43 protein-coding genes, 2 tRNA genes and 1 pseudogene are annotated in these 45,950 nt (G+C 67.4%); 23 read left to right on the top strand and 23 right to left on the bottom strand.

The genetic code is table 11. The features are described 5' to 3' along the window. From AO501_RS23220 to AO501_RS23175, 10 genes and pseudogenes are all read right to left on the bottom strand, one after another. Positions 1 to 501: pseudogene (locus tag AO501_RS23220) on the bottom strand (type VII secretion-associated serine protease); the annotation flags it as partial. Between the two features lie 41 nt (positions 502 to 542). After that, positions 543 to 2,033: a type VII secretion integral membrane protein EccD gene (eccD, locus tag AO501_RS23215; RefSeq protein ID WP_082658792.1), complete on the bottom strand. Its 1,491-nt coding sequence runs from the start codon at positions 2,031 to 2,033 to the stop codon at positions 543 to 545. Then, entirely contained in the window at positions 2,033 to 3,034 is a 1,002-nt protein-coding gene (locus AO501_RS23210) for a MinD/ParA family ATP-binding protein (protein ID WP_055579952.1), read from the bottom strand. The genes eccD and AO501_RS23210 overlap by 1 nt, the downstream gene beginning before the upstream one ends. Before the next feature lie 35 nt (positions 3,035 to 3,069). After that, positions 3,070 to 3,903 carry an ESX secretion-associated protein EspG gene (locus AO501_RS23205; RefSeq protein WP_055579957.1) on the bottom strand — a complete coding sequence of 278 codons (834 nt, stop codon included), beginning with the start codon at positions 3,901 to 3,903 and terminating at the stop codon, positions 3,070 to 3,072. Positions 3,904 to 3,968: 65 nt separating this feature from the next. Next, positions 3,969 to 4,259, bottom strand: a complete 291-nt coding sequence (locus tag AO501_RS23200) for a WXG100 family type VII secretion target (protein ID WP_055579951.1) — start codon at positions 4,257 to 4,259, stop codon at positions 3,969 to 3,971. A gap of 54 nt (positions 4,260 to 4,313) precedes the next feature. Further along, positions 4,314 to 4,640 (bottom strand): WXG100 family type VII secretion target, encoded by a 327-nt coding sequence (locus AO501_RS23195; protein WP_055579950.1) that lies wholly within the window; start codon positions 4,638 to 4,640, stop codon positions 4,314 to 4,316. 210 nt (positions 4,641 to 4,850) lie between these two features. Beyond that, the gene (locus AO501_RS23190; protein WP_055579949.1) at positions 4,851 to 5,357 is read right to left on the bottom strand and encodes a hypothetical protein; all 507 of its coding nucleotides are present in this window, start codon (positions 5,355 to 5,357) and stop codon (positions 4,851 to 4,853) included. A 39-nt stretch (positions 5,358 to 5,396) separates the two neighbouring features. Continuing rightward, positions 5,397 to 5,795: a type II toxin-antitoxin system VapC family toxin gene (locus AO501_RS23185; protein WP_197419929.1), complete on the bottom strand. Its 399-nt coding sequence runs from the start codon at positions 5,793 to 5,795 to the stop codon at positions 5,397 to 5,399. Then, a complete protein-coding gene (locus tag AO501_RS23180) occupies positions 5,795 to 6,031 on the bottom strand; it encodes a type II toxin-antitoxin system Phd/YefM family antitoxin (RefSeq protein ID WP_055579948.1) in 237 nt (78 codons plus the stop codon). The genes AO501_RS23185 and AO501_RS23180 overlap by 1 nt, the downstream gene beginning before the upstream one ends. Positions 6,032 to 6,049: 18 nt before the next feature. Next, on the bottom strand, positions 6,050 to 7,501 hold the full coding sequence (locus AO501_RS23175) for a CCA tRNA nucleotidyltransferase (protein ID WP_055579947.1): 1,452 nt from the start codon (positions 7,499 to 7,501) through the stop codon (positions 6,050 to 6,052). Between the two features lie 280 nt (positions 7,502 to 7,781). On the opposite strand from AO501_RS23175, the gene AO501_RS23170 reads away from it, so the two are divergent. The 8 genes from AO501_RS23170 (at position 7,782) to AO501_RS23135 (ending at position 18,693) form a co-directional block, all read left to right on the top strand. Continuing rightward, positions 7,782 to 8,525, top strand: coding sequence for an NUDIX hydrolase (locus tag AO501_RS23170; RefSeq protein WP_055579946.1), 744 nt, complete (start codon positions 7,782 to 7,784; stop codon positions 8,523 to 8,525). Then, entirely contained in the window at positions 8,522 to 10,924 is a 2,403-nt protein-coding gene (locus AO501_RS23165) for a hypothetical protein (RefSeq protein WP_055579945.1), read from the top strand. The genes AO501_RS23170 and AO501_RS23165 overlap by 4 nt, the downstream gene beginning before the upstream one ends. Beyond that, complete coding sequence (locus AO501_RS23160; RefSeq protein WP_082658791.1) at positions 10,921 to 14,526, top strand: murein biosynthesis integral membrane protein MurJ; 3,606 nt, start codon at positions 10,921 to 10,923, stop codon at positions 14,524 to 14,526. Before AO501_RS23165 ends, AO501_RS23160 begins: the two co-directional genes overlap by 4 nt. A 46-nt stretch (positions 14,527 to 14,572) precedes the next feature. Then, positions 14,573 to 15,142 (top strand): RNA polymerase sigma factor SigM, encoded by a 570-nt coding sequence (gene sigM / locus AO501_RS23155; RefSeq protein WP_055579944.1) that lies wholly within the window; start codon positions 14,573 to 14,575, stop codon positions 15,140 to 15,142. Between the two features lie 33 nt (positions 15,143 to 15,175). Continuing rightward, entirely contained in the window at positions 15,176 to 15,883 is a 708-nt protein-coding gene (locus AO501_RS23150; RefSeq protein WP_055579943.1) for a hypothetical protein, read from the top strand. A 108-nt stretch (positions 15,884 to 15,991) separates the two neighbouring features. Further along, positions 15,992 to 16,978 (top strand): thioredoxin-disulfide reductase, encoded by a 987-nt coding sequence (trxB, locus tag AO501_RS23145; protein WP_055579942.1) that lies wholly within the window; start codon positions 15,992 to 15,994, stop codon positions 16,976 to 16,978. After that, positions 16,975 to 17,322 (top strand): thioredoxin, encoded by a 348-nt coding sequence (gene trxA, locus AO501_RS23140; protein WP_055579941.1) that lies wholly within the window; start codon positions 16,975 to 16,977, stop codon positions 17,320 to 17,322. The genes trxB and trxA overlap by 4 nt, the downstream gene beginning before the upstream one ends. A 144-nt stretch (positions 17,323 to 17,466) precedes the next feature. Further along, positions 17,467 to 18,693, top strand: a complete 1,227-nt coding sequence (locus AO501_RS23135; RefSeq protein ID WP_055579940.1) for an N-acetylmuramoyl-L-alanine amidase — start codon at positions 17,467 to 17,469, stop codon at positions 18,691 to 18,693. Here AO501_RS23135 and AO501_RS23130 read toward each other — a convergent pair. From AO501_RS23130 to rpmH, 9 genes are all read right to left on the bottom strand, one after another. Then, positions 18,680 to 19,474: an acetyltransferase gene (locus tag AO501_RS23130; protein WP_231752586.1), complete on the bottom strand. Its 795-nt coding sequence runs from the start codon at positions 19,472 to 19,474 to the stop codon at positions 18,680 to 18,682. The two genes, AO501_RS23135 and AO501_RS23130, sit on opposite strands and share 14 nt — an antisense overlap. A gap of 319 nt (positions 19,475 to 19,793) precedes the next feature. Beyond that, a complete protein-coding gene (locus AO501_RS23125) occupies positions 19,794 to 20,771 on the bottom strand; it encodes a ParB/RepB/Spo0J family partition protein (RefSeq protein ID WP_055579939.1) in 978 nt (325 codons plus the stop codon). Beyond that, positions 20,768 to 21,736: a ParA family protein gene (locus AO501_RS23120; RefSeq protein ID WP_231752587.1), complete on the bottom strand. Its 969-nt coding sequence runs from the start codon at positions 21,734 to 21,736 to the stop codon at positions 20,768 to 20,770. The genes AO501_RS23125 and AO501_RS23120 overlap by 4 nt, the downstream gene beginning before the upstream one ends. Continuing rightward, the gene (gene rsmG / locus AO501_RS23115) at positions 21,724 to 22,425 is read right to left on the bottom strand and encodes a 16S rRNA (guanine(527)-N(7))-methyltransferase RsmG (protein WP_055579937.1); all 702 of its coding nucleotides are present in this window, start codon (positions 22,423 to 22,425) and stop codon (positions 21,724 to 21,726) included. The genes AO501_RS23120 and rsmG overlap by 13 nt, the downstream gene beginning before the upstream one ends. A 110-nt stretch (positions 22,426 to 22,535) precedes the next feature. Continuing rightward, entirely contained in the window at positions 22,536 to 23,093 is a 558-nt protein-coding gene (locus tag AO501_RS23110) for a protein jag (RefSeq protein ID WP_055579936.1), read from the bottom strand. A 115-nt stretch (positions 23,094 to 23,208) separates the two neighbouring features. Further along, the gene (gene yidC / locus AO501_RS23105) at positions 23,209 to 24,348 is read right to left on the bottom strand and encodes a membrane protein insertase YidC (protein WP_055579935.1); all 1,140 of its coding nucleotides are present in this window, start codon (positions 24,346 to 24,348) and stop codon (positions 23,209 to 23,211) included. Next, a complete protein-coding gene (gene yidD, locus AO501_RS23100; protein WP_371935027.1) occupies positions 24,332 to 24,682 on the bottom strand; it encodes a membrane protein insertion efficiency factor YidD in 351 nt (116 codons plus the stop codon). The genes yidC and yidD overlap by 17 nt, the downstream gene beginning before the upstream one ends. An 8-nt stretch (positions 24,683 to 24,690) precedes the next feature. Further along, entirely contained in the window at positions 24,691 to 25,053 is a 363-nt protein-coding gene (rnpA, locus tag AO501_RS23095) for a ribonuclease P protein component (RefSeq protein ID WP_055579933.1), read from the bottom strand. Positions 25,054 to 25,075: 22 nt separating this feature from the next. After that, positions 25,076 to 25,219 (bottom strand): 50S ribosomal protein L34, encoded by a 144-nt coding sequence (gene rpmH / locus AO501_RS36230; RefSeq protein ID WP_082658794.1) that lies wholly within the window; start codon positions 25,217 to 25,219, stop codon positions 25,076 to 25,078. Positions 25,220 to 25,793: 574 nt separating this feature from the next. On the opposite strand from rpmH, the gene dnaA reads away from it, so the two are divergent. The 10 genes from dnaA to AO501_RS23050 all read left to right on the top strand — a co-directional run bounded on the left by dnaA (position 25,794) and on the right by AO501_RS23050 (position 36,979). Beyond that, complete coding sequence (dnaA, locus tag AO501_RS23090) at positions 25,794 to 27,296, top strand: chromosomal replication initiator protein DnaA (RefSeq protein WP_055579932.1); 1,503 nt, start codon at positions 25,794 to 25,796, stop codon at positions 27,294 to 27,296. Positions 27,297 to 27,833: 537 nt separating this feature from the next. Then, positions 27,834 to 29,030 (top strand): DNA polymerase III subunit beta, encoded by a 1,197-nt coding sequence (gene dnaN, locus AO501_RS23085; protein WP_055579931.1) that lies wholly within the window; start codon positions 27,834 to 27,836, stop codon positions 29,028 to 29,030. Positions 29,031 to 29,041: 11 nt separating this feature from the next. Next, positions 29,042 to 30,193 (top strand): DNA replication/repair protein RecF, encoded by a 1,152-nt coding sequence (recF, locus tag AO501_RS23080; protein WP_055579930.1) that lies wholly within the window; start codon positions 29,042 to 29,044, stop codon positions 30,191 to 30,193. Beyond that, the gene (locus tag AO501_RS23075) at positions 30,190 to 30,729 is read left to right on the top strand and encodes a DUF721 family protein (protein ID WP_055579929.1); all 540 of its coding nucleotides are present in this window, start codon (positions 30,190 to 30,192) and stop codon (positions 30,727 to 30,729) included. Before recF ends, AO501_RS23075 begins: the two co-directional genes overlap by 4 nt. A gap of 244 nt (positions 30,730 to 30,973) precedes the next feature. Continuing rightward, entirely contained in the window at positions 30,974 to 33,007 is a 2,034-nt protein-coding gene (gene gyrB / locus AO501_RS23070) for a DNA topoisomerase (ATP-hydrolyzing) subunit B (protein ID WP_055579954.1), read from the top strand. 44 nt (positions 33,008 to 33,051) lie between these two features. After that, complete coding sequence (gene gyrA, locus AO501_RS23065) at positions 33,052 to 35,559, top strand: DNA gyrase subunit A (protein WP_055579928.1); 2,508 nt, start codon at positions 33,052 to 33,054, stop codon at positions 35,557 to 35,559. 72 nt (positions 35,560 to 35,631) lie between these two features. Next, positions 35,632 to 36,480: a DUF3566 domain-containing protein gene (locus AO501_RS23060; RefSeq protein WP_055579927.1), complete on the top strand. Its 849-nt coding sequence runs from the start codon at positions 35,632 to 35,634 to the stop codon at positions 36,478 to 36,480. Between the two features lie 67 nt (positions 36,481 to 36,547). Next, positions 36,548 to 36,621, top strand: a tRNA-Ile gene (locus AO501_RS23055). A gap of 26 nt (positions 36,622 to 36,647) precedes the next feature. Beyond that, entirely contained in the window at positions 36,648 to 36,788 is a 141-nt protein-coding gene (locus tag AO501_RS37385; RefSeq protein ID WP_156452744.1) for a hypothetical protein, read from the top strand. A 120-nt stretch (positions 36,789 to 36,908) separates the two neighbouring features. Continuing rightward, a tRNA-Ala gene (locus AO501_RS23050) sits at positions 36,909 to 36,979 on the top strand. A gap of 28 nt (positions 36,980 to 37,007) precedes the next feature. Here the strand turns inward: AO501_RS23050 and AO501_RS23045 are convergent. Further along, positions 37,008 to 37,622: a methyltransferase family protein gene (locus tag AO501_RS23045; RefSeq protein WP_016895219.1), complete on the bottom strand. Its 615-nt coding sequence runs from the start codon at positions 37,620 to 37,622 to the stop codon at positions 37,008 to 37,010. Between the two features lie 34 nt (positions 37,623 to 37,656). After that, complete coding sequence (locus tag AO501_RS23040; RefSeq protein ID WP_016895220.1) at positions 37,657 to 38,253, bottom strand: class I SAM-dependent methyltransferase; 597 nt, start codon at positions 38,251 to 38,253, stop codon at positions 37,657 to 37,659. A gap of 82 nt (positions 38,254 to 38,335) precedes the next feature. Here AO501_RS23040 and AO501_RS23035 point away from each other — a divergent pair, with 82 nt between their 5' ends. Together AO501_RS23035 and AO501_RS23030 are read left to right on the top strand one after the other, a co-directional pair. Next, positions 38,336 to 38,716, top strand: a complete 381-nt coding sequence (locus AO501_RS23035; RefSeq protein WP_082658790.1) for an ArsR/SmtB family transcription factor — start codon at positions 38,336 to 38,338, stop codon at positions 38,714 to 38,716. Next, positions 38,713 to 40,671, top strand: coding sequence for a heavy metal translocating P-type ATPase (locus tag AO501_RS23030; RefSeq protein WP_016895223.1), 1,959 nt, complete (start codon positions 38,713 to 38,715; stop codon positions 40,669 to 40,671). The genes AO501_RS23035 and AO501_RS23030 overlap by 4 nt, the downstream gene beginning before the upstream one ends. Positions 40,672 to 40,743: 72 nt before the next feature. Here AO501_RS23030 and AO501_RS23025 read toward each other — a convergent pair whose 3' ends face one another. Then, a complete protein-coding gene (locus AO501_RS23025) occupies positions 40,744 to 41,073 on the bottom strand; it encodes a hypothetical protein (RefSeq protein WP_016895224.1) in 330 nt (109 codons plus the stop codon). 15 nt (positions 41,074 to 41,088) lie between these two features. After that, positions 41,089 to 42,186, bottom strand: coding sequence for an XRE family transcriptional regulator (locus AO501_RS23020; protein ID WP_016895225.1), 1,098 nt, complete (start codon positions 42,184 to 42,186; stop codon positions 41,089 to 41,091). A gap of 270 nt (positions 42,187 to 42,456) precedes the next feature. Here AO501_RS23020 and AO501_RS23015 point away from each other — a divergent pair, with 270 nt between their 5' ends. From AO501_RS23015 to AO501_RS23005, 3 genes are all read left to right on the top strand, one after another. Further along, positions 42,457 to 43,158, top strand: coding sequence for a hypothetical protein (locus AO501_RS23015; protein WP_231752585.1), 702 nt, complete (start codon positions 42,457 to 42,459; stop codon positions 43,156 to 43,158). An 11-nt stretch (positions 43,159 to 43,169) separates the two neighbouring features. After that, positions 43,170 to 44,267, top strand: coding sequence for a tyrosine-type recombinase/integrase (locus AO501_RS23010; RefSeq protein WP_231752584.1), 1,098 nt, complete (start codon positions 43,170 to 43,172; stop codon positions 44,265 to 44,267). After that, positions 44,254 to 45,950, top strand: a 1,697-nt coding sequence (locus AO501_RS23005) for a tyrosine-type recombinase/integrase (protein WP_082658793.1), incomplete at its 3' end; no start/stop codon positions are given. The genes AO501_RS23010 and AO501_RS23005, both read left to right, overlap by 14 nt.

The following is a 45,950-nucleotide window of genomic DNA, read 5'->3' as shown; positions in this document are numbered from 1 at the left end:
GCCACCGGCCGGACCGCCCCCGGGCGGTGGCGGTGCCCCGTCGACCGGCGGCGGTCCGGCCGGTGGCGGAAAGGCAGGAGTGGCGGGCATCGGGGCCGGCATCGGGCTGCCCTGTGGTGCGGCGCCGATCACCGACGCCACGATGGTGCCGTGCGCGTCGCAGTCCATCAGTCCGTCGCCGCCCATGATGTAGTCCCCGCCGGCGACCACCCGCAGCCGCGGGCCCGGATTGATACCGGTGTCGATGATCGCCACCGGCACCCCGTTGCCGGTCGAGTACTGCCACGCCTTGCTGATGTTGAGCATGGTGAAACCCGGCGCGGTGACCGCCACATTGGGATCGGCGACGGTGATGGTCCGGGCGCACATGTTGCTCTGCCGCATCGGTTGGTCGGCGGCCGGCCTGCCGTCCGCAGGTACCCGGGACGGGTCGATCTTCGGTGGCGGAATTGCCTGTGCGATTTCATAATTGGTCGACATGCCGGTGGCCAGGATGACCATGAGAATGGCGCTCAGTCGTCGGGCTGCTGCGGCTGTCCGCCTCATCGCATCCGCACCCAGGTGAACAGTCCGCCGATCCAGGCGGCCATCGGCAGCGCCGCGATGATGGCCACGATCTCGAGCCACTCCGCGGCCATCCGTACCAGCGGCGTGAACCTGGTGACTGGAACGAGCAACGCCGCCAACAGCCCTGCCCCTGCGAAGGCGACCAGCAGCACCGCCGCGGCCACCAGCGCCTGGCTTGACGAAGCCGGTTCGTGCACAACGTGTTTGACGACCCCGGCGCAGGTCGCGGCCGCCGCACCGGACACCAGCGCAACGGCCTGGCGTTTGTCGGCGAAGGCCCGCCCCCGGCTGATGAAGATCACGACGAAGAGCCCGGCGAGCACCGCGGCCGCCGCTGCCCGGTCACGGCCCGGCATCAGCGATGACCACACCGCGGCGGGCAAAGCAGCCGCGGCGCCGACGCAGATTCCGGTCAGCACCTGGTTGGCACGTATCGCCGCGGCGGCGATCTGTGCGCCGCGCGGGGTGGTGTCGGGATTTGCGTCCTCGTCGGTGCCGTCGGTGCCATCGCTGACCGGCGCGACCGCATCGGTAGGAAGCCCGGCGCTCCGTCGGAACAAGTCGCGTCCGGTGATCGAGCCGAAGTAGGGCGGCCGGATCCGGGCAACCCAGAGCGCGATCGTCGGGGCCGCTGTCAGGACGAACAGCAGGGCGACGAGGGTGCACATCCCCAGCCACTGGGCGGGCACGGGCCACCACATGCGCACCGCCGCAACGGTTCCGCCCACCACGCACAGCGTCACCACCGTCGCTGCCACACTGAGGTGGCGTCCCGTTGTCCCGCTGATCCCCCAGGCCAGCACCGCCGCCGTCACCGCGCCGATGAAGACGTGAGCCGATCCCAGGTGTCCCGGTGCGGAGGCGGCCAGTCCCACCGCGAGCAGCGGCACGGCCAGCCACCCCAGGACGTCAATCATGTCGGTACGGTGCGGCCACCACCGCCAGACCGCGACGGCGCCTCCGGCAGTAAGCAACCCGAGGCTACTCGTGAGGATGCCGGGTGCCAGCGTCGCCGATGAGATGCGTTGTCGCACAGCAAGTCCCAGTATCGTCACGGCTACGGCCGCAGTGATCGCCAGCGCGGTGTGGGCCGCGGTTCGCACGGTGACCGGTTCGAAAAGCTTCTTGCCTACCCGAGCCAGTCCGGTGGACAGCGACTCGTACTGCGGCTCGAACGACTCGCCGTCAACCGCCGGAACCAGCGCCAGCGTGGCACCGTCCTCGACGCCGAGCTCATCGAGGGTCTTGGTCACATCCAGGCGCACCCCGTTGGCTTTGTGCAGCTCGTAACCGGCGGCGGCGTCCAGGCCGCCCAGGCCGCGGCGCTTGAGCTCCTCGTTGAGCAGTTCGACGGCGTTGTCGAGGAAGACCTCGATGGGCACGGACGCCGGGTAGACCTGGGAAAGGAGGTGTTCACCGCACACGACGGCGACCGCACACCGGGCGGGGAACGAAACCTTCGCCATTAACGTGGCCTGTCGGCGTCCGGAATGTACTTGTCGGCCAGCGCGGCGGTGATCTCGAAGAGCCGGAGCCGGGATTGCTTTCTCAGTTCGTGGCGGGTGTCGATGATGCCGCCCTTGGCCAGATACGGGTCATAGGGCATGAATTCGACCGTCGCGCCGGATTGCCGGAAGCGTTCGGTGAGGTATTTGAGCGCATCCGGTCCGTACTTGTTGCGGCTGTCGTTGAGGATGACGGTGCTGCGGGACACCAACTCGTGGAAGCCCATGGAGCGGAGCAGGTCGATCGCGCGGGTGACCGGCAGCGAGGTGTCCGCGGTCAAACCTGAGACGAAGACCAGGGCGTCGCAGGCGTCGAGCACTGCCTTCATGACCGGGTGCTCCAGGTCGTCGGAAGTGTCCACCACGATCACCGTGTGGGTGCGGCGCAGCCGTGCGAGCACTCCGGTGAACATGGACGGCACCAGGGGCCGCGGCTGGTCCGACGCCCGGTTGCCGGCCAGTACATCGAGTCCGATGCTGTTCTGTCCCAGATGTTCTCGGATGTCGGCGTAGCCCTGCACGTCCGTGTCGTTCAGAACTGCCGAGTAGTCGCCGGGTGGGGACTCATCGATGCGGCCGGCCAGCGTACCGAACCCCGGGGCGGCATCAATGGCGACGACGTTGTCCGGGCGGCATTCCCGGAACACACCGCCGATGCAGGCGGTCATCGTGGTCTTGCCGACGCCACCTTTCCCCGAGATCACCCCGATCACGTACTGCTTGCGGATATGGCGCCGAATCCGCGACTGCAATTCCCGATAGTGCCGTTCGGCCGGCGACTCTCCGAGATTGATGGTCTGAAAAGAGATCGCGTACACGAATTTGCGCCAGCCCGACCCGGGTGGCACTTTGCGGGGCGCCACCATGTCGGAAATGCGTAAGGTGCCGGAGACGGATTCCTGGTGCTGGTAACGCCCGGATTGTTCGGCGGCGTTCGGGCCGGCGTTCCATGTATTCGTCACAGCGGGATTGCTAACACTTGGGTGATACCTCTCGACTACACGACTTTGCGGTACGAATGCCAGTCCTGATGAGCGGGCAGGCGCCGCATCATGCGATTGATCGCCGCGGCGATATTGCTGCTGGTCCCAGGGGCGACGATCATCCACGTCTTGCCCCCGGATTCGACATCCTCGGCAACCAGCCGTCCCTCGAGGGTGTCGATGATCGTCACCGCACCCGGTTCGATATGGGTGCGTTGGAATCGTCCCGTGTCGACCCCGGACTGCGCGGCGACGATCGACGCCTGCGCCGATCGGCGCGGGTCTGCGGCCACCGTCAGCAGTCGCACCTGATCGGCGTCGAGGCGCTGGCCGGCCAGAAATGTCTGCGGCGCCTCCCGGCCGGCCGCGGCGATCCGCATCGCGCCGGCATCGAGGGTGACGGGCCGCAGCGGCGCGGGGTGGTTTCGGCCGCACAGCCGCTCGATCTGCTCGTTGAGCACGGTGTTCGCCGTTTCCTCGCCGGTGGACGTGCCCGCACCACTGATCCGAATCAGATCCGCGGAGCGCTCGAGGGCGACCCACCACTGCGCGAACCTGGCGAGCAGCACGCGTGCCGGTTCGCTGTCGCCGGGCGTGCGGACATCGACGACCAAACTGACGTCCCGGCGCGACAGGACGGTCAGCCATTCCACCACCGTGGGATCCACGCCGTCGAGCCCGTCGACTACACCGGCATCACGCAATTCACTGGTCACCGGGTGTTGGAGCGCCAACCATTTGGGCTCCACGCTGGGCAGATGCGGGCGTAGACCCAGCTCGGGAGCGACGGTCTCGATTCCCGTAAGTACTTGCAGGGCCCATAGCCCGTCAACGGTGGTGGTTAACACGGTGTCCCTCAATGCGGGCCAGGGGCGCACGCTGTGCATGCGCCCCGTCGGCCCACTCGAAGTGGCTAGCTGAACAAGGTGCCCATCTGGGCGTCGGTCGCCTGCGCCATCTCGTCCACGTTGTGAACGGTGTGGGCATGACGGCTGACGGTCTGAATGAGGTCCTCGAGGCCGTGCAACATCTGCTGCTGGGCGTCGAAGAACGCCGTGGCGCCGTGGCCCTGGAAGAAGTCCCCGAGAGCCTGGGTCATGTGCAGGACGTCGGCGTGGATTTCCATCAGTTGTGCGGCCTGGCTGCCGACCTCGCCGGCGAAGCCGATGACGGCGCCGTGGTTGTAGACGATCTGATCTGTCATGACGATGTGATTCCTTTGGTGTGTGGTCCGGGGATTTTCAGGGTGGACAGAGCTCTAGACCGCCTGGCCTCCCCCGCCGAACACACCGTTCAGGTCGTGCGCGGCATCTGCCTCGTGGTTTTCCATCAGTGCCGCGGCCCGGCCCAGGCCGTGCGCCAGCCGTTGACCGCCCGTCATGATCTGCTGCAGATCGTGGTGGATGTGGCCTGCGGTGTTCAGAGATGTGGACCCCGCGTCACCCGCCCACCCGGTGGCGCTGATGATGTTTTCGTGACCGCTGAGGTACTGGTTGGCGATCGCCACCGCCTCCTGCAGTCGTGTTTCAATTCGCTGCTGAGTACTGCGCAGCAGTTCCGGAGTGACAACGGTGGCATTTGCCATTATTTACGTCTCCCTCAATTAATTGCGCTCCCCGAGCGTGGGTCTGCGTAAAACTAGACCAGCTTCAGCAGGCTGTCACTTCACCCGATGTCGTTGCTACACAGGCATTAAGCAGGTTGTTTAGTGGACACGACAAACGGCCGCGTGTCAAACGGTATGACACTTGAGTAATGGCAGCTACCTATTAGCTGGCGTTATTGCGAAATGAATTCATAATTCAGCGGCGCCGTCTGCCAGGCCGTCACTATCGGCATCCATCAGCCGAAGGTTCCACAGCCCATCGCCGTCGGTGTCGATATATCCAGTGACGCCGTCGGGGCCGGCGCAGAGAACCCTGTCGGCGATCCCGTCAGCGTCGGTGTCGAACAATCGGTCGTCAAGTTGGCCCTGTCCATCGAAATCGACCAACGGGCCTCCGGCATGTTCCGCGCCGTCCAGGCCGAACCACCGCAGCTGCCCGTCGCGGTCGACCGCGACCGCCCACGTCCCGGACCCGTCGTCGACGAAATAGCTTTCCGGGGTGCCGTCGTTGTCGACGTCGAGCACAGCGTGGTCGGCCATCCCATCGCCGTCGAGGTCGGCCAGCGCGTCGTCCCGCAGACCGTCACCATCCAGATCCAGACCGATCGCGTCGAACCTGCCGTCGCCGTCGAGGTCCAGGTCGGGTGGCCGGGTCCAGATCGATGCCGCGCCGTCGTCTCCCAAGCAGTAATCCATGGAAGTTTCGACGGGAACCTGCAGCCTGGGGTTCCCTGTTCATGCCGTGATAGTCGGCGTCAGTGCCGCGCGCAGAATAGCGCGATCGTTGGTCACGATGGTCAGGCTCCGCCGCGCAGCCTGTGCGACGAGGACACGATCGAACGGGTCGTTGTGGTCCCAGTTGAGCCGCCCGGCGAAGATCGCGTCCTCGGCGTCGATCGCGAGGTCCCGCGCCGCCATGTCGCGGACGACGTCGCCCCACGCCGACAACAGGGGATCCCCGTCCAGGCGGCCCAGCCGTGTTTTGATCGCGATTTCCCACGCCGACGCCGCCGATACCAGCATTTCAGTGCGCGGGTCCGCGAGCACCTCAAGGGCATCGGCACCGATTTTCTGCGGCGCGCTGACCAGCCATAACAACACGTGGGTGTCCAGCAGAACGCGCAACCCCGCCATTACGGCACAGTGCCTTCCCACGCCGCTAGTTCCGCCTCTGGCAGCGGCGCGTTGAAGTCATCCGGTACCACCAACATCGGCATCTGACCGAACTTCCTCGGCACCGGGTTCACCGGCGACAGCACTGCGACGGGGCGGCCATGGCTGGTGATGGTGACAGACGCGCCCGTCCGCTGCACTTCAGCCAGCAGCGCATTCAGCCTGGCCTTGGCTTCGGTGCTGGAGACCGACTTCACGGGTTCAGACTAGTCGCACTAGTCCGATTGGTCAGACTTCCGTTGCGCCCACCACGCCAACAACTCCGCCGTGGCTTCTTCGTTGGACAACGGACCGCGGTCCAGGCGCAGCTCCTTGAGGAACCGCCAGGCCTCCCCCACCTGCGGGCCGGCCGGGATGTCGAGCAGTCGCATGATCTCGTTGCCGTCCAGATCCGGACGGACCCGGTTCAGGTCCTCCTGGGCAGCGAGCTCGGCGATCCGTTCCTCCAGGCGGTCATAGGACGCGCGCAGCCGGGCGGCGCGCCGCTTGTTGCGGGTCGTGCAGTCGGCGCGCACCAGCTTGTGCAGCTTGCCGAGCAGTGGGCCCGCGTCGGTGACATAGCGGCGCACCGCCGAATCGGTCCACTTGCCCTCCCCGTAGCCGTGGAACCGCAGGTGCAGATAGACCAACTGGGACACGTCGTCGACCATGTGCTTGGAGTACTTCAGCGCCCGCATCCGCTTGCGCACCATCTTGGCGCCGACCACCTCGTGGTGGTGGAAGCTCACCCCCCCGTTGGGTTCGTGGCGCCGGGTGGCGGGCTTGCCGATGTCGTGCAGCAGCGCGGCCCAGCGCAGCACCAGATCCGGGCCCTCGTCCTCTAGTTCTATGGCCTGGCGCAGCACGGTCAGCGAATGCTGGTAGACGTCCTTGTGCTGGTGATGTTCGTCGATGGCCATCTGCATGCCGCCGATCTCGGGCAGCACCACTTCACCCATCCCGGTCTGCACCAGCAGGTCGATGCCGGCCACCGGGTGGGCACCGCACAGCAGCTTGTCCAGCTCGACGGCCACCCGTTCCACGCTGATCCGGCCCAGCTCCGGAGCCATCTGCTCGATCGCCGCCAGCACCCGCGGCGCCACGGTGAACCCGAGCTGGGAGACGAACCGCGCCGCGCGCAGCATCCGCAGCGGGTCGTCGCCGAAGGACACCTCCGGCGGCATCGGGGTGTCGAGCACCTTGGCGCGCAGCGCGACCAGGCCGCCGAGGGGGTCGAGGAACTCGCCCAGTCCGTCGGCGGTGATGCGCACCGCCATCGCGTTGACGGTGAAGTCGCGGCGCACCAGGTCGTCTTCCAGCCGATCGCCGAATTGCACCTCGGGATGGCGCGTCACCTGGTCATAGGTGTCGGCGCGGAACGTGGTGATCTCCAGCCGGTGGCCGTCTTTGCCCACCCCGACGGTGCCGAACTCGATGCCGGTGTCCCACAGCGCGTCGGCGAACGGCCGCACCACCTGCTGGATCTGCTCGGGTCGCGCGTTGGTGGTGAAGTCCAGATCCGGGCTCAGCCGGCCCAGCACGGCGTCGCGCACCGACCCGCCGACCAGGTACAGCTCATGGCCGGCGGCGGCGAATGCCGCGCCCAGTTCGCGCAACTGCGGCGCGTACTGGTGCAGTGCGACCGCGGCGGCGGTCAGCAGTTCGGCATCCGGGACGGGTTCGGCCACGTTCGGTGAGCCTAATAGGGATGCCGTGGTGACTCAGCGCACGTCCTGGCAGTTCGAGTGTGCGTCCACTGCTTTCGGTGTGCGCCTACTGCGCCCGGGAAGCGAAAATCCCGCCGCAGCGGCACACTCGATGTGTGTCGCGCAGAGGCGGGCAAACACCTGAACGCCCGCGCCAGGTACTGCTGTGACGCATGCGCCGCAAGCGACTCGCGTGACCAAAGGTGCCCGCCGACGGCGAGTGCATCAGGAACACCGGCCCTTGCCAGCTAATATCGCTTGGGTGTCGGAGGGCGAACAAGCCAAACCTCGTCGACGCCGCGGTCGGCGTCGTGGTCGTGGCGGCGCCCGTCCGGCTGAGAACAATACGGAAAGCCAGCCGGCCGCCGACACGGTACCCACCCCGGCCGCCGCCGCCAAGCGCCGCCCGAGGCCGCGCCGCGACCCCGACCGGATGCGCACCGTGCACGAGACCTCGGCCGGCGGCCTGGTCATCGACGGCATCGACGGTCCCCGCGAAACACAGGTGGCCGCCCTCATCGGACGCATCGACCGACGTGGCAGGATGCTGTGGTCGCTGCCCAAGGGCCACATCGAGATGGGTGAGACTGCCGAGCAGACCGCCATCCGTGAGGTCGCCGAGGAGACGGGGATCCGCGGCGGCGTGCTTGCCGCGCTGGGGCGCATCGACTACTGGTTCGTCACCGACGGACGACGGGTGCACAAGACCGTGCACCACTATCTGATGCGGTTCTTGGGTGGGGAGCTGTGCGACGAAGACCTGGAGGTTGCCGAGGTGGCGTGGGTGCCGATCCGGGAACTGCCCTCCCGGCTGGCCTACGCCGACGAACGGCGCCTGGCCGAACGGGCCCACGAGCTGATCGACACGCTGCAGAACGACAGCGAGCACGCGCTACCGCCGCTGCCGCCGAGCGCGCCGCGGCGACGGCCGCAGACCCACTCCCGCACCCGGCACGCCAACGACCCGGAGCCGGGCAAGAAGAACGGTCACGGGCAGGGGCCGTGACGGCGCCGCGCTCCCGCTGGGCAAGGTTGGTGCGTCTCGCCGCAGTGATCGGCATCGTGGCCGGTTTCGGGGTCCTGCTCACCGCCCCGCAGGCCACCCCGCTGGCCAGAGCGGGCGAGCCGACCGCGACGCCCTTCGTCCAGGTCCGCATCGACCAGGTGTCCCCGGACGTCGTCACCACCACCAGCGACCCCGTCGTCACCGTCAGCGGCATGGTCACCAACATCGGCGACCGCCCGGTCCGCGATGTGATGGTCCGCCTCGAACACGCGTCGGCCGTCTCGGCCTCCCCCGGCCTGCGGACCTCACTGGACGGCAGCACCGACGAGTACGAGGCCGCCGCGGACTTCCTCACCGTCTCCCCGGAACTACAGCGCGGCCAGCAGGCCGGTTTCACCCTGTCCGCGCCGCTGCGCTCGCTCACCAAGCCGTCGCTGGCCGTCGACAAGCCCGGCATCTTCCCCGTCCTGGTCAACGTCAACGGCACCCCCGACTACGGCGCGCCCGCGCGCCTGGACAACGCGCGCTTCCTGCTGCCCGTGGTGGGCGTCCCCCCGGACAAAGCCGCAGGCGCAGAGGCCACCCCCGCCGTCGCACCCGAAACCACCAAGCCCGTGTGGATCACCATGCTGTGGCCGCTGGCCGACCGGCCCCGGCTGGCACCGGGCGTCCCCGGCGGCACCATCCCGGTCCGCCTGGTCGACGACGACCTGGCCAACTCGCTGGCCAACGGCGGACGCCTCGACACGCTGCTGTCGGCGGCCGAACTCGCCACCAGCCGTGACGTCGACCCCGACGGCGCCGTCGGGCGTGCGCTCTGCCTGGCCGTCGACCCGGACCTGATCGTCACCGTCAACGCGATGACCGCCGGCTACGTCGTCTCCAACTCACCCGACGGGCCCGCCCAGCTCCCCGGCACGCCCACGCACCCGGGCACCGGCCAGGCCGCCGCCGGCACCTGGCTCAACCGGCTGCGCGCTCTGGCCCACCGCACCTGCGTGGCGCCGCTGCCCTACGCCCAGGCCGACCTGGACGCCCTGCAGCGCGTCAACGACCCCGGCCTGAGCTCCACCGCCACCCTCAGCAACGGCGAGATCATCGATCGCATCCTGGACGTGACCTCGGTCCGCGGCACCGCCCTGCTCCCGGACGGCCCACTGACCAGCCGCGCGGTCAGCCTGCTCAACGCCGGTGACAACACGGTCGCCGTCGCCGCGGCCGACCTGTCCGCCCAGGACGCCGCCGACGCCGGCAGCGCCAACGTCACGCCGCATCGGCTGTCGCCCCAGGTGGTGACGGCGCCGTTCGACCCCGCCGTGGGGGCGGCGCTGGCCGGAGCAGGTTCCAACCCGACCGTCCCGACCTATCTCGACCCGTCGCTGTCCATCCGGGTCAACCACGACTCGGCCACCGCCCGGCGCCAGGACGCGCTGGGCGCCATGCTGTGGCGCAGCCTCACCCCGGAGGCCGCCCCGCGCACCCAGATCCTGGTGCCCCCGGCGGTGTGGTCGCTGCAGGGTGACGACGCCCAGTTCATCCTGACCGCCCTGGCCACCTCCATCCATTCGGGGCTGGCCGTGCCGCGCCCGCTGCCCGCACTCGTCGCCGACGCGGCCGCCCGCATCGAACCGCCGGTGCCGCCCGGCGCCTACCCCTCCGAGCGGGGCAGGTTCAGCGACGAGATCACCGGCGAGATCAGCGGCCAGGTGGGCCGGCTGTTCAAGCTGACCTCGGCGCTGATGACCGACGAGCGCACCGGCCTGACCGGGCCCCAGTACACCGCGCCGCTGCGCGAGGACATGCTGCGCGCGCTGAGCCAGTCGGTGCCGCCGGACACCCGCAACGGCCTCGCCCAACAGCGCCTGACGGTGGTGGGCACCACGATCAACGACTTCTTCGGCTCGGTGACCATCGTTAACCCGGGCGGCTCCTACACCCTGGCCACCGAGCACAGCCCGCTGCCGCTGGCCCTGCACAATGGCCTGGCCGTGCCGATCCGGGTGCGCCTGCAGGTCAAGGCGCCGCCGGGGATGACGGTGACCGACATGGGCGAGATCGAGTTGCCGCCGGGATACCTGCCGCTGCGGGTCCCCATCGAGGTCAACTTCACCCAGCGCGTCGCCATCGACGTCGGGCTGCGCACCCCGGACGGGACCGTCCTGGGCGAACCCGTGCGCCTGTCGGTGCATTCCAACGCCTACGGCAAAGTGCTGTTCGCGATCACGCTCACCGCCGCGGCGGTGCTGGTCATCCTGGCAGGCCGACGACTGTGGCACCGCTTCCGCGGCCAGCCCGACCCCGCCGACCTCGACCGTCCCGACCCGCCCGCGATCGGACACCTGCGGCCCCCGAGTGAGCGGGCCATCGAGCAGCGGGTCCACGAAGAGCACCGCGTATGAACCCCGCACCCCGCGGGGTGCAGCCGGCGCCGCAGCAAGCGACGCCACAACCGCCCCGTCATCAGCTCTCCCAGCCGCGCAGCACCGTTCCGCCGCCCGGCCTGCCGCCGCGCCCCGGCTGGACGCCGCAGCAAAAGCAGCTCGAGGAGCCCAAGCGGCCCCGCCCCGAGCAACTGTCCGACGCCGCGGTGGTGTCGCGGTCCTGGGGCATGGCATTCGCCACCCTGATCAGCAGACTCACCGGGTTCGCCCGGATCGTGCTGCTGGCCGCGATCCTGGGGGCGGCGCTGTCCAGCTCGTTCTCGGTGGCCAACCAGCTGCCGAACCTGGTCGCGGCCCTGGTCCTGGAGGCGACGTTCACCGCGATCTTCGTGCCGGTGCTGGCCCGCGCCGAGCAGGACGACCCCGACGGCGGCGCGGCGTTCGTGCGGCGGCTGGTCACGCTGGCCACCACCCTGCTCATCGTGGCCACCGTGTTGTCCGTGGCCGCGGCGCCGCTGCTGGTGCGGCTGATGCTGGGCCGCAACCCCGAGGTCAACGAGTCGCTGACCACGGCGTTCGCCTACCTGCTGCTGCCGCAGGTGCTGGTCTACGGCCTGTCCTCGGTGTTCATGGCGATCCTGAACACCCGCAACGTGTTCGGGCCGCCGGCCTGGGCGCCCGTCGTCAACAACGTCGTCGCCATCGCCACGCTCGGCGTCTACCTGGCCGTCCCCGGCGAGCTGTCGGTCGACCCCGTCGAGATGGGCAACGCCAAGCTGCTGGTGCTCGGTATCGGCACCACTCTGGGAGTGTTCGCGCAGACCGCGGTGTTGCTGGTGGCCATCGGGCGTCAGCACATCAGCCTGCGCCCACTGTGGGGCCTCGACGACCGGCTCAAGCGCTTCGGCACCATGGCCGCGGCCATGGTGCTCTACGTGCTGATCAGCCAGCTCGGCCTGGTGGTCGGCAACCAGATCGCCGCATCGGCCGCCGCGTCGGGACCGGCGATCTACAACTACACCTGGCTGGTGCTGATGCTGCCGTTCGGCATGATCGGCGTCACGATCCTGACGGTGGTGATGCCGCGGCTGAGCCGCAACGCCGCCGCCGACGACATTCCGGCGGTGCTTGCCGATCTGTCGCTGGCCACCCGCCTGACCATGATCACGCTGATCCCGGCGGTCGCGTTCATGACGGTCGGCGGGCCGGCGATGGGCAGTGCGCTGTTCGCCTACGGGCACTTCGGGCAGGTGGACGCCGGGTACCTGGGTGCGGCGATCGCGCTGTCGGCGTTCACCCTGATCCCCTACGCGCTGGTCCTGCTGCAGCTGCGCGTCTTCTACGCCCGCGAACAGCCGTGGACACCGATCGTGATCATCCTGGTGATCACCTCGGTGAAAATCGCCGGCTCGCTGCTGACCCCGCACGTCACCAGCAACAAAGATCTGATCGCCGGCTACCTCGGGACGGCCAACGGCCTGGGCTTCCTGGCGGGTGCCGTCGTCGGCCATATCCTGCTCCGCCGCAGCCTGCGTCCCAAGGGCGGAACGCTGATCGACCTCGCGACGGTACGCACGATCCTGGTCGCGATCGCGGCGTCGCTGCTGGCCGGGCTCGTTGCCCACGTCGCCGACCGCCTGCTCGGCCTGCACCGGTTGACCGAGCATGGCGGCATGGGCTCGCTGCTGCGCCTGTTCCTGCTCGGGGTGATCATGGTGCCGATCCTGGCGGGGGTGATGCTCGCCGCAGGCGTCCCCGAAGCCCGGGCGGCCGCCGCGGCCATCGGGCGCCGCGCCCGACGCGGGCAGCCGGCACCGGCCCGCACAACGGTGTCGTCCGCGGGTCGCCACGTCACGTACCCTGAGCAAAGAAATTCGTCCCTGCCGGGGGGACATGCGGTACGGGAGCCGATCCGGCGCAGACCTCCGGTGGCCAGGGCCGGGCTAGCGAAAGGACCGGAGGTGACCGACCGCACTTCGGATAACGCCGCACCGAGTTCGATGGCCGGCGACGACTTCCAGCCCGACATTCCCAGCCGAGGAGCAGCCCCACGGGATCGGCTTGCCGGCGACGTCGACCCCCGCGGACCGATCCCGTTCGACGCACCCCGCGAACGCGACGCCGAGCCGCCCCCGGACGAACTCAACCTGGTGCCCGGGGCCCGGATCGCCAACGGCCGCTACCGGCTGTTGCTCTCCCACGGCGGCACACCGCCGCTGCACTTCTGGCAGGCGCTGGACACCGCACTCGACCGCCAGGTCGCCCTCACCTTCGTCGACCCCGAAGGATCGCTGCCCGACGACGTGTTGCAGGAGATCCTGTCGCGCACCCTGCGGCTCAGCCGGATCGACAAGCCCGGCATCGCACGGATCCTCGACGTCGTACACACCGGGTCCGGCGGCCTGGTGGTCTCGGAGTGGATCCGCGGCGGCTCACTGCAGGAGGTGGCCGACACCTCGCCGTCGCCGGTGGGGGCCATCCGCGCGATGCAGTCGCTGGCCGCCGCGGCCGACGCCGCCCACCGCGCCGGTGTCGCACTGTCCCTCGACCATCCCGGCCGGGTGCGCGTCAGCATCGACGGCGACGTCGTGCTGGCCTACCCGGCGACGATGCCCGACGCCAACCCACAGGACGACATCCGCGGCATCGGCGCCGCGCTGTACGCGCTGCTGGTCAACCGCTGGCCGCTGTCGGAGACCGGGGCGCGCAGCGACCTGGCTCCGGCCGACCGCGACGCCAACGGTCAGCCCGTCGAGCCGACCGTCGTCGACCGCGACATCCCGTTCCAGATCTCCGCGGTCGCAGTCCGATCTGTCCAGGAGGACGGCGGAATACGCAGTGCCTCAACGCTTTTGAACCTGCTGCAACAGGCCACCGCGGTGGCCGACCGCACCGAGGTGATCAGTCCGATCGCCGAACCGCCCTCACCGGCCTCGCCCCGACGTGCGGCCGAGCGCGGCGGGGAGGTCTACTCCCGCCGCCGCCGTAACCTGCTGATCGGCCTCGGCGCGGGCGCGGCCGTCCTGCTGGTGGCGCTGCTGGTGCTGGCCTCGGTGGTCAGCAAGATCTTCGGCGACGTCGGCAGCGGCCTCAAGGGCGACCAGCTCGGCCTCAACAACCCCACCTCATCGGCCGCCACCGAGTCCCCGGGCAGTTCGGCGCCGTCGGGCAGCTTCGTCAAGCCCACCAAAGCCACCGTCTTCTCCCCCGGCGGCGATGCCGACAACCCCGGCGACGCGGGTAACGCGATCGACGGGAACCCGGGCACCGTGTGGCAGACCGACACCTACTCCGACGCGGTGCCGTTCCCCGGCTTCAAGAACGGGGTGGGACTGATGTTGCAGCTGCCCAAGCCGACGGTTGTCGGCGTGGTCGGCATCGACGTCTCGAGCACCGGGACCAAGGTGGAGATCCGGTCGTCGTCCTCGCCGAACCCGTCGAAGCTGGACGACACGACGGTGTTGACGCCGGCCACCGCGCTCAAGCCGGGCCACAACACCATCCAGGTCAAGGCGTCCTCGCCGACCTCGAACCTGCTGGTGTGGATCTCCACGCTGGGCACCACCGACGGCAAGAGCCGCGCCGACGTCTCCGAGATCACCATCCAAGCCGCTTCCTGATCGCAGGTGAAGTGCCGGGTGCCGGCCGATTGGTTACCGTCCGGCAGTGGGCTTGTGGGGAGCGGGACGGCAACGCACTGACACCGAATTGCTCGCGGCACACGTCGCCGGCGACCGCCACGCCTTCGCCGAACTGTTCCGCCGCCACCACCGCCGGCTCTACCGGCTGGCGCGGCTGTCCAGCCCGAGTCGCGAAGACGCCGACGACGCCTTCCAGGACGCGATGCTCAAAGCGCACCGCAGCGCCGCCACATTTCGCGACGACGCCACGGTCGGCACCTGGTTGCACCGCATCGTGCTCAATGCCTGTCTGGACCGGCTTCGCCACGCTCAAGCCCGCCCGACCGTCCCGTTTCAGGACATGCACCCGGTCAGCGACCGCACGTCGCAGGTGGAAACCGCGCTCATGGTGCAGCGAGCGTTGCTGCGGCTCCCGATCCAGCAACGCGCCGCGGTGGTCGCCGTCGACATGCAGGGCTACTCCATCGCCGAGACCGCGCGGCGGCTGGGCGTGCCCGAGGGCACCGTCAAGAGCCGCTGCGCCCGCGGGCGGGCGCGCCTCGCCCACCTGCTGGGATATCTCGACGCGGGCGCCGACGCCCTCGGGGCGAATTAGAGGCCGAGCCGCCGATGGCGGACACTGGGGCGGATGACTGCCGCCGACGACGATCCCCCGCTGACGGTCGAGGTCCTCGCCGACCTTCAGGCGGGTCTGCTCGATGACGAGACCGCCACGCGCGTGCGCCGGCGCGTCCGCACCGATGCTCAGGCGGCGGCGACGCTGCAGGCGCTGCAGCAGGTGCGCGGCGATGTCGCCGCCGCCGGCGCGGCCCCGGCGCCCGACGCACCGCCGGAGGTCCTCGCGCGCGTCGCCGCGTCGCTGAAGGGTTCGCGCGCCGCGCACGCCGCCCGCCCGCCCCTGCGCCCGGCACGTGTCGTCGCCGGCATCGCCGGGGTGTGCGCGGTGCTGGCGGCGGTCGGCATCGGAACCATGTCCCTGCTCAACGAACCCGACTCGGTACCCGGTGCACCGGTCACCGCCGATCACATCACCGTGTCCACGCCGGTCCCGGTGATACCGCTGTCGGACGCCGAGATCCGCGAGCTGACGCGTCGACCGCCCGATTTCGGCGCCCTCGCCAACGCTTCGCAGCGGGCGTCCTGCCTCGGCGGCCTGGGCTACCCCGCGACCGAGGAGGTGCTCGGCGCCCAGCCCGTCGAAGTCAACGCCCGCCCGGGGGTGCTGCTGGTGATGACCGGCGACACCTCGGACACCCTGGTGGCCTACGCCGTCGCGCTGAACTGCAGCGCCGCCGACACCGGCTTACTGGCCACGACCGCGATCCCGCGCGCATAACCGCCGCGCCAGTGTCGTGCGTCGCAGGCGGGAACACCCACGCCTACGCTGGCGTTCGTAGGATTGCAGATCACGCTCACTGATCAGCCTTCGTTCCGAAAGGTACGCATGACCGCTTCCTCAGACACCATCCACGACGTCATCGTCATCGGCTCCGGTCCCGCCGGATACACCGCGGCCCTCTACGCTGCCCGCGCCCAGCTCAAGCCGCTGGTCTTCGAGGGCATCTCCTTCGGCGGCGCGCTGATGACGACGACCGAGGTGGAAAACTACCCCGGGTTCCGCGACGGCATCACCGGCCCGGAACTGATGGACCAGATGCGCGAGCAGGCGCTGCGGTTCGGCGCCGACCTGCGCATGGAAGACGTCGAGTCCGTGTCGCTGGACGGGCCGGTCAAGTCCGTGGTGACCGCCGAGGGCGAGACGTTCCGGGCCCGCGCCGTCATCCTGGCCATGGGTGCGGCCGCCCGCTACCTGCAGGTGCCCGGCGAGCAGGAGTTGCTCGGCCGCGGCGTCAGCTCCTGTGCCACCTGTGACGGCTTCTTCTTCCGCGACCAGGACATCGCCGTCATCGGCGGTGGCGACTCCGCCATGGAGGAGGCCACCTTCCTCACCCGGTTCGCCCGCAGCGTCACCCTGGTGCACCGCCGCGAGGAGTTCCGCGCCTCCAAGATCATGCTCGAGCGGGCGCAGTCCAACGAGAAGATCACCATCCTGACCAACAAGGCGGTCCTCGGCGTGGACGGCGACACCTCGGTCACCGGACTACGCCTGCGCGACACGGTCACCGGCGAGGAATCCACGCTGCCGGTCACCGGCGTGTTCGTCGCGATCGGTCACGAACCGCGCTCGGCTCTGGTCCGCGACGCCATCGAGGTGGACCCGGACGGCTACGTCCTGGTCCAGGGACGCACCACCAGCACATCGCTGGACGGTGTGTTCGCCGCCGGCGACCTGGTCGACCGCACCTACCGGCAGGCCATCACCGCGGCCGGCAGCGGCTGCGCGGCGGCCATCGACGCCGAACGGTGGCTGGCCGACCACGAAGCGACCGGGCCCGCCGACAGTACCGAATTGATTGGAGCACAACGATGAGCGATTCCGGCAAGTCTACGATCGAAGTTTCCGACGCCTCCTTCGGCACCGACGTGTTGGCCAGTAATAAGCCTGTGCTGGTTGACTTTTGGGCCACCTGGTGCGGGCCGTGCAAGATGGTGGCCCCGGTGCTGGAAGAGATCGCCGCCGAACGGTCGGCGGAGCTCACCGTCGCCAAGATCGACGTGGACGCCAACCCCGAGACGGCACGCGATTTTCAGGTCGTTTCGATCCCCACGCTGATCCTGTTCAAGGACGGCGAACCGGTGAAGCGAATCGTCGGCGCCAAGGGCAAGGCGGCGTTGCTGCGCGAGCTGGCCGACGCGGTTCCCAACCTGTCCTGACGGCCCCCGTCGAGCGGTTCTCCTTGCAGAAACGAGCCCGTGATTGGCCTGGGGTTTTCTCGATATCGGCGAGGATCTGCGACAATAGCGATTAACTGCGCCGCTTGTGGCGGCGATGTCAATTAGTCCCGGAGGGCCCTTGGTATGCCGAGTTCGCGCCGCGAAGACGGCGACGCGCTGCGCTGTGGCGACCGTGGTGCCGCTGTCACCGAGATCCGGGCGGCGCTGGCCGCGCTGGGGATGCTGGAAGGCTCCGACGACGAACTGACCACCGGCAGGCACGTCGCCGCCGACGTGTTCGACGGTGAGCTCGACCATGCGGTGCGGGCGTTCCAGCAGCATCGTGGACTGCTGGTGGACGGCATCGTCGGCGAGGCCACCTACCGGGCATTGAAGGAGGCGTCCTATCGCCTCGGTGCGCGCACGCTGTATCACCAGTTCGGCGCACCGCTGTACGGTGACGACGTTGCCACGCTGCAGGCCCGGTTGCAGGACCTCGGTTTCTACACGGGTTTGGTGGACGGGCATTTCGGCTTGCAGACGCACAACGCGCTGATGTCCTATCAACGCGAGTACGGCTTGTCCGCGGACGGCATCTGCGGCCCGGAAACGTTGCGGTCGTTGTACTTTCTGAGCTCCCGGGTCAGCGGTGGTTCGCCGCACGCGATCCGCGAGGAAGAGCTGGTGCGCAGCTCCGGCCCGAAGCTGTCGGGGAAGCGGATCATCATCGATCCGGGCCGCGGCGGAAGCGACCACGGTCTGATCACCCAAGGTTCGGCCGGCCCGATCAGCGAAGCAGACGTGTTGTGGGACTTGGCAAGTCGGCTCGAAGGCCGGATGACCGCGATCGGTATGGAGACCTTCCTGTCCCGGCCCACCAACCGCAGTCCGTCGGACGCCGAGCGCGCCGCCACCGCCAATTCCGTTGGCGCAGACCTGATGATCAGCCTGCGGTGTGAAACTCAGACCAGCCCGTCGGCCAACGGCGTTGCCTCATTTCACTTCGGCAATTCGCACGGCTCGGTGTCCACCATCGGCCGCAACCTCGCCGACTTCATCCAACGGGAAGTAGTGGCCCGCACCGGATTACGGGACTGCCGGGTGCACGGCCGGACGTGGGATCTGCTGCGGTTGACCCGGATGCCAACCGTCCAGGTCGATGTCGGCTACATCACCAACCCGGGTGACCGCGAGATGCTGATCTCGACGCAGAGCCGTGACGCCATCGCCGAAGGTATTCTCGCCGCGGTCAAGCGGCTGTACCTGTTGGGCAAGAACGACCGTCCCACTGGGACATTCACCTTTGCCGAACTGCTGGCCCACGAATTGTCCGTGGAGCGCGAGCGGGCCAGCCGGCTCAGCGGTTCCTAGTCTCGCAATCGTCGACCTGACGGGCCGCCGGCGTAGTCTCGCCGGCCGTCATCTCGCTGCCGACTGAAGCAGCGGACGCCGCCCCCACCGGTTGTTGTAACTGCGCGGCCTCCAGCAGTCGCTCGAGGGCCGCCTCGACTTCGGCCTTCCACCCCAGCCCCTTGTCCAGCTCGAGGCGCAGTCGCGGGAAGTACGGGTGGGGCGCGACCACCACGAAGCCGGCGTCGATCAGGAAGTCGGCGTCGATGATGCAGTGTTCGACCGAGCAGTCACCGAGCGCGTCGAACACCGGCCGCACGTCGTCGTCCACCGGCTCCTGCAACTCCGTCGCCGCTGCAGTGCGACCGAAAGCCTCCAGCGCGCGGACGCCGCGGCGCACCAGTTCCTCGATGACGCGCGTGATCAAGTGGTGCGGGAGATCCTCGTCGGCCTGCCCCCGCTCGATACCCATCGACGTCAGAAGCACCGCGTCGGCGGAGACCGGCGCGGTGGGAAAGCGGGTCGCGCGCGGGACCGCGCGCGGCGGGGCATACAGGACGTAGCCCAGGCAGGGTGGTTCGGCCTGGCTGCGTTCGTCGGGAATCGCCGTCGCAACCTGGCCGCAGGAGCCCCACTCCAGCATGACCATCGACAGCCATGCCTCTTTTTCGAATTCCGGATCGGCGAGGTGCTCGTCCTTGCCGAGCGTCCCCGGATCGACTTCCCAGAAGACGCAGCGACGCGCGTGCTTGGGGAGCTGCTCGAAGGCTTCGAGCCGCAGCGCTGTAATCCGAGCTGACACTAGTCTCCTAGCCTCCGTGCGGTACCCGAGCCCATGGCCTCATTCCTGCGCGGGCGCCGGTCCGCGGTGCGATCCACCCGACTTGCGGCGGATGCGTACCGGCAACCCTTCCAGGATAGGAGAGTCGATCGCCGTCCGGCCAGTGTTGGCCCTCGTCCGCGGCTTCCGCGACCCTGCCGCGGCCCGGTCGGGGCTCGAAATCGCTTGATGCACACCACATCTCCGTTGAATGGCGGTGCCCACTGCCGGACGGAAAACGGTTCCGAAACGGCTCAGTGTCACAGTGACGTAATTACAGAATGTGTCGGGTCATGCGGTTTCACGGCGTCTTCGCGGTCATCAGGTCGATGATTCGCTGGAGGTCGTCGACCGAACCGAACTCGACCACAATCTTGCCTTTTCGTTTGCCGAGGGCCACCGTCACCCGCGTGTCGAAGGCGTTCGACAGCCGCTCAGCAACGTCCTGCAGTCCGGGCATCTGGATCGGCTTGCGTCGCGGTGGCGTGGGCGCCGCCCCGTCCCCCCGGTTGGCCAGGGTCACGGCCTCCTCGGTGGCCCGCACCGAAAGGCCCTCCGCGACGATGCGGCTCGCCAACTCCTCCTGGGCCTCCGCGCCGGCTTCCAAGGACAGCAGGGCCCGGGCGTGGCCGGCCGACAGCACCCCTGCCGCCACCCGGCGCTGCACCGGGATGGGCAGCTTGAGCAACCGGATCATGTTGGTGATGAGCGGACGCGAGCGGCCGATGCGGGCCGCCAGCTCATCGTGAGTGACGCCGAACTCATCGAGCAACTGTTGGTAGGCCGCTGCCTCTTCCAACGGGTTCAGCTGTACCCGGTGGATGTTCTCCAGCAAGGCATCGCGCAGGAGGTTGTCGTCCCCGGTCTCACGGACAATCGCCGGGATGGTCGACAGGCCGGCCTCCTGGGCGGCCCGCCAACGCCGCTCCCCCATCACGATCTGGTAGTGCGCACCGCTCGTAGATCCTGGCACGGCGCGCACGACGATGGGCTGCAACAGGCCGAACTCACGGATCGAGTGCACCAACTCCGACAGTGCTTCGTCGTCGAACACCTGGCGGGGCTGGCGGGGGTTGGGCTCGATGTCCGAGGGCGCTATCTCCCGGTACACCGCACCCATCGCGGCGGCGTCCGGAAGCGGCCCGACGATCACGACGTCGGCGGCCGCCGACCCCATCCGCGGCCCGAATGTCGAAGCGTCGCCCTCGACCGGTCCGGTGGGAATCAGCGACGCCAGGCCGCGGCCAAGACCGCCCTTCCTGCGTGACGGATTGCTCATTGCCTTCCCCTCCCGGCAGACGGCCGACCGCGCTGAGCGAGTTCGCGACTGGCGTCGAGATAGCTCATCGCTCCACGCGAGCCAGGATCGTAGTCGATGATCGTCATGCTGTAGCCCGGCGCCTCCGATACCTTCACACTGCGCGGAATCACCGTCCGTAAGACCTTGTCCCCGAAGTAGCGGCGGACTTCCTCGGCAACCTGGTCGGCCAGTTTCGTGCGGCCGTCGTACATCGTGAGGATCACCGTGGTGACGTCGAGCTGAGGATTCAGATGCGCCTTCACCATCTCGATATTGCGCATCAGCTGCGAGACTCCCTCGAGGGCGTAGTACTCGCACTGGATGGGGATCAGCACCTCGGGAGCGGCGACCAAGGCGTTGATCGTGAGCAATCCCAGCGAGGGCGGGCAATCGATAAAGACGTAGTCGAAGTCGAAGTCGTCGAGCTCCGCCAGGGCGTTGCGCAACCGATTCTCGCGGGCCACCATGCTGACCAATTCAATCTCGGCACCCGCCAGATCGATCGTGGCCGGCACGCAGAACAACCGCTCGCTGTGCGGGCTGCGCCGGAGTGCCTCACGCAAGGTGACTTCGCCAATGAGGACTTCGTACGACGACGGAGTCCCCGACTGGCGGTCGGCGATACCTAGGGCGGTGCTCGCGTTGCCCTGCGGGTCGAGATCGATGACGAGAGTCTTGAGGCCCTGGACCGCGAGCGCTGCCGCGAGGTTGACCGCGGTCGTGGTCTTCCCCACCCCGCCCTTCTGGTTCGCGATCGTGAACAGCCGCCGCTGCGGTGGCCGTGGCAGCGGATCGTGGGTCGAGTGCAGAACCCGAACCGCGCGTTCGGCCGCGGCGCCGATGGGTGTATCGAACTCGGTCGATGTTTCACGTGAAACATTCACCGTGGGATTGTGCGCTTCCGCTGACGTCGCCGCCACTCTTGCGGCGCTCACCGCTTCGATCCCCGATTCTGGCGCCCACGTTCGGCCACCACCACGGTCGCGGGTTGATCCAAAATATTCACGCCACACCTCACCACCCTGACATTGACGGCGCCTGAAGCCTCCATCACACGCCGGTGCTCGCGCACTTCGTCGGGAGCACGCTCCCCCTTGATCGCGACCATCAGTCCGCCTTGCCTCAACAACGGCATACTCCACTTCGTCAATTTGTCCAGTGCTGCTACCGCCCGGGACACCGCGGCGTCGACGCCACTCAATTGGTCCCGTACCAAACGCTCTTCCGCGCGACCACGTACCACCTCGATCGAGAGCCCGAGTTCGTCCACGACTTCGCGCAGAAAGTCACTGCGGCGCAGCAGCGGCTCGAGCAGTACCAGCCGAAGGTCGGGGCGGGCGATCGCCAGCGGGATTCCGGGCAATCCCGCTCCACTGCCGATATCGACGACTCGTGCGCCAGGGTCCAGCAGCTCGCCGACGACGGCTGAATTCAGAAGGTGCCGCTCCCAGATGCGATCGACCTCACGCGGCCCGAGTAGTCCCCGCTCCACGCCGGCACTCGCCAGGATTCTCCCGTACTGTTCGGCGATGCCGAGGCGCTCACCGAAGACCTCGGCGGCCACAACGCCGGCTGACCCCGGTGTCGGGCGTTCGGCCGGGTCCGGCGAATCGACATGTTTCACGTGAAACATTCCCTCCGCTCTCCCCGTGGCCGACGCGATCCTCGCACTTGCGACCGGGCCGCATGGAACTACATTCCTGTAACTCCGATAGTCACAGCCTGGTCACAGATGGTCACAGCTCAGTCACGCAGTACGACGACGCGCCGTGACGGCTCCACGCCCTCGCTTTCGCTGTGCACACCGGGCACGGCGGCGACCGCGTCGTGCACGATCTTGCGCTCGAACGGCGTCATCGGCGACAGCGCTTCACGCTCCCCCGTCTCTGCAACGCGGCGCGCGACCTTGTCGCCCAGCGCCGCCAATTCCTCACGGCGCCGGCGTCGCCAGCTCGCGATGTCCAGCATCAGGCGACTGCGCACACCGGTCTTCTGGTGCACCGCCAGCCGGGTCAACTCCTGCAGCGCGTCCAACACTTCACCACCGCGACCGACCAACTTGTTCAGGTCGTCACTGCCGTCGATACTCACAACGGCTCGGTTTCCCTCGACGTCCAGGTCGATGTCGCCGTCGAAGTCCAACAGGTCCAGCAGCTCTTCCAGGTAGTCACCGGCGATCTCGCCCTCGGCGACCAACCGCTCTTCGAGATCGTCGGATTCCTCCGCGGTGTCCACATCCTCCGCATCCGACGCAGCTGTCGCCGCATCGGGTTCGAGTTCAGTGGTGTCAGCGTCCGTCATGGCTCCTACTCCCCTCATCCACGGGTTGGTGTTCGCGGCCTCTCGCCGCGTTGTTCTTGCTTGGTGTTCTTGGGTTCCGGCCTGACGGCCCGAGCCCGGCAAGTTCAAGCGGTTACTACCGTTTGCGTTTCTTCGGCCGTGCCCCCGGACGCGGGGTACGGCCCGGGCCGCTACTTCGGTTCACCGCGCTCGGTTTGGCGGACGGAGCCTGGGGGCTCTTGTCAGCGGGCTTCGCCTCGGCCTGTCCGTCAATGTCGACTTCTTCGGTCTCCGACGTACCGGCGTCAGCCGATGCGGTCTCCACCGCGGATCCCGTGCTCGTCGCCGACGTCGACTTGGTGCGCTTGGGCTTGACTCCCGGCGCGGGCGCGTTGGCCGCGCGCCGCTCCAGCGCTTCCTGCTTCTTGGCCTCGTCTTCTTTCTCGATCATCCCGAAGACGTAGTGCTGCTGACCGAAGGTCCAGATGTTGTTGGCGAACCAGTACAGGATGATCGCCAGCGGCAGGAACGGACCACCGACAACGACGCCCAACGGAAACACGTACAACGCCAGCTTGTTCATCATCGCCGTCTGGGGATTGGCGGCCGCCTCGGGACTCTGCCGGGCCACCGATGCCCGACTGTTGAAGTAGGTCGCCACGCCGGCAAGGATCATCACCGGCACCCCGACCGCGATCACCGCGGGGCGACTGAAATGCTCGAACGCATCCAACCCGCCCTTCTGGGTCATCGATGCACCGATGGGTGCGCCGAACAGGTTGGCCTTCAGGAAGTTCTGCACGTCGAGCGCAGTGAAGACGTAGTTGCCGATCATCTTGTTCTGCTCGACCGACATCGACTGCAACCCGATACCGCCAGTCGTGCGGTTGAAGGAGCGCAGCACGTGGTAGAGCCCGAGGAACACCGGGATCTGGGCCAGCATCGGCAGACAGCCCAGGATCGGGTTGAAGCCGTGCTCGCGTTGCAGCTTCTGCATCTCCAGTGCCATCCGCTGACGATCTTTGCCGTACTTCTTCTGCAGGGCCTTGATCTGCGGCTGCAGTTCCTGCATCTGCCGAGTGGTACGGATCTGGCGGACGAACGGCTTGTACAGCAGAGCGCGCAGGGTGAAGACGAGGAACATCACCGACAGTGCCCAGGCAAAGAAATTGTCCGGTCCCAGCAGGAACGCGAACGCCTTGTACCAGAGCCACATGATCCATGACACCGGGTAGTAGATGAAGTCCAAGCTGAAGAAATCAAACAACAGATTCACTCTCCCCTTGCTTCGCCGGACGGTCCTCGACCGCCCCGGGCGAGATGTCCACGTCGACCGGGCCCTCGCGGCGCTCCGGAATTGGATCCCATCCTCCCCGATGCCAGGGACCACACTTACCAAGCCTGACAACCGCCAGCCAGCTCCCGCGAATCACTCCGTATTCGGTGAGAGCTTCCACGGCGTACTGGCTACAGGTGGGAACGAACCGACAGGTCGCCGGGCGCAGCGGCGACACCATGTGCCGGTAGAGCTGGATGAGATAGATCAACGCCCGCGCGACCGGGGTGCCGACCCTGCCGGCGGAGCGCACCGCGCCCGCAGGGTTGCACACCGAACCGGTCACCGCTCGGTACCCGCCATATCGAAAGCCCGCCGCAAACCACTGCGCAACTGCTGCTCCAGCCACGCCGAAGAGACGTGCCGGCTGCTGGGCAGCGCGCGAATCACCACCTGGTCGCGCGGATGCAAGCTCGCCAACAACGGCCGGGCCACGTGCCGCAGCCGTCGCGCCACCCGGTGTCGTTCCACCGCGGTCCCGACGCGCTTGGCGATGATCAGACCCACCCGGGGCCCCTCCGCGTCCTCGCGCTGACTCGCCCGACGAACATGCACGATGACATCGGGCTGCACCGTGCGCATCCCGTACTTCACCGTCGCGTCAAACTCGGTCGACCGCCTCATGCGGTTCCGTGCGGAAAGCACCGCTGGGAAACCCGAGCTGCGATCAGGCAGTTAAAGCGCGGCGACCCTTAGCACGCCGGTTGGCCACAATCGCCCGTCCGGCACGCGTGCGCATCCGCAGCCGGAAACCGTGGACGCGGGCCCGACGCCGATTGTTCGGCTGGAACGTCCTCTTGCCCTTGGCCACCGCGTTCTCCTCGCTGTGTATGGCATAACAGTCCGCCCGCTCATGCTCGGCAACTCGTGGGCGAAGGTGTTCTCGCTTGCTGGCCGGCGCGGTCCCCGAGGTGCTGATTCCGGGTCGCAGCCGTATCGCCGACTTTCGGGCGACTGTTTGAGGGTACTGACGAGGCTTCTCCTGGTCAAACCTCGCCCGCCACAGCAGACGCACCGCCATCGTCCCAGTCCCGCAAAGACCGATCCGGCATCAAGGTCACGGATAGCAGGATCATGAAGAACGCCAGCAGAATACAAAGAACTGTTGGCAGCGCGAACGAAAACTGTTAGCTTCGGGCGGGGTAGTTTCCAAGCCGGTACGGACTTGGAACTCTGTCGACAACGACACTGAAGCGAGGATGGCGGATCGACTAGCTGATCGGGCAATCAGGTGGTTGTCTACAGCACGAAGATCGCAAGCCGTTGCCGGTAGGCTGCGGCTTACTATTGACCTTCCTTTCCACATCTGTGGATAACCATGTGGACAGGTGCGCTGTTGCTACCGAAGTGTTGTACTCCGAGCGTCGGACCAGGGAGATGCGTCGTTGACCGATGACCCTGGTTCCGGATTCGCCCCGGTATGGAACGCGGTCGTCTCCGAGCTCAACGGTGAGGCCGGCAACGGATCCGCCCTCACCACTCCGCTGACCGCCCAGCAAAGGGCCTGGCTCAAACTCGTGCAACCTCTCACCATCGTCGAGGGGTTTGCTCTGCTCTCCGTTCCGAGTGTTTTCGTCCAGAACGAGATCGAACGCCACCTGCGCACGCCGATCACCGACGCACTGAGCCGTCGCCTGGGACAGCAGATCCAACTCGGTGTCCGCATCGCTCCCCCGCCGGCCGACGACGACGGCGTGTTCCCCGCGCCCGACTCCCCGGCCCCGATCGAGGATCCTGCGCCGGCCGAGGCTCCCGTTGCCGACGACGACCACGGCGACACCGTCGTGGGTCCCGGGCAGAACTGGCCGAGTTACTTCGCCGAACGCCCGACTGCCACCGACACCGCGGCCGCCTCGGGCACCAGCCTCAACCGGCGCTATACCTTCGACACTTTTGTCATCGGTTCCTCCAACCGGTTCGCGCACGCGGCCACCCTGGCGATCGCCGAGGCCCCCGCCCGTGCCTACAACCCACTGTTCATCTGGGGCGAGTCGGGTTTGGGGAAAACTCATCTGCTGCACGCCGCCGGCAATTACGCCCAACGCCTGTTTCCCGGGATGCGCGTCAAATACGTCTCCACCGAGGAATTCACCAACGACTTCATCAACTCGCTGCGCGATGACCGCAAGGTGTCGTTCAAGCGCAGCTACCGCGACGTCGACGTGTTGCTCGTCGACGACATTCAGTTCATCGAGGGCAAGGACGGTATTCAGGAAGAGTTCTTCCATACCTTCAACACCCTGCACAACGCCAACAAGCAGATCGTCATCTCCTCCGATCGGCCGCCCAAACAGCTCGCGACACTCGAGGACCGGCTGCGCACCCGCTTCGAATGGGGACTGATCACCGACGTCCAGCCGCCCGATCTCGAAACCCGCATCGCGATCCTGCGCAAGAAAGCACAAGTCGAACGACTCGCGGTGCCCGACGATGTCCTGGAACTCATCGCCAGCAGCATCGAACGCAACATCCGCGAACTCGAGGGTGCGCTGATCCGGGTCACCGCCTTCGCATCGCTGAACAAGACCGCGATCGACAAGTCACTGGCCGAGATCGTGTTGCGCGACCTGATCGCCGACGCCAGCGGCATGCAGATCAGCGCGGCCACCATCATGGCGGCCACCGCGGAGTACTTCGACACCACCGTCGAGGAACTGCGCGGCCCGGGCAAGGCCCGCCCGCTCGCGCAGTCTCGCCAGATCGCGATGTATCTGTGCCGCGAGCTCACCGACCTCTCTCTGCCCAAAATCGGGCAGGCCTTCGGCCGCGATCACACCACCGTGATGTACGCCGAACGCAAGATCCGCAACGAGATGGCCGAGCGCCGTGAGATCTTCGACAACGTCAAGGAACTCACCACCCGGATCCGGCAGCGCTCCAAGCGCTGACAAGCCGTTTCCAGCGCCCTCCGCGGCAGATTTTTGCAAAAAACTTTGCTCCCTCTTGTCACATGAGCACCAGCGCTGCGGTGTGGGCAGGGCTGTGTACAACCCACCCAAACTGGAGTGCAGCACCCGTAACGCGGTGCACATCCCCGCTTCGTCCCCAGCCGTGCACCGCGCACCACACAGCTTCCCCCGCAGTCATCCACAACCTGATCTGGTGCGCACGCTGCGCCAAGAGCCGGCTGTCCCCAGATTGCACAGCCCTTAATACTGATATTGAAATCTCTTCGTCATTTGTTGTTTGAAGAACACGGCTGGGGAAACTCGTCGCCGACGCTGCGCGCAGCCGCCCTGCGCTCGCTCTGTCACCGTGACCGATTAGCTTTCAAGTTGGCCTCAGAAGCTCTACGGTTGTTGTTCGACTGCCGTTGCGGCCGTCGTGGCGAATCACTTCGCCGGCGGCGTTCGTCACGGAGGGTCCCCAACGCCGGCGGGGGAGCTGGGCACGGATTTGGACGTCACGTTAGGTGAAGGGACGCAATGGACGCGGCTACAACACGGGCTGTCACCGACTTGAAATTTCGTTTGGTGCGGGAGTCCTTCGCCGAAGCGGTGTCGTGGGTAGCCAAGAACCTGCCGTCCCGGCCGACCGTGCCGGTGCTCTCCGGAGTGTTGCTCACCGGCACCGACGACGGGCTGACCATCTCCGGGTTCGACTACGAAGTTTCTTCCGAGGTGCAGGTCGCCGCTGAAATCGCTTCGCCGGGAAGCGTTTTGGTGTCCGGGCGGTTGTTGTCCGACATCACCAGGGCACTGCCCAACAAGCCGGTGGATTTCTACGTCGACGGCAATCGCGTCGCGCTGACCTGCGGAAGCGCCCGATTCTCGCTGCCGACGATGGCCGTTGAGGATTACCCGACTCTGCCGACCCTGCCCGACGAGACCGGTACGCTGCCCGCCGAGTTGTTCGCCGAGGCGATCGGGCAGGTCGCCATCGCGGCCGGCCGTGACGACACGCTGCCCATGCTGACCGGCATCCGCGTCGAGATCTCCGGGGAGACGGTGGTTTTGGCGGCGACCGACAGGTTCCGTCTGGCGGTGCGCGAGTTGACCTGGTCGGCGCTGACCCCTGACATCGAGGCTGCGGTGCTGGTACCGGCCAAGACCCTGGCCGAGGCGGCCAAGGCCGGAGCCGACGGCTCCGAGGTCCGGTTGTCGCTGGGCGCCGGATCCGGAGTGGGCAAGGACGGACTGCTGGGCATCACCGGCAACGGCAAGCGCAGCACCACCCGGCTGCTCGACGCGGAATTCCCGAAATTCCGCCAGTTGCTGCCGGCGGAGCACACCGCGGTGGCGACGATCAACGTGGCCGAGCTGACCGAGGCGATCAAGCTGGTGGCACTGGTCGCCGACCGGGGCGCACAGATCCGGATGGAATTCGCCGATGGGATGCTGCGGTTGTCGGCCGGTGCCGACGATGTCGGCCGGGCCGAGGAAGACCTCGCGGTGGACTATGCGGGTGAACCGTTGACGATCGCCTTCAACCCGACCTACCTCACCGACGGCCTGGGCTCGTTGCACTCCGAGCGGGTGTCGTTCGGGTTCACGACGCCGGGCAAGCCGGCGTTGCTGCGGCCCGCGTCGGCCGATGACCCGGTGCCGAGTGGCAGCGGTCCGTTCGCGGCGGTGCCGACGGATTACGTGTACCTGCTGATGCCGGTGCGGCTGCCGGGCTGATCGGTCGGGGCGTGTACGTCCGACATTTGGCGTTGCGGGACTTCCGGTCGTGGGCCCATGCGGACCTCGACCTGGATCCCGGGCGCACGGTGTTCGTCGGCCGCAACGGCTTCGGGAAAACGAATCTCCTTGAGGCCCTCTGGTATTCGAGCACCCTGGGTTCGCATCGGGTAGGCACCGACGCGCCGTTGATCCGGGCCGGCGCTGATCGCGCGGTCGTCTCGACCATCGTGGTCAATGAGGGACGCGAATGTGCGGTCGACCTCGAGATCGCCGCGGGTAGGGCGAACAAGGCGCGGTTGAACCGGTCGCCGGTGCGCAGCACGCGCGAGGTGGTCGGGGTGCTGCGGGCGGTGTTGTTCGCTCCGGAGGATCTGTCGCTGGTGCGCGGCGATCCGTCGGATCGCCGCCGCTATCTCGACGACTTGGCGACGGTGCGCCGACCGGTGCTGGCCGGGGTGCGTGCCGACTACGACAAAGTGCTGCGCCAGCGCACCGCCCTGCTGAAATCGTTATCGGGGGCGCGGTTCCGCGGTGATCGGGGTGCACTGGACACCCTCGAGGTGTGGGACAGCAGGCTGGCCGAGCACGGCGCGGCCTTGATGGCCGCGCGGATCGATCTGGTGAACCAGCTGGCACCCGAGGTGGAGAAGGCCTACCAACTTCTGGCACCCGAATCACGTTCGGCGGCAATCGGTTACCGGGCCAGTACCGATACGGTGGTGCCGGCCGCGGCTGCCGACCAGCAGTCCCTGGAAGCAACACTGCTGGGTGCGCTGGCCGCGCGACGGAGCGCTGAACTGGAACGCGGCGTGTGCCTGGTGGGCCCGCACCGCGACGATCTGGAACTGCGGCTCGGCGACCAACCGGCCAAAGGGTTTGCCAGTCACGGCGAATCGTGGTCTTTCGCGGTGGCGTTGCGGCTGGCGGCCTACGAGCTGTTGCGTGCCGAGGGCAGCGACCCGGTGTTGTTGCTCGACGACGTCTTTGCCGAGCTGGACACCAAACGGCGCCGCGCGCTGGCCGCCGTCGCCGAATCCGCTGAGCAGGTGCTGGTCACCGCGGCGGTGTCCGAAGACATTCCCGAGGGGTGGGAAGCCAGGTGGGTACAGGTGGAACTCAGCGACAGCGATCTGGGCGCGGTGTCGGAGGTGCGGCAATGACCGAGGAAAACCAGGACCAGGTGAATCAGCGCGGCCTCGATCTGGTGCGACGAACGCTGGAAGAGGCTCGCGCCGCCGCCCGCGAGCGCGGGCAGGACGCCGGCCGCGGCCGCGCCGCCCCGCTCCCCCGCCGGCGCGGCGCCGGCGGCCGGCGTAGCTGGTCGGGACCGGGGCCGGATGCGCGTGATCCGCAGCCGCTGGGACGGCTCACCCGAGACCTGGCCAAGCAGCAGGGGTGGACCACTCACGTTGCCGAAGGCACGGTCTTCGGTCATTGGACAGCGGTGGTCGGCGCGCAGATCGCCGAGCATGCGACGCCGTCCACCCTCAACGAAGGGGTGCTCAGCGTCACCGCCGAATCCACCGCCTGGGCGACGCAGTTACGACTCATGCAGGCACAGCTGCTCGCCAAGATCGCCGCCGCCGTCGGCAACGGTGTGGTGACGTCGCTGAAAATCACCGGCCCGGCCGCGCCGTCGTGGCGCAAGGGGCCTCGTCACATCGCCGGCCGGGGCCCCCGCGACACCTACGGTTAGGCTCGATCCACCGAGTGAACGGGACGCGAACCACAGCCGTCTCAGAGCCGCCAGAAATTGACGAACCCATATCTGGAACGTCGGGACGCGGCTACAGCGAAGAAATTGAGCGCACGGCGCAATCAGATAGGCGGAAACGCGGCCACAAAATCGGTGCTGACGGTGCTTCACGGTAGAGTAGGCAGTTGCGACCGCTGCGGTGCTTCAACCGCTCGCATGCAACCCCAAGGAGAGCATTCCGACCGTGGCTGCCCCGAAGAAGAAGGCACAAAACGAATACGGCGCTTCTGCCATCACCGTCCTCGAAGGATTGGAGGCGGTCCGCAAACGCCCGGGTATGTATATCGGCTCCACCGGGGAGCGTGGTTTACACCACCTCATCTGGGAGGTGGTCGACAACTCGGTCGACGAGGCGATGGCCGGCTACGCCACCAAGGTGGACGTGCGCTTGCTCGATGACGGCAGCGTCGAGGTCGCCGACGACGGCCGCGGGATTCCGGTGGCGATGCACGCCACCGGCGCCCCCACCGTTGACGTGGTCATGACACAACTGCACGCCGGCGGGAAATTCGGCGGCGAGAACAGTGGTTACACCGTCAGCGGTGGCTTGCACGGCGTGGGTGTGTCCGTCGTCAATGCGCTGTCCACCCGCCTGGAGGTCGACATCAAACGCGACGGGCATGAGTGGTCGCAGTATTACGAACGTGCCGTGCCCGGCACCCTGAAACAGGGCGAGGCCACCAGGAAGACCGGCACCACGATCAGGTTCTGGGCAGACCCCGAGATCTTCGAAACCACCGAATACGATTTCGAGACGGTGGCGCGCCGGCTGCAGGAGATGGCGTTCCTGAACAAGGGCCTGACCATCAACCTCACCGACGAGCGCGTCGAGCAGGACGAGGTCGTCGACGAAGTCGTCAGCGACACCGCCGAGGCGCCGAAATCCGCCGAGGAGAAGGCCGCGGAGTCGAAGGCTCCCCACAAGGTCAAGCACCGCACCTTCCACTACCCCGGCGGGCTGGTCGACTTCGTCAAGCACATCAACCGCACCAAGAGCCCGATCCAGCAGAGCGTCATCGATTTCGAGGGCAAGGGCACCGGCCACGAAGTCGAGATCGCGATGCAGTGGAACGGCGGCTACTCGGAATCCGTGCACACCTTCGCCAACACGATCAACACCCACGAGGGCGGCACCCACGAAGAGGGTTTCCGCAGTGCGCTGACGTCGGTGGTCAACAAGTACGCCAAAGACAAGAAGCTGCTCAAGGAGAAGGACCCGAACCTCACCGGCGACGACATCCGGGAGGGTTTGGCCGCGGTGATCTCGGTGAAAGTCGCCGAGCCGCAGTTCGAGGGTCAGACCAAGACCAAGCTGGGCAACACCGAGGTCAAGTCGTTCGTGCAGAAAGTCTGCAACGAACAACTCACCCACTGGTTCGAAGCCAACCCCTCGGAAGCCAAGACAGTTGTGAACAAAGCGGTGTCGTCCGCGCAGGCGCGCATCGCCGCGCGTAAAGCGCGAGAGTTGGTGCGTCGCAAGAGCGCAACCGATCTGGGTGGTCTGCCCGGCAAGCTCGCCGACTGCCGCTCGACTGACCCCCGCAAGTCCGAACTGTATGTGGTGGAGGGCGATTCGGCCGGCGGCTCGGCCAAGAGTGGCCGGGACTCGATGTTCCAGGCGATCCTGCCGCTGCGCGGCAAGATCATCAACGTGGAGAAGGCCCGCATCGACCGCGTGCTGAAGAACACCGAAGTCCAGGCCATCATCACCGCGCTGGGCACCGGCATCCACGACGAGTTCGACATCACCAAACTCCGGTATCACAAGATTGTTCTGATGGCCGACGCTGACGTTGACGGACAACACATTTCGACGCTGCTGCTGACTCTGTTGTTCCGTTTCATGCGCCCACTGCTTGAGCACGGCCATGTGTTCCTGGCCCAACCGCCGCTGTACAAGCTGAAATGGCAACGTACCGAACCCGAATTCGCCTACTCCGACCGGGAACGCGACGGTCTGTTGGAGGCCGGGCTGAAGTCCGGCAAGAAGATCAACAAAGAAGACGGCATCCAGCGCTACAAGGGTCTGGGCGAGATGGACGCCAAGGAGCTGTGGGAAACCACCATGGACCCGTCGGTGCGGGTGCTGCGTCAGGTGACCCTCGACGACGCCGCCGCGGCCGACGAGCTGTTCTCCATCCTGATGGGCGAGGACGTCGAGGCGCGCCGCAGCTTTATCACCCGTAATGCCAAAGACGTTCGCTTCCTGGACGTCTGACCCCAGTCCGCGTTCCCTTTCCTGATGAGAGCAATGAGGAATAAATGACTGACACAACGCTGCCTCCTGGTGACGGACCGGTAGACCGCATCGAACCGGTCGACATTCAGCAGGAGATGCAGCGCAGCTACATCGATTACGCCATGAGCGTGATCGTCGGCCGCGCCCTGCCGGAAGTCCGCGACGGTCTCAAGCCGGTGCACCGCCGGGTGCTGTATGCCATGTACGACAGCGGTTTCCGACCGGATCGCAGTCACGCCAAGTCGGCACGTTCGGTCGCCGAAACCATGGGTAACTACCACCCGCACGGCGACGCGTCGATCTACGACACCCTGGTGCGCATGGCGCAGCCATGGTCGCTGCGCTACCCACTGGTCGACGGCCAGGGGAACTTCGGCTCGCCGGGCAACGACCCACCGGCCGCGATGAGATACACCGAAGCGCGGCTGACCCCGTTGGCGATGGAGATGCTGCGTGAAATCGACGAAGAGACAGTCGATTTCATTCCGAACTACGACGGCCGGGTGCAAGAGCCGACTGTCCTGCCCAGCCGGTTCCCCAACCTGCTGGCCAACGGTTCGGGTGGCATCGCCGTCGGTATGGCCACCAACATCCCGCCGCACAACCTGCGCGAGCTGGCCGAGGCGGTGTTCTGGTGCCTGGAGAACTACGACGCCGACGAAGAGGCGACGCTGACCGCCGTCATGGAGCGGGTCAAGGGTCCCGACTTCCCGACCTCCGGTCTGATCGTCGGGTCACAGGGCATCTCCGATGCCTACAAGACCGGCCGCGGGTCCATCCGGATGCGCGGAGTCGTTGAGGTAGAAGAAGATTCGCGCGGGCGCACGTCGCTGGTGATCACCGAGCTGCCGTACCAGGTCAACCACGACAACTTCATCACCTCGATCGCCGAACAGGTCCGCGACGGCCGGCTGGCCGGCATCTCCAACATCGAAGACCAGTCCAGCGACCGCGTCGGGCTGCGCATCGTCGTGGAGATCAAGCGCGACGCCGTGGCCAAGGTGGTGCTCAACAACCTCTACAAACACACCCAGCTGCAGACCAGCTTCGGCGCGAACATGCTGTCCATCGTCGACGGCGTACCGCGGACCCTGCGCCTGGACCAGATGATTCGCTATTACGTCGAACACCAACTCGACGTGATCGTCCGGCGCACCACCTACCGGTTGCGAAAAGCCAATGAGCGGGCCCACATTCTGCGCGGGCTGGTCAAGGCACTCGACGCGCTGGACGAAGTGATCGCGTTGATCCGGGCGTCTGAAACCGTCGAGATCGCCCGCCAGGGCTTGATCGAGTTGCTCGACATCGACGAAATCCAGGCCCAGGCCATCTTGGACATGCAGCTGCGGCGCCTGGCCGCCCTGGAGCGTCAGCGCATCGTCGACGACCTCGCCAAGATCGAAGCCGAAATCGCTGATCTGGAAGACATTCTCGCCAAACCGGAGCGTCAGCGCGGCATCGTGCGCGACGAGCTCGGCGAGATCGTGGAGAAGCACGGCGACGACCGCCGCACCCGGATCATCGCCGCCGACGGGGATGTCAGCGACGAGGATCTGATCGCACGCGAGGACGTCGTCGTCACCATCACCGAGACCGGCTACGCCAAGCGCACCAAGACCGATCTGTACCGCAGCCAGAAGCGCGGCGGTAAGGGTGTGCAGGGCGCCGGGCTCAAGCAGGACGACATCGTGCGGCACTTCTTCGTCTGCTCCACCCACGACTGGATCCTGTTCTTCACCACCCAGGGCCGGGTGTACCGGGCCAAGGCCTACGAGCTTCCGGAGGCCTTGCGCACCGCCCGCGGCCAGCACGTGGCCAACCTGCTGGCCTTCCAGCCCGAAGAACGCATCGCCCAGGTCATCCAGATCAAGAGTTACGAGGATGCGCCGTACCTGGTGCTGGCCACCAGGAACGGGTTGGTCAAGAAGTCGAAACTCACCGACTTCGACTCCAACCGGTCGGGCGGAATCGTGGCGGTCAACCTGCGCGACGGCGACGAGCTGGTCGGCGCGGTGTTGTGCTCGGCAGACGAGGACCTGCTGCTGGTGTCGGCCAACGGGCAGTCCATCCGGTTCTCGGCGACCGACGAGGCCCTGCGGCCGATGGGCCGCGCGACCTCCGGCGTACAGGGCATGCGGTTCAACACCGACGACCGGCTGCTCTCGCTGAATGTGGTCCGGGAAGGCACGTACCTGCTGGTTGCCACCGCCGGCGGGTACGCCAAGCGCACTGGGATAGAGGAGTACCCGGTGCAGGGGCGCGGTGGCAAGGGCGTGCTGACGATCATGTACGACCGCCGGCGCGGCCGCCTGGTCGGAGCGTTGATCGTCGACGACGAGAGCGAGCTTTACGCCATCACCTCGGTCGGCGGAGTCATCCGGACCACCGCCAAGCAGGTGCGCAAGGCAGGTCGGCAGACCAAGGGTGTGCGGCTGATGAACCTGGGCGAGGGCGACACTCTGTTGGCCATCGCCCGCAATGCCGAGGAGAGCGCTGACGCCGAGGTGGAGGGCGACGAGGCGGACAGCTGACCGGGCGGGGGGTCGGCACGGCGCGAACCCGGCATAGACTCAGCTACCTGAGCAGACACGTTAGGAGTCGGGGTGAGTTCACCGAACGAGCCGGGCGGCCCCAGTCAGGGCGACAACCCGAACGGGGACGGATCGGGCGAGCGCGCCGGTGCGCACCGCGCGACCACGGGTCCCGGCCGCCTTCCGGAGGGCGCAGACGCGCCGCCGTGGCAGCGGGGTGCCACCCGCGCGGGGTCTCAAACCGGGTCTCGCCCGGCGGCTGACCCACCGACCGACGTCCGGACGCCGACCAGTTCGGAAGCTCGGCTGAACCGTTTCATCTCCGGGACGTCGGCACCGACGCCCGGCCCACAGGCGGAGGTCCCAGCCGTGCGTAGTGAAAACCCACCCGCCGAGGCGTATGCCAGCGAACTGCCGGACCTCTCCGGCCCGATCCCGCGGGCCACCCAACGCAAGCCTGAACGTCCGACCGACACACCCGCGTCGGCGACGAGTCGCCCGGCCGCGGGGGAAGCGCGGGAAGCGCGCGGGGTTGCGGTCGGCTCCCGGCGGGGCCGCGGGCCGGTGCGGGCCAGCATGCAGATCCGGCGCATCGACCCGTGGAGCACCCTGAAGGTGTCGCTGCTGCTGTCGGTGGCGTTGTTCTTCGTCTGGATGATCGCGGTGGCGTTCCTCTACCTGGTGCTCGGTGGCATGGGCGTGTGGTCGAAACTGAACAGCAATGTCGGCGACCTGCTGAACAACACCAGCGGTAGCAGCGGCGAACTCGTCTCGAGCGGAACCATTTTCGGCGGCGCCGTGCTGATCGGTCTGGTCAACATCGTGCTGATGACCGCGATGGCCACCATCGCCGCCTTCGTCTACAACCTGACGACCGACCTGATCGGTGGGATCGAAGTGACACTGGCAGATCGGGACTAGACGGGATGCGTTTTGGGAGTCAGGCGGCCGGTGCGGTAATCTCGTCGCTCGGCCGTACTGGCAGTACGGGCCTATAGCTCAGGCGGTTAGAGCGCTTCGCTGATAACGAAGAGGTCGGAGGTTCGAGTCCTCCTAGGCCCACGATCATGTGCCCGTCAAGACGTCGTGTGAAATTCGCGCTGCCGCTGGCAGCGGCCGCCGCCGTGGGTGCGGCGGCGGTGGTTCGTTCGCGGCTCGACGTCGAGGTCTGGCATGTGGCGCCCGATCAGACCCCTGGCGACCGGCCGGACAACCCAGAGGGGCCTTAGCTCAGTTGGTAGAGCACCGCCTTTGCAAGGCGGGTGTCAGGGGTTCGGCGGTTATCTCTAGGAGAGGTAGATGAAAGTGGGTGTGACCAGCGGTGATACCGCCACGGTCATATCCATGACGGGGCCATAGTTCAACGGTAGAACGGGGCCTTTGCAAGGCTCAAATCGGGGTTCGATTCCCCGTGGCTCCACCTTTGGTCGGTACGGCCGGCGGTGACACTACGCCCGTCTGATCCGCCCGATGCCGGGCAGGAACCGGTCGACAGCCTCACAGTAGTCGCGGTAGGCCTGGCCGTGGGTGGCGGTGAGGTAGGGCTCTTCGATCAGGCGGACCTGCAGTTGACTACCGATGATGATCATCACGACGCCGGCGAGTGCAATACCGTTGGGAACCGCAAAGGTTAGTCCGATAACCATGACGTTGATCGACGTGTAGATGGGGTTGCGCACGATCGCGAAAATGCCGGTGGTGACCAGTGGCGGGCGTTCGGTGGGGTCGACAGTGGTGCGCCACGAAGATCCCATTGCGCGTTGGGCGCCGAACGCGGCGAACACGCCCAGTGCGGCGAGCATGATGCCGGCGACGCGGCTGGGCCCGTGGTCCAACAGTGGCACTGGCTGCAGGCCCAGCAGTTCGGCGATGGGGGCGGCGATGCCGGGCAGCAGCATGCCGGAGGCCAGGGTTCCTCGGGCCCACCACTGTTTGGGTGTGCGAGGGATGCGGATGCCGCTGTCGCCGGTGCGATGGCGTTGAATACGGGCTCGCACGTAGCCGTCGAGCAGCCAGAAAGCCGCGACGAGGAGCAAGGCGATGATGGCGTACATCGCGGACATCGTGGTCGGCTTTCGTGGTCGCGGGGGTGGCAGGTCAGATCTTTCGGGCGGCCCCGATGAAGAGGAGCCCGCGAAGGTGGTGTTCGATGCGGGCGGTGCCGTGCAGGCCGTGGCGGGCCAGTTCAGCGGCGAATTCGTCTGACTCGAAGCGGTTTTCGCGTGGGTGCACGGTGAATGTGCGGAACGCCCAGGTGTCGAGCATGCGGCGTGGAACTTCCTCGAACAACAGCAGCCCACCGGGGCGCAACACTCGGGCGATCTCGGCGACGGCCAGCTGCCAGTGCGGGACGTGGTGGATGATGCCGAAGTCAACGACGGTGTCGTGGCTGGCGGTCGGCTGATGGATGTCGCAGACATCGCCGACTGACAGGGATACGGGCCTGTGATGGAGGCGTTTGCGGGCGAGCTCGACCATGGTGTCGTCGAGGTCGAATGCGGTGACGTGGCGGGCCTGGAGCCGGTCGAGGATGACTTCGGAGCCGACACCTCGTCCGCAGCCGGTCTCGAGTACGTCCTGGCCGGTGAGGTCGCCACCGGCGAGGCGGCGAAACCATGCGGCTTCCCGATGGTGTTGATGGGCAGCCCGAATCGGGTTGTTCATCGCTGCCCGTTCGATGGTGTTGAGCTTCACCGCGCCACCTCAGCCTTCATCAATCGCAAGCGCTGTCATCGACTAATTCCGATCAATCTATGTTGTAGGCTATCATCGCGATATGTCGATGAAAAGTATGGGTGCTGCGCCGCCGAGTGCATCGCGCGACGAGTTGGCGGGGGCGGTGGCGTTGTTTCACAGTCTGTCCGATCCCACCCGGTTGGCGATCGCCCGCCGCCTAGCTGGTGGTGAGGCTCGGGTGGTGGATCTGACCGGTGAGTTGGGATTGGCGCAATCGACGGTGTCGTCGCATCTGGCGTGCCTGCGCGACTGTGGGCTGGTGGATTTCCGGCCCCAGGGCCGCGCCTCGGTGTATCGGCTGGCCCGGCCGGAACTGCTGGACATGTTTCGCGAGGCCGAGGCGGTGTTGGAGGCGACCGGCAACGCCGTCGCCTTGTGCCCCAACTACGGCCACCCGACTGAACGGAAGGTAGCGCGATGAGCGAGGCGTGCGGCTGCGGCAGCGACGACCGCAACGAAGGCGAGCAGGAACCCGAACGGCTCTGGGAGATCACCGAACTACGCGCGGCCGCAGCCGCGGGGGTGGTGCTGCTGGCCGGCTATGCGGTCGGCTGGTCCGGCGGCCCCCATGTGGTCGAAATCGGCCTGTATGCGCTGGCGTTGGCGATCGGGGCCTACACGTTCGTACCCTCGACGCTGCGCCGGTTAGCGCAAGGCAAGATCGGGGTCGGCACGCTGATGACGATCGCTGCCATCGGCGCGGTGATCCTCGGCGAGGTCGGCGAAGCCGCCATGCTGGCGTTCCTGTTCTCCATCAGCGAGGGCCTCGAAGAATACTCACTGGCCCGGACCCGCCGGGGACTGCGCGCGTTGTTGGCGCTGGTGCCCGACGAGGCCACCGTCCTGCGCGACGGCGCCGAAATCACCATCCCGCCAGCGGAGTTGCGGGTCGGTGACCGGATGCTGGTCAAGCCCGGCGAACGGGTCGCGACCGACGGCACCATCACCTCGGGGCGCACCGCACTGGATGTCTCGGCCATCACCGGCGAATCCGTTCCGGTGGAGGCCGGACCCGGCAGTGATGTGTTCGCCGGATCGATCAACGGCACCGGGGTGCTCGAAGTCGAGGTCACCTCCAGCGCTGCTGATAACTCGTTGGCCCGCATCGTGGCGATCGTGGAGGCTGAGCAGTCCCGCAAGGGCGCCAGCCAGCGCCTGGCCGACCGCATCGCCAAACCGCTTGTTCCGGCGATCATGGTCGCGGCCGCGCTGATCGCCGCCATCGGTTCCGTGTTGGGTGATCCGCTGGTGTGGATTGAACGTGCCCTGGTCGTGCTGGTGGCCGCCTCCCCGTGCGCGCTGGCCATCTCGGTGCCGGTCACCGTCGTCGCCGCGATCGGCGCCGCCTCCAAGCTCGGCGTCCTCGTCAAAGGCGGCGCCGCGCTGGAAGCCCTCGGCGCGGTGCGCACCGTCGCGCTAGACAAGACCGGCACCCTGACCGCCAACCAGCCCACCGTCATCGACGTCGCCACCACCAACGGCAACAGCCGCGACCACGTGTTAGATGTGGCGGCGGCGTTGGAGGCCCGCAGCGAACACCCGCTGGCTGCAGCGATTCTCGCCGCCACCGAGGGGCCGGTCCAACCAGCTGAGGATGTGGAGGCGGTGACCGGGGCCGGACTGCTCGGCCACCGTGACGGCCACCGGCTACGGCTCGGGCGCCCCGGCTGGCTCGACCCCGGACCCTTGTCCGAACACGTCGCGGCCATGCAGGCCGCCGGCGCCACCGCCGTGCTGGTCGAAGACAACGGTCAGGTCATTGGGGCGGTCGCGGTGCGCGACGAACTGCGGCCCGAAGCCGCCCAGGTCGTCGAACACCTGCGCCGCGGCGGCTATCAGGTCGCCATGCTCACCGGCGACAACCAAGCGACCGCCCAAGCCCTGGCCCGCCAGGTGGGGATCGATACGGTGCATGCCGATCTGCGGCCCGAAGACAAGGCGGCGCTGATCGGTCAACTGCGCCAACGCTCCTCGACGGCCATGGTCGGTGATGGCGTCAATGACGCCCCCGCTCTGGCCACCGCCGATTTGGGGATCGCGATGGGTGCGATGGGCACCGACGTGGCCATCGAAACCGCCGACGTCGCCCTCATGGGTGAAGACCTGCGCCACCTCACCCAGGCCCTGGCCCACGCGCGGCGAGCCCGGCGCATCATGCTCCAAAACGTCGGCCTCTCACTGGGATTGATCGCAGTGCTCATCCCGCTCGCCCTCACCGGTGTGCTCGGCCTGGCCGCGGTCGTCGCGGTGCACGAACTCGCCGAAATCGTCGTCATCGCCAACGGTGTCCGGGCCGGGCGCACCAAACCACTGGCACAGCCAGGCCGGGACCATGATCCGGTGGCCGAAGTAGCCGCCTCCGCGATATCGCGTTGACCACCGGCATCATCCATCGCGTAACCAGCCAGGCGAGGAGGTCAGCAAGGTGTGGTGTTTGCCGATGACTTATCACGCCTTTGCGTCACGGCCGGCAGCGGTCAGGCCGAGACTGTGCGCTCGCCGCCAGGCGGCCGCCAGGTTTGCGCTTCGGCTCTTGCCTGATACCTGGCAGAGGTACGTGCTGCATTCTTTGTTGTTGGTCTGCCACCGCAGTTCGGCGTAGATACGCAGGTATCTGCGCCGCAGGACGACCCGTCCGAGCGCACCACCACTGTCGTTCACCACACGGCATCGGCGGCCGCCTGCGGCGTGGTCCTGCTCAAGGGCTTGCCCCTGCTTGGTCCAGTGGACCGGCGCTTTCCACTGCTCGTCGCGGACCGGGGTGCGATTCCAGCCCACGATCGCGCCCGGTGTTTAGACCATCGTGAGGTGCCGGGCGCCGGGCCTGTCGCTTACGCCGAAGAGCGCGCCGCGTTGCGCGCCGGTGAGCAGCGTAATGTCGTCGAGTTCACTGGCGGTGTAGCCGCCGGCCGCGAGTTGGCCGAGTACGTCGCCGACGAGACGGGGCATCTCCTCGGCCACGCCGGGGCGGGGGCCATACATGCGGCCGGTCTCGTTGAGCAGCCGGAACATCGAGCGGTACTGGTAGTCGGAGAGCACACCTCGCTCGCGGGCCCGCACGACCAGCGACGACGCGCTCACACCCCAGGTGAGGCGCAGCTCATCGAGTTCATGCACGGCCCGCACTGACACGCGGTCCAAGTCAAAGCCGATGTCGGCGATGGGGGCGAGGAACTCGGCGGCGAAACTGTTGGCCCGCCGCTCGGCCTCGGCGGGGCTGACCAGCGTCATCGCATCCATGACCAGGTGGCCGAGTTCGTGGGCCAGCGTCATCCGCATGCGGTCGGGCGGCCGGGCCGCGTTGACGTACACCAGGTGCGGGTGATACTCGCTTGCTCGCAGGGTCACCGCGTCGATCTCGTCGTCGAGGAAACCATCGACCACAACGAACACCCCTGCGGCTTCGAGCAATTCGGTCATCGAGCGGATCGGGCCGGCGACGCGCCACAGGCGGCGCAGAACCTGGGCGACGGTGATCTCTCCGAGCTCGGAGGCGTAGTCGGCCGGGTCGAGATCGGGAAGCGCAAGCTTGGGGTTGATGTCGGCGCGGGACACCAGGCGGCCGATCCGCATCGCGACAAGATTCGCGCGCGCCCACACGCGGTCACGCTTCCACTCGGCCGCACTCAGGTTGGCCCGGAAGTGGCTGCCCTGGGCCGGGGACCGGGTGAAGGGCACGCACAGCGCTTCCGGGCGGCATTCCATGGCCTGCGCGTAGTCGAGCAAGGCCTTCCCTGCCAGGGGCAGCAGCCCCGCCTCGACCCTGCTGACGTGCGAGGCCGACACCCCGGCCTCGTCGGCCAGGCGCTTTTTCGACCACCCACGCGACAACCGGGTCAACTGCACCATCACGCTGTTCGCCGCGTCGTCGTACGGGTCCGGTGCCGTCACAGATCGCCTCCCCAACCGTCTCGGTGCTGTCTTTCGACACTAGCCCGCCGCCGCCGCGAATTCGCGCAGAAACACCGTTTGATCTGCGTTTTCCCAGTTCACGCCCACTAACGGACGTGGGGCGTGTGTGGCTGGTGTGACGATAGCGCAACTCCAGCCCGTGACGCCTGCAGACCGGCTGCTCCGTATGCGATCGGCGTGTCTTCCGGCCTCAAACTTTACCCCGGTCCGCACGATTCTATGCAAGGTTTTCGGCTGAAAGGCGGGGTCGTGACAGCTCCGATGGATCAACCCAACACACCCGACCGTCCGGTCTCCCGCAAGGAGGCCCGACGGCTGCTCAACCAGGTGGCGGTCGGGGTGGGGGCGATGCTGCTGGCCGCCGTCGATGACTGGAACGCCTTGTCGGCCCGGCACTCCGCACATCTGCGAACCGTGATGCAAGGGCTCGGGCGCGGTACATATGTTGCGGCCGCCGTCGCGGCGGGCACCGATGTGTGGCTGAGCACCCGCGGCATGCATCCACCCGGACACACGGTCGTCAAGCCCTACCGCTGGCCCGAGATCAACAGCCGCGGCAAGACGCACATGATGATCCACCACAACGAGATGGAACCGACCACCCCGCGGCGGACCGCGTTCTTCACCCAGGATTCGGCGACCCTGGGCCTGATCGGCGATCCCACCCATTGCGAGCTGACCTGGGACTACGACATCGTCACCGACACCCATATCCGCCGGATCTGGGTCAGCGCGCCGGGCGTCGACTGGGACCGCTTCGAGGTTCCGATGGCCAAGGTGCAGGCCCAATACGCGACGTGGCGCAAGCGCGACATGAAGTGGCTGCCCGGGGCACTTCCTGCCGACACCGCCGCAGCCGCGCCGATGCCGGCCCGCCAACCGCAGGAAGACCTGCGGCCCGACATCCAGGTGCGGCCCCGGCGCCCCGAGGAAACCCGGGATGCCGAGTGAAGGCGGCACCGGTGACCATCCACGGACGGGCGTCGTGGACGGTCGTAGACGCTTCAGGCCTACCGGTCGGGGAGGTCGAGCAGTTCCTGCACTGGCTGCGTGCGATCGGCCGGTCGCAGAACACCGTCCGCTCGTATGCGCGCCACCTGAGCTTGTTCTACCGGTGGCTGGGCGCACGCGGAATCGACTGGGACGCCGTAGTATTCGACGCACTGTGTGATTTCGTGGGGGCGCTGTCGGCCGGTTTGCCCCCGCTGCCGACCCGGTCCGGTAGCCGGGCGCCGGGAACGGTCAAAGCGGTGAGCGCGGCCGTGCGCGAGTTCTACGAGTTCCACCGCGTCGAAGGCCGCGGACCGCAGGATCTGGTGTTGACCCGCAACCCGTCGCGGCTCCCGCGCCGGGCACACAGCTTCCTGGCCCACATCGAGCAACGCCACCCCAGCGCGGTCTCCCGGTTGACCCGGCCGGGCAAGCAGCCGGCAGAGACCGTGCAGCTGATCGACTTCGAGGCCGACTTCGCGACGTTGCTGGCGGCGGCGTCGACCCACCGCGACCGGCTGCTGCTCTCCGCGCTCTATGACCTGGGCCTGCGGGTCGGGCAGGCGTTAGGCCTACGGCACGCCGACCTGGACCCGATGCGCAAGCGAGTGCAGGTGTGCCGCCGGGAGGACAACGCCAACGGGGCGCTGTCAAAGCAGCGAGCGCAATTCGCGGTGGCCGCGCCCCGCCGGTTCTTCGACCTGTACGCCGCTTACCTCCTCAGTGAGATCTCCGACCTGGACAGCGATTACGTGTTCGTCAACCTGTCCCGGCCCCCGGTCGGCGGGCCGCTGTCGTACTCGAACGCCTACCAGATCATCGAGCACATCGGCTCCGTAGCGGGCCTTGACGGGCTGCACCCACACATGCTGCGCCATACCCACGCAACTGCGCTGGCCAAGGCCGGATGGACGTCGGCTGAGATCGCTGCCCGGCTTGGCCAGTCGCACGCCGCCAGCGCCGACGTCTACATCCACCTCGCCAGCGACGATCTGGCAGACCGATTGCGCCGCACCGAGCAGCTGGTGTGGGCGCCACCGCAGCGCGAGGCAGGCCATGAGAAACATTGATTCCCACCCTGACTCCACGCGCAGAGGCCGCCGTTCGCCGCTACGGGTACCCGACGGGCCGTGGTGTCAGCCGACGTGGCAGGTGGTCGAACCGGCCGGAGACCGCCGCCGCCAGGCGGCGGACCCCTGCGCCGTCGACGCATGCAACAGCGAGCGGTACTGGCTGGGCGGCCCCCACTCCGCAGGCGCCGAGCGGCGCGGATTGTGCTACGCGCACTACTTCCAATGGTTCCGCGCCGGCCAGCCCGCCGACTTCACCGCATGGGCAACCTTCGAAGCCCAACCCGTCGGCGCCCCGCGCGGCCACCTCTCGGCCCAGATCGTCGACTTCCGGCGGCTACCGCAGATCGCGGCCGATGAGATCCGGTTCGTCGTCGCCACCAAGGTGCGCCGCGGCGACTGGACCCCCAACACCAGCCTCCGCCGCTTCTTGATGGTGCTCATCGACACCGCCGACGGCCGGATCACCGACTCCCTCACCGAGCGACCCGCCGGCGAGTGGCTTCTGCTGTGCCGGCAGCATTGGCCGCACGCGAGCTCGTTCGACTCCCTGTGCGCACCCTACATTCGGCGCTTCTTCCGACTCCTCGACGGCGCCACCAACCCGGACCCGTGGGCCGACGACCACTGGCACTGGCGAGACGGATTCGAATTCGTTCTCGACGCCACCCAATCCGGATCGACACACACCGCCGTGGACTGGTCGACGGTGACCGTGCCGTGGCTGCGTGACGCGGTCAAAGAACTCGCACGCCGGCAGCTCACCACCGCCACCCTGGCCTGGGGCACGCTGACCCAGTGGGTGCGCGCCACCCGCCAGCTCGCCCGGTTCCTCACCCGCGACGACGAATCACCGGAACCGTCCGCGGTGACCAGGCCGGTCTTCCTTGACTACCTGGCGTGGACCCGGCGACCGGACACCCAAGCGGACGCGCGGTTGGCCAATACCGCCGCCTACCTGCTGGAGTCGCTGCACGACACCCAGATCGTGCCCGCTCTCGGGTCGGCGGTGTTCCTCCGACGAGGCGAGAACGTGCACCGCAAGACCCGCAGCCCCCGCCCGTTCCCGCCGGACGTAATCGAACGCGTCGACACGCTGATCGTCGACAACCCCGCAACCGACCCCACCCTGCGGTCGATGATCGCCACCACCCGGTGGGCAGGCTGCCGCATCTCCGAACTGGTCGCCCTGCCCATCGACTGCCTGCACCGCTCCGACGCGGGCTACTGGATCGAATATTGGATGCCCAAAACCCGGGCCTGGCGCCGATTCCCCATCCCGGACAGCCTCGCAACCATCGTCCTCGACCAGCAGACCCGCGTGCGCGACACCTACGGCCCCGACGCCGAGCACCTATTCCCCGGCGCCCGGTCCAACGCCGCCGCCGGCCGCACCCAACCCTGGTCGACCAGCGGCCTGCGGCACCGCCTCGCCGCACTGTTCACCGAACACGGCATCACCACCTCGACCATCACCGGCGAGCCGATCTCCGGCGGCGATGTGCACCGCTTCCGGCACACCATCGGAACCACACTGCTCAACAACGGCTGGACCCAACAAGAAGTGCGCGACTTCCTCGGCCACCACAGCGACACCATGACCTCGGCATACGCCCGCATCACCGACGACACCCTGGCCCGCAAAGCACGTGAATTCTGGAACAGCGCCGCAACAGACACGAC

The sequence above is a fragment of the Mycobacterium gordonae genome, assembly GCF_001417955.2.
GTDB lineage: Bacteria > Actinomycetota > Actinomycetes > Mycobacteriales > Mycobacteriaceae > Mycobacterium > Mycobacterium gordonae_B.
This window is presented reverse-complemented; position numbering and strand designations above follow the sequence as displayed.

Coding starts and splice junctions, on each gene's coding strand:
- AO501_RS23035 (WP_082658790.1), top strand. CDS start 38,336: ATGTCGATGAAAAGTATGGGTGCTGCGCCGCCGAGTGCATCGCGCGAC.
- gyrA (WP_055579928.1), top strand. CDS start 33,052: ATGACTGACACAACGCTGCCTCCTGGTGACGGACCGGTAGACCGCATC.
- AO501_RS23160 (WP_082658791.1), top strand. CDS start 10,921: ATGAACCCCGCACCCCGCGGGGTGCAGCCGGCGCCGCAGCAAGCGACG.
- AO501_RS23150 (WP_055579943.1), top strand. CDS start 15,176: ATGACTGCCGCCGACGACGATCCCCCGCTGACGGTCGAGGTCCTCGCC.
- AO501_RS23110 (WP_055579936.1), bottom strand. CDS start 23,093: ATGACGGACGCTGACACCACTGAACTCGAACCCGATGCGGCGACAGCT.
- eccD (WP_082658792.1), bottom strand. CDS start 2,033: ATGGCGAAGGTTTCGTTCCCCGCCCGGTGTGCGGTCGCCGTCGTGTGC.
- AO501_RS23125 (WP_055579939.1), bottom strand. CDS start 20,771: ATGAGCAATCCGTCACGCAGGAAGGGCGGTCTTGGCCGCGGCCTGGCG.
- AO501_RS23045 (WP_016895219.1), bottom strand. CDS start 37,622: ATGTCCGCGATGTACGCCATCATCGCCTTGCTCCTCGTCGCGGCTTTC.
- AO501_RS23030 (WP_016895223.1), top strand. CDS start 38,713: ATGAGCGAGGCGTGCGGCTGCGGCAGCGACGACCGCAACGAAGGCGAG.
- trxA (WP_055579941.1), top strand. CDS start 16,975: ATGAGCGATTCCGGCAAGTCTACGATCGAAGTTTCCGACGCCTCCTTC.
- AO501_RS23075 (WP_055579929.1), top strand. CDS start 30,190: ATGACCGAGGAAAACCAGGACCAGGTGAATCAGCGCGGCCTCGATCTG.
- trxB (WP_055579942.1), top strand. CDS start 15,992: ATGACCGCTTCCTCAGACACCATCCACGACGTCATCGTCATCGGCTCC.
- AO501_RS23200 (WP_055579951.1), bottom strand. CDS start 4,259: ATGACAGATCAGATCGTCTACAACCACGGCGCCGTCATCGGCTTCGCC.
- AO501_RS23135 (WP_055579940.1), top strand. CDS start 17,467: ATGCCGAGTTCGCGCCGCGAAGACGGCGACGCGCTGCGCTGTGGCGAC.
- dnaN (WP_055579931.1), top strand. CDS start 27,834: ATGGACGCGGCTACAACACGGGCTGTCACCGACTTGAAATTTCGTTTG.
- AO501_RS23185 (WP_197419929.1), bottom strand. CDS start 5,795: ATGGCGGGGTTGCGCGTTCTGCTGGACACCCACGTGTTGTTATGGCTG.
- AO501_RS23195 (WP_055579950.1), bottom strand. CDS start 4,640: ATGGCAAATGCCACCGTTGTCACTCCGGAACTGCTGCGCAGTACTCAG.
- rsmG (WP_055579937.1), bottom strand. CDS start 22,425: ATGTTTCACGTGAAACATGTCGATTCGCCGGACCCGGCCGAACGCCCG.
- AO501_RS23190 (WP_055579949.1), bottom strand. CDS start 5,357: ATGGATTACTGCTTGGGAGACGACGGCGCGGCATCGATCTGGACCCGG.